This is a genomic window from Bacteroidota bacterium (assembly GCA_030706745.1).
Taxonomy (GTDB): Bacteria; Bacteroidota; Ignavibacteria; order Palsa-1295; family Palsa-1295; genus PALSA-1295.
The window spans coordinates 1-48,488 of sequence record JAUZNX010000020.1 but is presented as its reverse complement, the minus strand read 5'-3'; the positions used below and the strand labels follow the sequence as shown (position 1 = coordinate 48,488).

The 48,488-nt window shown below is 54.3% G+C and carries 37 protein-coding genes and 1 other RNA gene; 21 read left to right on the top strand and 17 right to left on the bottom strand.

The window, feature by feature from the left end; genetic code table 11:
* Window positions 1-318 precede the first annotated feature (318 nt).
* Together Q8902_15145 and Q8902_15140 are read right to left on the bottom strand one after the other, a co-directional pair.
* Complete coding sequence (locus Q8902_15145) at window positions 319-594, bottom strand: type II toxin-antitoxin system HicA family toxin (GenBank protein ID MDP4200895.1); 276 nt, start codon at window positions 592-594, stop codon at window positions 319-321.
* Window positions 595-834: 240 nt separating this feature from the next.
* On the bottom strand, window positions 835-1,299 hold the full coding sequence (locus Q8902_15140) for a hypothetical protein (GenBank protein ID MDP4200894.1): 465 nt from the start codon (window positions 1,297-1,299) through the stop codon (window positions 835-837).
* Window positions 1,300-1,415: 116 nt separating this feature from the next.
* Between Q8902_15140 and gcvT the strand changes: the two genes are divergently transcribed.
* From gcvT to Q8902_15110, 6 genes are all read left to right on the top strand, one after another.
* Window positions 1,416-2,537, top strand: a complete 1,122-nt coding sequence (gene gcvT, locus Q8902_15135; protein ID MDP4200893.1) for a glycine cleavage system aminomethyltransferase GcvT — start codon at window positions 1,416-1,418, stop codon at window positions 2,535-2,537.
* Between the two features lie 93 nt (window positions 2,538-2,630).
* Complete coding sequence (locus Q8902_15130) at window positions 2,631-3,386, top strand: DUF1573 domain-containing protein (protein MDP4200892.1); 756 nt, start codon at window positions 2,631-2,633, stop codon at window positions 3,384-3,386.
* Window positions 3,387-3,410: 24 nt separating this feature from the next.
* Complete coding sequence (locus Q8902_15125) at window positions 3,411-4,199, top strand: hypothetical protein (GenBank protein MDP4200891.1); 789 nt, start codon at window positions 3,411-3,413, stop codon at window positions 4,197-4,199.
* Between the two features lie 634 nt (window positions 4,200-4,833).
* Window positions 4,834-5,601 carry an ABC transporter ATP-binding protein gene (locus Q8902_15120; GenBank protein MDP4200890.1) on the top strand — a complete coding sequence of 256 codons (768 nt, stop codon included), beginning with the start codon at window positions 4,834-4,836 and terminating at the stop codon, window positions 5,599-5,601.
* 9 nt (window positions 5,602-5,610) lie between these two features.
* Window positions 5,611-7,248, top strand: coding sequence for a hypothetical protein (locus Q8902_15115; protein MDP4200889.1), 1,638 nt, complete (start codon window positions 5,611-5,613; stop codon window positions 7,246-7,248).
* Between the two features lie 30 nt (window positions 7,249-7,278).
* Window positions 7,279-7,989: an ABC transporter ATP-binding protein gene (locus Q8902_15110; protein MDP4200888.1), complete on the top strand. Its 711-nt coding sequence runs from the start codon at window positions 7,279-7,281 to the stop codon at window positions 7,987-7,989.
* A 6-nt stretch (window positions 7,990-7,995) separates the two neighbouring features.
* Here the strand turns inward: Q8902_15110 and Q8902_15105 are convergent, their stop codons facing one another.
* Window positions 7,996-9,993, bottom strand: coding sequence for a hypothetical protein (locus Q8902_15105; protein MDP4200887.1), 1,998 nt, complete (start codon window positions 9,991-9,993; stop codon window positions 7,996-7,998).
* A gap of 266 nt (window positions 9,994-10,259) precedes the next feature.
* On the opposite strand from Q8902_15105, the gene Q8902_15100 reads away from it, so the two are divergent.
* The 3 genes from Q8902_15100 to Q8902_15090 all read left to right on the top strand — a co-directional run bounded on the left by Q8902_15100 (window position 10,260) and on the right by Q8902_15090 (window position 15,015).
* A complete protein-coding gene (locus tag Q8902_15100) occupies window positions 10,260-10,829 on the top strand; it encodes an MgtC/SapB family protein (protein ID MDP4200886.1) in 570 nt (189 codons plus the stop codon).
* 78 nt (window positions 10,830-10,907) lie between these two features.
* A complete protein-coding gene (locus tag Q8902_15095) occupies window positions 10,908-13,736 on the top strand; it encodes a valine--tRNA ligase (GenBank protein ID MDP4200885.1) in 2,829 nt (942 codons plus the stop codon).
* A 184-nt stretch (window positions 13,737-13,920) separates the two neighbouring features.
* Window positions 13,921-15,015, top strand: a complete 1,095-nt coding sequence (locus Q8902_15090; GenBank protein ID MDP4200884.1) for a PHB depolymerase family esterase — start codon at window positions 13,921-13,923, stop codon at window positions 15,013-15,015.
* A 29-nt stretch (window positions 15,016-15,044) separates the two neighbouring features.
* Here Q8902_15090 and Q8902_15085 read toward each other — a convergent pair whose 3' ends face one another.
* Both Q8902_15085 and Q8902_15080 read right to left on the bottom strand, forming a co-directional pair.
* Entirely contained in the window at window positions 15,045-15,434 is a 390-nt protein-coding gene (locus Q8902_15085) for a DUF302 domain-containing protein (protein MDP4200883.1), read from the bottom strand.
* Window positions 15,435-15,509: 75 nt separating this feature from the next.
* The gene (locus Q8902_15080; protein ID MDP4200882.1) at window positions 15,510-17,216 is read right to left on the bottom strand and encodes a hypothetical protein; all 1,707 of its coding nucleotides are present in this window, start codon (window positions 17,214-17,216) and stop codon (window positions 15,510-15,512) included.
* 178 nt (window positions 17,217-17,394) lie between these two features.
* Between Q8902_15080 and ssrA the strand changes: the two genes are divergently transcribed.
* Window positions 17,395-17,873: a transfer-messenger RNA gene (gene ssrA / locus Q8902_15075) on the top strand.
* An 88-nt stretch (window positions 17,874-17,961) separates the two neighbouring features.
* On the opposite strand, the gene Q8902_15070 is transcribed toward ssrA, so the two are convergent.
* Window positions 17,962-18,522, bottom strand: a complete 561-nt coding sequence (locus Q8902_15070) for a type 1 glutamine amidotransferase domain-containing protein (protein ID MDP4200881.1) — start codon at window positions 18,520-18,522, stop codon at window positions 17,962-17,964.
* 270 nt (window positions 18,523-18,792) lie between these two features.
* On the opposite strand from Q8902_15070, the gene Q8902_15065 reads away from it, so the two are divergent.
* Window positions 18,793-20,499 (top strand): DUF6029 family protein, encoded by a 1,707-nt coding sequence (locus tag Q8902_15065; protein ID MDP4200880.1) that lies wholly within the window; start codon window positions 18,793-18,795, stop codon window positions 20,497-20,499.
* An 8-nt stretch (window positions 20,500-20,507) separates the two neighbouring features.
* On the top strand, window positions 20,508-21,557 hold the full coding sequence (locus tag Q8902_15060) for an Omp28-related outer membrane protein (protein ID MDP4200879.1): 1,050 nt from the start codon (window positions 20,508-20,510) through the stop codon (window positions 21,555-21,557).
* Window positions 21,558-21,876: 319 nt separating this feature from the next.
* Here the strand turns inward: Q8902_15060 and Q8902_15055 are convergent, their stop codons facing one another.
* From Q8902_15055 to Q8902_15030, 6 genes are all read right to left on the bottom strand, one after another.
* On the bottom strand, window positions 21,877-23,193 hold the full coding sequence (locus tag Q8902_15055; protein ID MDP4200878.1) for a TolC family protein: 1,317 nt from the start codon (window positions 23,191-23,193) through the stop codon (window positions 21,877-21,879).
* A gap of 30 nt (window positions 23,194-23,223) precedes the next feature.
* Window positions 23,224-24,777, bottom strand: a complete 1,554-nt coding sequence (locus Q8902_15050) for a DHA2 family efflux MFS transporter permease subunit (protein ID MDP4200877.1) — start codon at window positions 24,775-24,777, stop codon at window positions 23,224-23,226.
* A gap of 68 nt (window positions 24,778-24,845) precedes the next feature.
* The gene (locus tag Q8902_15045; GenBank protein MDP4200876.1) at window positions 24,846-25,931 is read right to left on the bottom strand and encodes an HlyD family secretion protein; all 1,086 of its coding nucleotides are present in this window, start codon (window positions 25,929-25,931) and stop codon (window positions 24,846-24,848) included.
* 2 nt (window positions 25,932-25,933) lie between these two features.
* Window positions 25,934-26,596, bottom strand: coding sequence for a TetR/AcrR family transcriptional regulator (locus Q8902_15040; protein MDP4200875.1), 663 nt, complete (start codon window positions 26,594-26,596; stop codon window positions 25,934-25,936).
* A gap of 73 nt (window positions 26,597-26,669) precedes the next feature.
* A complete protein-coding gene (dcd, locus tag Q8902_15035) occupies window positions 26,670-27,227 on the bottom strand; it encodes a dCTP deaminase (protein MDP4200874.1) in 558 nt (185 codons plus the stop codon).
* 72 nt (window positions 27,228-27,299) lie between these two features.
* A complete protein-coding gene (locus Q8902_15030; protein ID MDP4200873.1) occupies window positions 27,300-27,920 on the bottom strand; it encodes a diheme cytochrome c-553 in 621 nt (206 codons plus the stop codon).
* An 856-nt stretch (window positions 27,921-28,776) separates the two neighbouring features.
* On the opposite strand from Q8902_15030, the gene Q8902_15025 reads away from it, so the two are divergent.
* The 4 genes from Q8902_15025 (at window position 28,777) to Q8902_15010 (ending at window position 35,993) form a co-directional block, all read left to right on the top strand.
* Window positions 28,777-31,851 (top strand): hypothetical protein, encoded by a 3,075-nt coding sequence (locus Q8902_15025; GenBank protein ID MDP4200872.1) that lies wholly within the window; start codon window positions 28,777-28,779, stop codon window positions 31,849-31,851.
* 52 nt (window positions 31,852-31,903) lie between these two features.
* The gene (locus Q8902_15020; GenBank protein ID MDP4200871.1) at window positions 31,904-33,652 is read left to right on the top strand and encodes a hypothetical protein; all 1,749 of its coding nucleotides are present in this window, start codon (window positions 31,904-31,906) and stop codon (window positions 33,650-33,652) included.
* Window positions 33,653-33,950: 298 nt separating this feature from the next.
* Window positions 33,951-35,411 (top strand): sigma-54 dependent transcriptional regulator, encoded by a 1,461-nt coding sequence (locus Q8902_15015; GenBank protein MDP4200870.1) that lies wholly within the window; start codon window positions 33,951-33,953, stop codon window positions 35,409-35,411.
* A 3-nt stretch (window positions 35,412-35,414) separates the two neighbouring features.
* Entirely contained in the window at window positions 35,415-35,993 is a 579-nt protein-coding gene (locus Q8902_15010) for a GNAT family N-acetyltransferase (protein MDP4200869.1), read from the top strand.
* A 53-nt stretch (window positions 35,994-36,046) separates the two neighbouring features.
* Here the strand turns inward: Q8902_15010 and Q8902_15005 are convergent, their stop codons facing one another.
* The 4 genes from Q8902_15005 to Q8902_14990 form a co-directional block, all read right to left on the bottom strand.
* Window positions 36,047-36,760 (bottom strand): RsmE family RNA methyltransferase, encoded by a 714-nt coding sequence (locus Q8902_15005; GenBank protein MDP4200868.1) that lies wholly within the window; start codon window positions 36,758-36,760, stop codon window positions 36,047-36,049.
* A 1-nt stretch (window position 36,761) separates the two neighbouring features.
* Window positions 36,762-37,172 carry a CoA-binding protein gene (locus tag Q8902_15000; GenBank protein MDP4200867.1) on the bottom strand — a complete coding sequence of 137 codons (411 nt, stop codon included), beginning with the start codon at window positions 37,170-37,172 and terminating at the stop codon, window positions 36,762-36,764.
* Window positions 37,173-37,211: 39 nt separating this feature from the next.
* Window positions 37,212-38,297 carry a 3-deoxy-7-phosphoheptulonate synthase gene (gene aroF / locus Q8902_14995; GenBank protein MDP4200866.1) on the bottom strand — a complete coding sequence of 362 codons (1,086 nt, stop codon included), beginning with the start codon at window positions 38,295-38,297 and terminating at the stop codon, window positions 37,212-37,214.
* A 109-nt stretch (window positions 38,298-38,406) separates the two neighbouring features.
* On the bottom strand, window positions 38,407-39,393 hold the full coding sequence (locus Q8902_14990; GenBank protein ID MDP4200865.1) for a hypothetical protein: 987 nt from the start codon (window positions 39,391-39,393) through the stop codon (window positions 38,407-38,409).
* A gap of 155 nt (window positions 39,394-39,548) precedes the next feature.
* Here Q8902_14990 and mazG point away from each other — a divergent pair, with 155 nt between their 5' ends.
* Entirely contained in the window at window positions 39,549-40,382 is an 834-nt protein-coding gene (mazG, locus tag Q8902_14985) for a nucleoside triphosphate pyrophosphohydrolase (GenBank protein ID MDP4200864.1), read from the top strand.
* 39 nt (window positions 40,383-40,421) lie between these two features.
* Here mazG and Q8902_14980 read toward each other — a convergent pair whose 3' ends face one another.
* Complete coding sequence (locus tag Q8902_14980; GenBank protein MDP4200863.1) at window positions 40,422-42,605, bottom strand: bi-domain-containing oxidoreductase; 2,184 nt, start codon at window positions 42,603-42,605, stop codon at window positions 40,422-40,424.
* 169 nt (window positions 42,606-42,774) lie between these two features.
* On the opposite strand from Q8902_14980, the gene Q8902_14975 reads away from it, so the two are divergent.
* From Q8902_14975 to Q8902_14960, 4 genes are all read left to right on the top strand, one after another.
* Window positions 42,775-44,349, top strand: coding sequence for an OmpA family protein (locus Q8902_14975; GenBank protein ID MDP4200862.1), 1,575 nt, complete (start codon window positions 42,775-42,777; stop codon window positions 44,347-44,349).
* Window positions 44,350-44,431: 82 nt separating this feature from the next.
* Entirely contained in the window at window positions 44,432-45,466 is a 1,035-nt protein-coding gene (locus Q8902_14970; protein ID MDP4200861.1) for a nucleoside recognition domain-containing protein, read from the top strand.
* Window positions 45,466-46,011, top strand: coding sequence for a spore maturation protein (locus tag Q8902_14965; protein MDP4200860.1), 546 nt, complete (start codon window positions 45,466-45,468; stop codon window positions 46,009-46,011). Before Q8902_14970 ends, Q8902_14965 begins: the two co-directional genes overlap by 1 nt.
* Before the next feature lie 268 nt (window positions 46,012-46,279).
* Window positions 46,280-48,488: hypothetical protein (locus Q8902_14960; protein MDP4200859.1), on the top strand; the 2,209-nt coding region annotated here is incomplete at its 3' end.

Here is a 48,488-nt window from a genome sequence, read left to right as displayed (position 1 = left end):
CGACACTCCGGGGCAGGGACCTCGCATTAGGGCTAAAACGCGAGGCAGCATCGGCCCAAAACGAGCGGCTAATACCCGCTTAGTAAAGAGAAAAAAGTTGCCAAAAAAGAGAAAGGGCTCATAAGGATCTTCTAATTCCCGATCAGGAATAATCTCCACACTCAGGGTCAGTTATCTCGGGAAATGACACCAGCGACAAATTTCTCCCCTCCCGCTTGCGGGAGGGGCCGGGGGAGGGCGCGTCGGAAGCCTGTGCGGAGTCTTAGCGTGAGAAGGAAATGAAGATGTCCTGCGTAGCGACGAGGGAACGGTGCAAACCTACGGCGACCGATGCCGCTTCCTATTTTTGTATTGATTCTCTTCGTCGTGGCTTTGGTCGAGCAATAGAACGCAACACGATCGGGACCATGACTCACGAATCATGGACTTGATCAGTTCGGCACTGAACTCCGGAAAGCTCATATGGACCGTCACCTTCAACGAACCGTTCTCATATTGAGGATGGCTTCCTCGCTGGCCGGTGGTCACAAACCCATTCGCGCGGAGAATGGCAATCACCTCATCCGGCGTCAGCGGTGGGTATTTCTTATGCAAACCTCAGATGCGCCGACTGAGGGTCATAGATGGCATTCCTCGGCGCGGAGAGCCACCGAAAAAACCGTGTCAAAGCAAGACCGATGAGCCAGATAAATTGATAGGACAATGGTGCATTCTGGATGTAGGCGCTTCGTTGGAGCTCGTTGCGAGAAAAAGATCCGAAATAATTCGAAGCCATCATCCGAAGCGAAATGTTGTCCGCGGAGATTCCAAGGGGGAATCCTCGTGAAGAATTCGTCACTTCATCACATGACAGCCTTCGCACTTATACTCCTTCACTCCAAGCAGTGAGGCGGTGCGGGTCGCGACGCTATCGCGCATGAACCTGACGATGGCCGGCATCTTCTTTTCGAGTCTCTTCATCCCGGCTTCAGATCTTGGGAGCTTTGGCAACTTCTCATCCGGCATCTTGAACTCTCCGGTACGCGCGCCATTACCGTGGCACGTGACGCATTTCACAGTCGGAAATCGCTTGGCATCGAAAGCCGTGAACATTCGGGCGAATTCCGGCGTCAGAACATCGCGCATGTACTCTTTCTTTTCAGTGTGGCTCATGGCCTGATAGTTCACACTATCGGTCTGGGCTCGCAGGCCCGCCAAAGAAGAGTGCGCGCGAGTTGCAATCAATGATCCACTCGCGAGGAGCACGATAAGACTTGTCGGGATCAGCCACCGGAAATACGAACGCCCAGAATTCTTCATGCGCTCTGAACCGGCTTCTTAAATCGGAAGTTCTGTGCCCGCGTCGGGCGGGCGCCCCAAGGGGTCCTCCCCGCCTCGTATATTTGTACTCCAACACTCAAGACCAATCTCCATACGTGAAACGCACTCCCTTTTACCAGAAGCACATCGCGGCCGGCGGCAAGATCGTTGAATTTGCCGGTTACGAGATGCCCGTTCAATATTCAAAAGGTATCATCGCCGAGCACAAGGCCGTCCGCGAAGGCGCCGGCGGCGTCTTCGATGTCTCGCACATGGGCGAGTTCGATGTCGCCGGACCCGACGCACTCACCTTCCTCCAAACGCTGACGACGAACGATGTCAGCACGCTCGTCCCGGGTCAGGCGCAATATGGATGCCTGCCGAACGAGCACGGCACCATCCTCGACGATCTGATCATCTATTACATCGAACCCAACCACTACATGATCATCGTTAACGGCGCAACGATGGAAAAAGACTGGGCCTGGTTCAATAAGTACGCGCCGAAGTTCAATGTCAAGCTTAAGAATTTCACCGAAGAGACAGCGCTGCTCGCCATTCAGGGCAAAGGCGCGCAAACGGCGCTGCAATCGCTGACGAAAGTCGATCTGAGCAAGATTGAGTATTATCATTTCACCAGCGGCGAACTGGCCGGCGTGCAATGCGGCATCTCGCGAACGGGCTACACTGGCGAGCCCGGCTATGAGATTTGGTTTCCTCACGAGGGCAATGCCGATAAAGTGTGGGATGCGATCTTCGAAGCAGGCAAAGCCGTCGGCGGACTCGAACCAATCGGGCTCGGCGCCCGCGATACACTCCGTCTCGAAATGGGGTACTGCCTCTATGGTAATGATATCACCGAAGAGACGAACCCCCTCGAAGCCGGTTTGGGCTGGATCACAAAATTAAACAAGACGCCAGAGTGCCACGCATTCCCGGCGTTGCGCGAAATCAAAGAGCGCGGGCTCACGCGCAAACTGGTCGGACTCATCACGGACGAAAAAGGCGCGATCATGCGGCACGGCCACAAGATTGTCGATGAAAGCGGCTATACGATCGGCGAAATCACCAGCGGCAATCTTTCGCCGATGTTGAACCAGCCGATCGCCATGGGCTACGTCCCGACCGCGATGGCAAAGGACGGCACGGAAGTGCTGGTCGAAGTGCGGCCCGGCAAGCGCATCCGTGCCCGCGTCCAGAAGCCACCGTTTGTAAAGCCTGAAGTCAAAACGTCCTGACATAGTTTTCACGAAATAGAAGTTTTCTCTGGTTTTAGGGAATTATCAGAGAGAGAGAGAGAGATTACACCATTTTGAAAAGTAGTTTTCAAAATGGTGAAGGTTCTCAGCACTCTACTCGTCCTCACGCTGCTTGTTGCGGGATATTCACTATTTAATCACTCAAAAGCGTCAGGTCATGCCGCTACCGACGTGAAGATCGCGGTAGATTCAGCCGATGTTGATCTGGGAAAGTTAGAACAGGGCGATAGTGTCGGGTATACGTACCAAATCCATAACTCTGGTTCGGACACACTAAGAATTAGTGCCGTTAAGCCCTCTTGCGGATGCACTGACGCCCGGTTGAGCACCCACATAATCCCGCCATCATGTTCGGCCTCGCTGAAGGTGTTGTTTAGCTCGGTTGGTAAAGAGTTAGGACCTTATGCCAAAACGGTGTCGCTCATCTCGAACGCTACACCGAATCAGGAAATCTTGAGATTCCATGGATTGATTGTAATGCCAAGCAGACCGCACAACGCGGCAATGAGCATCCAGAATATCTTTTCGGGACGCTGCGCCGAATGCCATGTGAATCGAGGGCGCGGGCAGCTTGGAAAGACACTCTACGCGGCAGATTGTGCAATCTGCCATGGAGCGAGGGCGGAAGGGAAACCGGCGTCCGATTTAGTAACCTCGCAAAAAGAATTAGGCGAGACGTATCTCTTTCGGACGATTCTCGATGGGAAGCACGGGACAAACATGCCTGCGTTTGACTGGCAGAAGGGCGGCCCGTTAACGGCTCAGGAAATTAAGACACTCTGTCAATACATACGGATCGAACGATCGAATCGCTATTCAATGAAGTAGGACTTTTTAGACAGGAGACAATATATGAGAAACCCGCTTTTTATCGTTCTGCTTCTTGCCGGCGTAAGCGCCTGCAAGACCGAGCCACCACTATCTCCGGGCGGAAAGCATCAGCCGCTCTCGCTTGCTCCGGGGATGATCATAGCCGGTTCGGATACTATTTCGGGTGTAATGCTTTGCCAGTGCCTGATTACAGAAAATCCCCTCGGTGCCAGTAATGTGGCTGGCACTTATTGGACGAGATACACGACGATGGCGCAGTTCTTCGACACAACATCGACATTTCCTGTATCAGCTGGGGATGTTATGCTTAATGGGATTTCCATACCTGCTAGTGACAATCTCTACATCACAACGACTAATCAACCTTTTGCGACCTCTCACCACTGGCAAGTGGCCGGAAATACTTCCGGAACTGTTCCATCAATGGACACCACCGTCCAAGCGCCAAGTTTCTTTCATGTAACATATCCGAGGCCGATAATCGACACGGTTTCGAAGACCACCGGATTCTCATGTACCTACGGCAATCCCGGTACAGATTCGGTGGCTATTCAGATAGCCTATGATTCGGTTATGACGGGTGTAATTGATACTGGCATACATAATATGCGGCCAGACCCAGTCGACACCGTGGTTCCAAATACGGGTTCCTTTTTCGTTGGTTCTGCAATGCTTGCTGCATTCCCGAGTTCGGGCGTCATTCAGATCTTTATTGCAGCCTACAATTACAAGAGGATTTACGTAGCGAGCAAAGAATATGTCGTGGCTGCGGTTAGTCGAGCGCGCACGTATGGTATTATCAAGAACTAATTGGGGAGGGATTTATGAAGAACATGTTCTCTATGTGGTATTCAAGGAAAGTAACACGAGTTCTTGTGGTATCGATGTTATTAGCATTGACCACAACGGGTTACGAATGTAGCGAATCCTCTACCACCACAACGGGCGGCGGCACCCCGCCGCCGCCGCCATGTCCTCCACCTTGCAAAGCACACCTCTATGTCGGCGGTTGCGGCTATACTTCTCCCACGCACGTGGAAGAAGAGCCAGTTCCTCAGCCGCATATAACGAGCGGCGGTCCTAAATATCGTTCCGATATTATCGAAGTTGAGAGTGCTGACCCTTTAGACCCGAAGCCGAACACAGTTGATGCGAATGGGAATATAACTTATACCGTGACTTGTGGTTCGCTTACCGAGCTCGATGTTTTCGTATATGAGAGCGACCCCACCTGTCCTCCAGGCCAAGTCCGTTATCACATTATCGATGCAGTGCTTACTTCAAGTGGATGTGATAGGGTAGCTCATGATTACCATGATGAAGATTGTGGAATCAATGCTGGTTGCGTCATACATCCTTGGTAGTTGAGAAGTGCACCAATGATACGTTCCGCTTATCGAGAACCGTATCCAGGTTTCACATCGTTTAACGCTATGTGAAACAATTGGCAGGTCTCAAGCTCGATAAGGTTACAATGCGCTTCGGCGGACTGACCGCCGTGGGCAATCTCGATGCCGAGATTGGTCCGCACGATCTCGTCGGACTCATCGGTCCGAACGGCGCTGGCAAGACGACCGTCTTCAACGTCATCACGGGCGTCTACGAGCCGACCGAAGGCGATGTGCTGTTCGATGGCCTGCGCCTGAACGGACTTCGTCCACACACGATCGGCCACCGCGGAATTGCGCGGACGTTTCAGAATATTCGGCTCTTTCGCGGGATGTCGGTTTTCGATAACATTCGCGTATCGCTGACGCCCCGCACCAAGTTCGGCCACTGGCGCTCGATGCTCCGCATCGGCAGCTTCTACTCGAACGAGCGGCGGGTTGCCCTACGGGTGGAGGAATTGCTCGATCTGTTTCAGCTCCGCCATGCGCGCGATGAACTTGCGACGAGTTTACCGTATGGCGATCAGCGCCGTTTGGAAATCGTCCGCGCGCTCGCCACGGAGCCGAAGCTGCTCTTGCTCGATGAGCCCGCCGCCGGAATGAACATGGTCGAGAAGCAAAACCTGATGCGGCTCATCCGGCAACTTCGCGAGCAATTCTCAATTGCGATCTTACTCATCGAGCACGACATGTCGCTCGTCATGGGAATCTGCGAGCGGATTTACGTCCTCGATTACGGTCTCAAGATCGCCCATGGTTCACCGCTCGAAATCCGCAACGATCCGAAGGTGATCGAAGCCTATCTCGGCGAAGTAACAGAGTAGTAATGACAAATGGCGAATAAGGGACAAGGTCTTTTCATTTGTCATTCGTCATTCGTTATTCGTCATTTGGACTGGATTGTTCGTCTCACAACCCTCCTATTTGCGGCCGCGCTCGCCTACGAGCCGCTCTATCATCTGTTCCGTGGTTCGCTTGCCTTCTCCGTCTTCCCGCAGGATGATTTCTACTACTATTATCTCACGGCGAAGAATATCGCGTTGCACGGCTTCTCGTCGTTCGATGGCATCGTACCGACTAACGGCTATCATCCGCTGTGGCTGTGGGTGCTTTCGGCAGTTTCGTTTGTTGTTCGCAGCAACGATCGCTCCTTCTTCATCGCGCTCGAAGGCATCCAGATCATCTCCGCCATGGTCAGTGCAGAGTTGCTCATGCGATTGCTCTCGCGGCTATTCACGCCATCGAGTTGGCTCTATGTGGTTAGCTTAGGCGCGGCCGTTCTCGAAACAGTGCTCATCTTCACCGGGATGGAAACAGTACTCGCCATCCCCTTGCTGTTACTCTTCGCATGGATGGTGATGAACGCGATGGAACAAATGGACCGGCGCAGCTTGCTCCTCGCCGGGTTTATCGGATCGCTCCTCGTGCTGGCGCGACTGGACACGGTGATTGCCGTTGGGCTGGCGCTCGTGCTTCTATTCCAATCGCGAGTCTTACCAAGGTACTTGGCCTGGTTTGTTTTTGGATTGGTGCCGGTGGTTTTGTATCTCCTTTCGGACTTTGTGTTTTATGGCGATCTCATTCCGGTCAGCGCACAAGTAAAGCAATTGCCCGGCGGCTTCCGATTTAGCTTCCGCGCCATCGAAGCGATCGGGACGCCGCGCGGCTCGCTCTATTTCCTGACAACGATAATCGGCTTCGTGCTCGCGCTTTGGGCGTGGAAAAAGCCGAATGCGCGTAGTGGTGTGCGTCTTCTGTTGGTCGCGTTTCCAATTCTGTTTACACTTCTACTGGCATTGCGGGTGACGTGGAGCAGTTACCTCTGGTATTTTTATCCCTTTCCAATTTCAACGGCGGTCGCTCTGCTGTTGCTTCGGGAGCAGTGGACCAAGTGGACACGATGGACCGAGTGGTCGGGAATCGCGGCTCTGGGACTCATCATTATCTTCTCCGCTCTCTTTCTGGTTCGAGACATTCCCATGATGACAACGAATTTCCGCCTGCCGCCTCAGCACCCGTATCTTCACGCGCTTGGCATCCAGCCCTTCACCGAATCGCATCCCGGCCGCTATGCAATGGGCGATCGCGCTGGCATCACGGCGTTCATGACCCATCAGCCGATGCTACAACTCGAAGGGTTAGCTGCCGATGAGGCGATGGTCGATTCCATTCGCGGTCGTGCCGACCTCCTTTCCGTCCTGCGACGGTATGGCGTCCAATACTACATTGTCTCATACCCACTTCGTGAGTTTCACGAATCTGCCATGCTGTGGGATCTCGTCGAACCACACGAACAGCAGATCCAGCCGTATGTCCCGCGAATGCGTGGGAGGTTCTATGCACCGGACGTTTTTCGGTATCCGGGGTATCCGGCACCGGCCGAAGCATCCACGTCCGATTCGGCGGTTTGGATTACGCGTATTCTCGACATTTCTCATGCCATCGAGTACACTCCGATGGAAGGAAAGTAACCGCCTCAGGTGTTTGTGATTTCCGCAACCATGCTAACAGTCCAGGACCTGCACGTTTCCTACGGCGAGATCAAAGCGATCCGCGGCATCTCGCTCGAGGTGCCTGATGGCTCGATCGTCACGCTCATCGGCGCGAATGGCGCTGGCAAAACCACGTTGCTGCGAACGATCTCGGGTCTCCTGAAGGCCAAGAGCGGTTCGATCGCATGGAACGGCAAGAATATTACCAACTGCCCGCCGCACGATGTCGTCAAGCTCGGCATCGCACATGCACCTGAAGGGCGAATGATCTTTGCCAACCTGACAGTACTCGAGAACCTTCGCATGGGTGCATTCCTCAGAAAGGACCGAGAGGAAATCGCGCGCGATCTGGAATTCTCCTATACCATTTTTCCGCGACTCAAAGAGCGACTCTGGCAACCGGGCGGCACGCTCTCCGGTGGCGAGCAACAAATGCTGGCCATCGCCCGCGCGCTTATGTCCAAGCCGAAAATGCTCCTGCTCGATGAGCCCTCACTTGGCATCGCGCCGATTCTAGTCCGAACGATCTTCGAGAAGATCAAGGAAATCAACCGTGAGCTTGGCGTTACAGTGCTACTCGTCGAGCAAAATGCGAACCTTGCACTGGCCATCGCGCACACGGCATACGTGATCGAGACCGGCAAGATTGTCCTGAGCGGTCCCGCGCGCGAACTTGCAGAGAATGAAGAAGTCAAGCATGCCTATTTAGGGACGGGGTAACATAACCTATCTCGCAGTGAGCAACTTGCAAACAAAAGGATTGCCATTTATCATACCACGGGCAATTACTATACTCGAACTGAAGGGAGCGGAACAAAGGGGAATATCATGGAACCCGGGTGGAACTGATAATGCAAGCGTCTTGAATCGACGGCCCAGAATGTCATTGACATCAATTGAAATACTACTTTCATTATTTGAATAAAGTCTCAGATTGATGGTCCCCTGCGATTCGAATAATGAGGCCTGTACCTTTTGCACTATTGATGTATTCACCATTTCGAGCCCATGTTCAAAGACACCACGATGGACCCCATCCCCTGCAGACACATAAAGAGTATCACCGTCAGCTGCTATGTCAAAGACTTGGGCTGAGCCCATGCCTAAGGTATCGGGCAACCAAGAGTCCCCGTAATCCGTCGATTCGTATACGCCTTTGTCGGTACAAGCGAAAGTATGGGTTCGGGTAAAAAGCATATTCGATGCGAACGTTACGGGGATTGGAAGGTACTTCGTAACAATATGGCCTGCCGTATTCACCCAACTCTGCAATCCATTCATTATGAGATACAACCTTTCGTCGTATCGAACAGGGATGTAGGCAGATGGACCAATGACACTTGAGTAATGCCAAGATACAGCCGCATCGGTAGTTGCTTGAAGCCCGCAGTTTGTTCCATCCCAAATAGTGTCGGAAGAAAAGACGGCACCACTAACTCCGCTCTGACAATAATACTCGTTGTACTTCCATGAGAGACCTGAATCTTCGCTTACAAACCACCCTTGCTCGCCACCGGCCAGAAGTGATTTTCCGATTACACCAAATGTTTCGATTAACTCGTGGCCAGGTCCCTTCCAGCCGTAAATAAGACTCCATGTATCACCATCATCAGAACTATAATAGACTTCTGGGTCAATCGCGGCAAAGACATGCCCCTGCCCCCAATAAAGCTGATTAACACTATAATTTGAAGGTGAGACCCAGACTTGCGACCAATTTCTCCCCCCGTCTATTGATCGGAAAGTCCCACATTGGAGCCCCGAAGCAAAGAGCGTGTGGTTATGAAGCAGCAACCGCGCAGTGCGAATGTTATTCAAACTGTAATTTGATTCCTGCCAAGACTTTCCTGTGTCGTTACTTCGTAAAACCCCTTGACCATATGTTGACGCGATAATTATATGCTTCACCATTCCAATTGCCATGACACCCCGTGTCGCAAGTTTGGCACACTGCTCCTGCCAATCACTACCACCATTGGAGCTAATCCAGAAAGAACTGTCTTGCTTGCAAACTGCCACCACCAATTCGTTCGCAGCCATATAAGCGATCTGATCGCAATTCAGTCCTGACCATGTCATCCCAGCGTCAGTCGTTTTTACAAGGCTTGAACCCGCTCTTGCATACACGGTATCGCCGACACCAATCAATGAGACAATTGGGAAGTTTGAAAGCCCGACCGAGCTTCGAACCCACTGGCTACCACCATTCGTACTTTGATATACACCCGTATCAGTACTTACAAGCAACGAATTTCGTGTCGTCGTTACGCCCCTCAGAGTCCAAAGTACGGTATCAAACCGAACGTAAAAGTATTTATGGGTTTGATCCCAGACGGTATCATTCACGGCCTTTCGTGGTAATCCACGGGACACATCCTGCCATGACCGTCCTGAATCGACGCTCTTGAAAACACCGGAGCCGCCGCCATCAATCGAAAATAGAGTGTCATGGATCGGATAGAACCCAGCAAGCACAGATGATAAATCTTCTCCCCGTTGTTGCTTCCAAGTCCCTCCTTTGTCACTGCTGATATAAATCTTCCCCCACCAGTCTTCCGCTAAAATCAAATTCCCAAGATTCGCAAACGCCTCGGCATGACCTCCATCCTGAAAGATCCCTGTGAGTTCTGCCCAAGTTTGACCCGTGTCAGTGCTGCGATATACCCGATTGCCTCCATCAATGCTATGTCTGTCTTCTGAGACGAATATCAGTCCACTTCTCAAGGTCCAAGCATTTGAAAGAAGTCCGCCTCCAGGCCCCGAGGTTCGCTCCCAGCGAATCGTCTGAGCAGAAGCGTGCAAACCAGCCGTTAGCAATCCCACTACCGTTAGGATGAAGCCTCTTAAGAGTGATTTCATGGAGATTCTGAACCACACATAAAACTGGAGAATTGCATGGGGATGCAATTTTGACCTCGGCGTCGCTCAATTCGAAGCTAATTCAAGATACATTCTGTTCGGGGCAAAGCCTTTAGCGCTACAAATACCTAATGCCAGCTAACTATCATTCCAACGAGAGCTTTGACGGGTTTATCGCCATGGCCCACGCCTACGGGCCGCGCATTCTCTCGGCCGTCCTTGGTGGCGGCCTGATCGGCGCGGAGAATCAGGTCTATGGCAAAGCCGCAGGGCTTCGGACAAGCCTGCTCGTAACGCTCGCCGGTTGCGTGATCACAATCGTCTCGATCGAGACTTCGGTACTCTTCGGCGGTGAGCCCGGTCGTATCACCGCGCAAATTCTCACCGGGATCGGCTTTATCGGCGGCGGTGTGATTTTGCAGCAGCGCGGCAAGATTCACGGGATCACAACGGCGGCATCCATTTTCGTTTCGGCGGGTATCGGTATCGTTGCCGGTTCAGGATTTATCTTTAGTGCCGTCGCAATCGCGCTGATTGCATTCGTGATTCTTCTCCTCCTGCGTCCCGTCGATTACTTCATCGACCGCTACCCACCGTTCCTTCGTCTGCGTGAGATCGATCGCGAAGCGTTCAAGGCCAGACTTCGCCGTAAGGAAGTCAAAAAGGTGGCGAAAGAGATCGCGCCAGACGAACAAGTCTGATCGTGTGTATCGGCGAGTTTTACTCGCCGCCCCCCATACTGCAACTGGCCACTATCCGAATAGCGTTCTGCCTGCCTCATGGCAGAACCCTTAGCAAAAGCATATTCCCCGAACGCCGTCGAAAAAACATGGTACGAGCGATGGGAACAATATCATCTATTTGATGCGAACCGCGCGGAGCTAAATCCGCAGGACCCGACCGGACGCCGCGCGGTCGATATGCCGCCATTCGTCGTGGTCATTCCACCCCCGAATGTAACGGGCATTCTGCACATGGGCCACGCGCTGAATAATTCGATTCAGGACGTCTATGTCCGCCTGAACCGGATGCTGGGCCATGAAGCACTCTGGATGCCCGGCACCGATCACGCCGGTATCGCCACGCAGACGAAGATCGAACGCGAGATGCGGGCCGAGGGGCTCACGCGGCACGACCTGGGACGCGAGAAATTCGTCGAGCGCGTCTGGGAGTGGAAAGAAAAATACGGCGGGATCATTCTCGATCAGCTCCGTGCACTCGGGTGCTCCTGCGATTGGCGCCGCACCCGTTTTACAATGGACCCGGCGTACTATGAAGCTGTGATCGAGTGCTTCGTCCGTCTCCACGAGAAAGGACTGATCTATCGCGGCAAGCGAATCATCAATTGGTCGCCACTCGCGCAGTCTGCGCTTTCCGATGAAGAGGTTATACACAAGGAAACCCAGGGCAAGCTCTACTTCTTCCGTTATCCCATCGTCGGTTCACGTGATGGCGAGCCGGAATATCTGACGATTGCGACAACGCGTCCCGAGACAATGCTCGGCGATGTGGCCGTGGCTGTCAATCCCGACGACGACCGCTACAAGCACCTCGTGGGCCGCACGTTGGTCCTGCCTCTGGTCGAGCGCGAGATTCCGATCATCGCGGATGCCTATGTGGACAAAGAATTCGGTACTGGCTGCGTCAAGATCACACCGGCGCACGACGTGAATGATTTCGAGATTGGTTTGCGGCACAACCTCGCGCAGATCAACGTGATGGACACGCACGGTGTCATCAACGAGAACGGCGGACGCTTTGCCGGACTCGACCGGTTCGATGCCCGAAAGCGTGTCGTCGAAGAACTGCAACTACTCGGTCTGGTCGAAAAGATCGAGAACTATACGCACTCCGTCGGTTATTCGGAGCGTGGCGGCGAGATGGTCGAGCCATATCTCTCGGACCAGTGGTTCGTGAGCATGAAACCGCTCGCGGAACCCGCGTTGAGAGTAGTGGACGAGGGGCTCGTGCACCTGCATCCCGAGCGATGGGTCACCACGTATCGCCACTGGATGACGAACATCCGAGATTGGTGTATCTCGCGGCAGCTCTGGTGGGGCCACCGGATACCCGCGTGGTATGCGGAGACCGGCGAGATTTTTGTTGGCCGCAATGAACCGGAAGCACGCGCGAAAGCTACCGCAGCCGGTTACACTGGCCCGCTCGTGCAAGATCCAGATGTGCTCGATACGTGGTTCTCGTCATGGCTCTGGCCGATGGCGACGCTCGGCTGGCCCGAAGCGACACCGGACCTGATCGAGTTCTATCCGACTTCGCTGCTCTCGACCGGCTTCGAGATTATCTTCTTCTGGGTCGCGCGGATGATCATGGCCGGCATCGAGTTCATGCCGTCGATTCCAATGAAAGACGGCTCGCCGCGAACCGAACTGAAGGACTTGATCCCCTTCCGCGACGTCTATTTCCACAACATCGTGCGCGATTTGGATGGCCGCAAGATGTCGAAATCGCTCGGCAACTCGCCGGACTTGCTCGAACTCCTCGCGCGCTATGGCACCGACGCCGTGCGGTTTTCGCTGCTCTATCTCGCACCGCTTGGTCAGGACATTCGCTTTGCCGAAGCCTCCTGCGAGATTGGCCGCAACTTCGCGAACAAACTTTGGAATGCGACGCGCTTCGTCATCATGAAGCGCGATGAATATCAGGCGAAGCTACCGGCCACTACGGAGTTTGAATCGGAAGCAGCGGATAGTGGAAAGAGGATAGTGGACAGTGTTAAGCGATCCACTCCCCATTCTCCATTATCCACTATCCACTATCCACTATCCACTTTATCGGACAAGTGGATCATTAGCCGCGCCAACCGTGCCGCGCGTGATATCCGCAAGGCTTTCGATAACTACGAGATCAACGAGGCGACGAAAGTCCTCTACGATTTCGTTTGGGGCGATTTCTGCGATTGGTACCTTGAGATCGTCAAACTTCAACCGGATTCGGTGCCGCTGGCGGTTGAAATTTTGGAGGGCATCCTCCGTTTGTTGCATCCGATCATGCCGTTTGTCACTGAAGAACTTTGGCATGCACTGACCGGCGTGCCGGAAGACGTGCTGCTCGGCCGCGACGATTACATCACGCCAGATACGTATAAGATCGATGACGAAGCGGAACGGGAGTTCTTGCTCGTTCAGAAGACAGTCGAGGCAGCGCGGCTGATTCGCTCCACGCTCAATCTTCCTCCATCGGCCTCGGCATCGATCGTGGTTCAAGCCCGAAATGCCGAAGGTCTGCGGGCCCTCCAATCGTGCTCGCATATCATCGAGCGGCTGGCACGTGCCAGTGAACTGACGATTGAAGCCGAGGGTACCGAGTATTCGTCACGCGAGTATACCAGCGAACTCGTCGGTGGTGATGCGCGTGTATTTGTGAAGCAACCAACGGTATCTGTCGCCGACCGCGCCAAAGAGCACGAACGGCTCTCGAAGGAGCTCGTCCGGGTCCGATCTCAATTCGAGCAGGTAACCGCGAAGCTTTCAAATGATGGGTTTCTTGCGCGCGCGCCCGAACAGGTCGTGCTGAAGGAGCGGGAGAAGCAATCAAACTATGCAGATCAGATTGAAAAGCTCGAAGGAAGCCTAAAAGAGCTCGCATAGATTATTCTCGCGTGATTTCCAAATACCGCTTGTGTTAAGAAACGGATTCATTCGATGAAAATCCGAACTCATGCTTAGTCATGAGCGTTTTTCGGCCACGTCAATGGATGCAGTGCCCCACAATCTGCAAAGAACTTCTTTGCGAAGTTCGGTCCGTTTTTAAGCCGCATTTGCCAATAATTGAATGTTCGAACACTTGCGTAAGCTGCAGGGATGTGTCATTGCTTTGTTTTTAATCATCCTGGCTCCCACACTTCGGGCGCAGCAACAGGATTACTATGCATTTGTCCGAGCCGACTGGCATCTAGCCGGCATTGCCGAGTATCAATCGGACTGGCGCGGCGCCATCGAATACTACCAACAGGCCGTCGAACATAGTGCTTCTCTTCCGCTGGTTGTTCGGGAGTGGTATCGAGGAACCGCAGAGTATGGCATTGCTCGCTGTTCTGCCCGCATCCATGAGGATTCGGCGTCACGGACACACCTCGATCGCGCATTTCATCACCATTTTTGGAATTCCCCGCTGATTCGACTCGACAGTCTGCTGGTCTCCGCTTGCGGTTCGACATGGCTTGATAGTGAATCGCAGTTTTGGGCTACCGTCTGCGCCGAGGAACGTCCGACGTGGCATGCGCAGCCGCCATTGATCTACTATCCGAATGGCTACGACTCAACAGACCGGTGGCCGCTAATCATCGCGATGCATGGTGGCAATGGCAACTACGAAAGTTTTGCAGAGCGATGGCCTGAAATGGCAAATCTGCTGAAGGCTGTCATCGTTGTTCCGGCGGGTATTATTCGCGAGTCCGAAATCACGAATTCCTGGGGCTCGAATATGGACGCAATCGAAGGACCGATTCTCAAGATCGCGAGTGATTTCACACACGCGCATCGTGTCGATGCTTCGCAAGTGTATCTCACAGGCTTTTCGCAGGGCGCACAGGCGTCCATTGAACTCACGCTTCGGCATCCCGATATTTTTCACGGCGCAATTGCGATGTCCGGCTTCACGTCCGATCCACCGAACGACAGCGCGCTTGCGGTTGCCCGCGCCAGAGGTGTTCGTATCTATGCCATCAGTGGCGAGTATGAGGATCCGACATTTCACGCACAAATCCAAGGCATCCACGATCTGTGCGCAAAAGGCGGGATTCCGTTCGATCTCACCATCGTCCCTGGTATGATCCACGAAGTCCCACTAGATCTTCGTACAAAATTTCTTGCCGGATGGAATTGGGTTCGGCCGCCAGCGCAGGCTGCCGTTCATCGAGGAGAATAGCCTGCGGCATATAGGCTACAAACTTTTGCTTACGAAAGCCGATCGATGACACGCTTGAGTTTCTCGCGAACTTCCGTCGCGATCGGCATCAGCGCTTCGTTTTGTACTGCGGCCATCGATGCAATGGGATCGACGGCTATAACTTCGACCTGACCCGGAGCAAGTTCTTGCACTACGACATTGCACGGCAGCATCGTCCCGATCTTATCTTCGGCCGATAACGCACGATGCGCAAAGGCAGGATTGCAGGCGCCAAGTATGCGGTACGGTCGAAAATCCACGTCCAGTTTCTTCTTGAGCGTTGCCGCGACATCGATCTCGGTAAGGACACCGAATCCTTCGGTGGCCAGGCCAGCCGTCGCGCGCGCAATTGCATCATCGAACGTCGTGTGAAGTGTTTTTGAAAAATAGTAATCCATCTTCGTATCTCGTGTGGTGATAGAGAATGGTATAGCGAACTGCCGCCACCATTGTTCCAATGGCACTCAAGAAGTCTATCGCAGCAGCCACACCTCGCAGGGATATGGCCCACGAGCAAATTGAGTGACGAGCGAATCTGAAGAAGTAATCAGTGATGGCTCGCCGTGAAACAGCTTCAGATCCAACTCCGATTGAAGAAAGAGATACGAGTTCGGCTGTTGACGCATCGCGGCAAGGACTTGCGGCAGCATTGTGGAATCCTCCAAATAGGCATGGCGAATATCGCGCCGGCCCAGCACTTCGAGTACGTGATATACAAACCCACCATCGAACGTGTACTGCGAACGCAATTTCGTCGCATCGTCTTTCGGTGTCAGCAGGTTTTGGTGCTCGATACCGTGAAGACTATAGACACACACGGCAAAGAGCGAATTCTGGGGCAAATTCTTTGCGCTCCATGTAAGTGCATCGTTGGCATTCTGCCGCACATCGCGAACATCGCGCAGCATCTGCTCTTCGGCCTTCAGTTTTGGGACTGCTGCGACAATAACAAACACACCGAGCACCGCGAACAACGAAGCGAACACGATGCGAGCGCGAGGATTTCGCACAGTCTTGAGTTTCCCCGCCACTTCTTCCACCCACACGGACCAGGCCCATCCGCCAATAATGATGGAAAGAATCGCCACTTCTGTAAGCTGCGTCTTGACAAGCTGCACCGTGAAGAGGAGCGCGCCCACCGCCAACATCAAGCAGAGAACGAACGGCAGAAGTCGCCGGGCGCGCGCTTGCTCGGGATTGGGTCGGATAGCAAGCCACATAAGTATGAAGAATAATAGCGGGACGGCGACCAGCACATTAGTGAACACAAGAAGCGCGGCAACGACCGCCATCACACTGAGCGAGAGAAAATCCATGAGAGAAACCCCACGCCCAAATTTCCCAACGAACTCACGTAACGCAATAAAGACGATAGGAAAGAAAATGAGCAGTCGAGGCGCAATTGCGAGATAGACCGCGCTATAATAGTTGATTCGCTCTCGCACGGCCTCGCCAATTCCCGGCGCGGAAAGCGAAAGAAATCGATTGCCACGTGTCGGAGAATTGCTGAGAATAAAGACGGTCACTACAAGAAGGACGGAATATGCGACAAACGCAGGCCATCTTGTCCAACCGGTCCATTTGGTCCATGCACGTTCATCCACGATGGCCCAGATCAGGACCACATGTACCAGCACAACCGCCGGCTCTTTCGAAAGTACCGCGAACGTGCCGAGCAGCATCGCCAGGAGCCAATAGGTCAATTGGCCTTCGCGCAGCCCTCGCAAGCCAAAGTACCACGCCGGAGCGGTGAAGACAAGCTCCAATCCATACGTTAGATCGCTGTACCAGAAAAAAACATTCAGGATCGTGGCAAAGGCGACTGGATAGAGCAGCACCGAAACTTCGAGCGCGTACCAGCGCCCGGCAATGTAACGAGCGGTCAGCCCGACGAACGCAAGCCCTATGATGAGCATCGAGCAAAGCTTCAGGTGCCACCAAAACGGATGAGCCCAGCCGGCAACATGGGTCAAGCCGTATGCCGCAAGCGCGAACATCGGCCGGTAGCTATTGACAAGCTGTCCCTTGATTGGATCGAATGCATCCCACCAGTGGTGCGCCAGCGACCACTCCATCAGCAGGATGTCGTCCAAACGGAATGGCATCCGATAGCGCGTCGTAAACAGCCCGATCACGGCAAGGCCGAATGCAGCGAGAAGGAGATCGAAAGTGCGGCGCATTCGCAAAGTTACGAACATTAGGAATCTCCGAGTGACTAATCACAATATCGTGCGCCCCTCCCGCAAGCGGGAGGGGAGATTGTGTTTAGTCTTTCCTCCCTGCAAGGGGGATGGAAGGTTCGATGACAAGCCGTTCAGGAACGTTCGTCATTCGTAATTCGTCATTTGTCATTGAACTGGGGATGCACTGGTTTCGACGGGGGATAATCCGCTGAAGTCGCGTGTGAGCAATCACATGCAGGTGCGCACCGAGTGGCGCCGGGAACGCTCGTGAATTATCGCAAGATGATTCTGACTCAAACTCGCGGCAACAAACAATTGCGAACTCTTATAGCTACGCAATGGCTGCCTAAGCTCCTTTAGAGTAATCTAAGGTTGATGCTGCTATTCCACCTATCGGTGGGAGGGCGCCCGTCGCACCGGGTCTTTGGACTTGGCAGATTCGGATGCGGTGTAAACCGGATGAGCAATCATCCGCCAGGTCTCTTCGCGCATGAGTGCTCTTCGCTTGCGCAGAAGTAATAAGGAGGGGCGATGATGATCGGTCGGGGGTCTCCTGCTATGGCCGGACGTCATCTAACTAATCAGGGGACTATGTGCGTAGTACCCTTCGGTTGAATTCTTCGGACAGGGGTTCGACTCCCCTCATCTCCACGGAAACAGAACCGGGATTTGTGGGATGCTTTGGATGGACGGGATTCAGATCCCAAACGTCTTGAACATCTCACGAATCCCGGTTCTGATTTTAGGCATGTGCCGGAACGCGCTCGCTGAAGAGTTCGAGCATGGCCTCATTGAAGGCATGAATGTCTGAAGGCTGCCGAGAAGATACCCAATTGCGGTCGCGAATAACCTCAGTATCCTCATACTTTCCACCGGCATTGATGATATCGTCTTTGATCGTGTGGAATCCGGTAAGCCGACGGTCCTTCACCAGACCAGCGGAAATCAAGACCCAAGGTGCGTGACAGATGAACGCAATCGGCTTTCCTTCTTGGTTCATTCTTCGCACGAATTCGAGCGCCCGTTTCTCCGTCCGGAGCCGATCTGCATTCAATGCGCCGCCGGGCAGCAGGAGTGCGTCGAACTCATCCGGATTGGCTTCATCGAGGGTCTGGTCCACCGGAAAATCATCTCCCGCCTGATCGTGACGGAATCCCCTTACCCATTCAGGTTTCGGTGCGATTAGGAAAGTATCCGCTCCCGCGTTATCGAGCGCTTCGCGCGGACCGGTAAGTTCGGACTCTTCAAAATTGTCGGTGACGATAATTGCCACGCTCATGCCGGTGAGGTCTGATTGTGCCATAGACTTTCTACGTTATTGTTGAGTGAATTATGAACGGTTCGCTGTCCGACCGGACATTCTCTCGCACCGCAAAGAGTGCACCGGTCCGTTGAGCAGCTGGTCACGATGCGCCTTGTCACCACAATCTGCTGCGCAGTCATTGCCGATTCTTTGGTGGGTGGTGTTTGTTTTTGCGAAGGAAACCTGGATTCAAGTGTTTAACCGCCGAATATTTTCATTTTGAACACACAATTCTCCGGCCATACTCAACTCCGCCGTATTTTTGAAACTGTGAATAGGATAATCAGGTCAATTGCCGCCATCGGTCTGTTCATTTTTATTGCCGGGCCCAGCTCTGCTCAACAATCCGAAGACGTGCATGCCGCAGGCTCGAATCTGCTTCGCATCGGTGACGGCTCGACGACTGATGCGGCAGGACATTCCAACGAAAAGCATTATTTAGAAGAGATTGCGAACGCGCGACTTTTCTATCAGTATTTTTCCGTCGGGCTTCGGTATGAGATGGACGACCCTAGCGAAGTTGGCCGCTCGTATCAAGACCGAAATTTCCGCCGTCGGTGGATCACCTATCGAAAGGACAATCTGGACCTTCAGGCCGGTGATGTCAGTGCATTATTCGGTCGCGGCCTTGCGGTCAATCTCTTCGAATCCCGTCCACTGAATTATGATTCGTGGTTGGATGGTGTGTTCGGAAAAACCGAATTCAAGATCCCGAAGGAATGGGTCGATCTTGATATGTCTGTCGCTGTGCGCGGTGTGGGTGGCATCGAGAATTTCTATCCTGTACCGATCTCGACCGGTTCGACGCTTTCGCAGGCAGACACGCTGCCGGTCAAAATCTCGGCTCGCGCGGTGAACGGCGAATTTAGCTTCTTCAAGCACAAACTTACACTTGGTGCGGTGTTCCTCCAGGCCTTTGCAACTGGCGATCTCATTTCACAGGGCCTGACCGAATCCCGCGAGGTCAACCAACCCGATTTTTATGCCGACCTGAACTCGGGTGAGTTCGAAGGATATCTCGAATGGACTGAGAACCGAACCCATGTTAGCGAAATCTATGGCTCAGCAGTCGATACCAGTCACACGGGGCATGCCATGTATGGCTCGCTAAGCTACTCAAACGCGAATTTCGGATTGACGCTTGAATACAAGAATTACGATTATTTCCGTCATCCCAACGGGGACCAGTTTCAGGATGTCTTCAGCAGGCTACCGATCTCCAGCCCTCCTGAAGTGTATAAGGATATTACCCTCACAACCATATCGCGCACCAATCACCCGGTCTGGTTCGATGATGAACTTGGCCTCGCGTTGGAAGCCAATATCACCGCCATTCCGCACTGGACAATCGATCTCTATGGCGCGTCATCCAGCCGACACGATAAATACGATGCAAATTCCCTGGCGGTCGATAGCACCAACTTATTACCTCGATTCAGCGATTTCGGTTATTATCCGTTTTGGGAGTACTTTGCCGAAGCGGAATGGAATTTCGTACCTGACAACGATTTGGACTACATTCGTTTTGTCCTGCACCGGCGCAGCGATGTAATCAGTTACTCCGCATCCAATGCTGGCGCTGAAACGAAGTCCTCGACCACACTCGCCGTTAAGACGCAGTACGAAACAACTCCGAGTCAGAGTCTTCTGGGCATTCTCGAACACCAATGGTCCTACGATGGCTCGTTGACGACGACGGATAAGCGACGCCTCAACGAGCTTCTCACGCTGCAGTATACGTTTGGTCCGACTATTACGATCGGCGGCCTTCTAGATTTATCGATCCAGTATGAAAATGGACCGTTTCACCTCGAGGACAACTGGCCTCAGGGCTTCATCTCACTTCGGCTCGGAGGCTCTCACACGCTGTTGGCGTCGTACGGCGCGGAGCGCGGTGGCTTGAACTGTACGGGAGGAATTTGCCGTCAAGTCCCGCCGTTCAAGGGCTTGCGGCTTACGCTGACAAGTCAGATCTAATTCCTGTTATGCTCAATCGATCGCTATTTTTCCTGGGCGCATGCGCCCTCATTGTGGTTGCTGCACCCTCACGGATACTCGCGCAACCCAAAGTCCTCGCCGAGTTATTTTCCAATACCAACTGTGGGCCGTGTGCAGATGCGGATAATAAATTCGATGCATTCATGGCTGCAAATCCTACGTATGGCATCGTCCGGATCAATTATCACAACGATATTGCGAATCCGCTGGATACCTTCTATAAAGCATCTCAAAGTTCATCATTCTATCGAAGCAGTTCGGTTTATGGTATCAGCACCGACCCCACCGGGATCATCAACGGGCAGCCAAGTGGAAGCGTCGAAGGTGCATGGGAAGCACTCAGTAAGACAAAAGGGATTGCCACAACCCCGATCCAACTCTCCGATTCGACTGATGCCGATGGCGTTATTCATATCAGGGTACAGAATTCCGTTAGGCCAGGAACGTCATGTCGCCTCTTTGTTGCAGTGACGGAGTCGCACATCGTGATGGATAATAGCCATCAGGCGTACGGGAATCCTCCAAGCGGTTACTGGGATGACATTTTGCGCGTGATGCTGCCATCGCCGCAAGGAAGCAGCCCGTTTACGCCGACAGGATCTGACACGTATGACTTCTCTTTTGACCCGACCATTCCAGATTACTGGGGTAAACTCTGGAACCCTGAGAACATGCAAGCCATTGCATTCCTGCAGGACGATCAAGGAACCGTGAAGAAAGTGGAAGCCATTGGGGTTCTCAGTCTTGCGATCAAAGGTGCAGTCACCTTGAATGCACCTCCCAACGCTCATTTGCGGCTATTTGCGAACCCGACGCCGCGCCTCTCACAAGTTGGCATCACACTTCCCTATACAGGCAGAGTTCGGGTCACACTGAGCGACATGCTTGGCCGCTCCGTTCGCACGCTCGTCGATGGCATGATGCCGCAGGGAGAAAGCTCGATCGAACTGGATGGCTCACTCCCGGCAGGATGCTATGTCATCCGCATGTTCGTCGATGGGACCGAGACCGATCACGCGAAGGTCATCGTCAGGTGATTGTGGGTATGTGGATAGGTTTGTGACTCTTAATGCCAAGGTTATCTGCGGATAACTCTCACGTAACTTCCATCCGCGATATTTGTACGTCCGTGTAAACGGGCAGAGGTATCGCGAGGCATCCTATTCCGCCGAGACCAGCCGATGTGCCAGCCTCATACGAATGCCGGTCGGATTCCCCTCGCGGAAGTTACCACTAACTGATCCCTGCACGGGTTACATACATCCCGCGCAGCGATTGCCTTTTTATGACCGATGAACCGCAGGAAGTTCCAGTTTGCAGCAGTTTGTGGACTAAGTGGAATTCGACCGTCCAAGCTTACCACACCTTCGTCCCGACCGCCCGGTTGAGATTGTACTCGCTGAGTTCATACGAGTACATTAGCTGTGCTTGTTGAAGGCGCGTCTGCTCGAGTGCTTGCTGAGCGGTGAGAACATCCAGATTCGTCGCAACGCCGTTCGCGTAACGAACCTGAGCGACACTAAAGGCCTGTTGGGCTTGCTCGATCTGGGTTGTGACCAACTCCAGGCGCGAGCGGCTCGCGTCGATGTCGGCAAGTGCTTGTTCAATATCGCTTTCGATCCCACGTTCTGCATCCTCCAGTCGCGCTTGCGCAGCGCGATAATTGGCATCCGCCTGATCGACTTGACTCGATACACGGCCTCCATCGAGAATCGGTACGTGGAGCGCGACGGTGCCGGCCCAATTAAGTTTTGGATCGGTCAAATTCGGCAAGTAGCCATCCTTTACTCCTCCCGATACGTTGGCCGAGAGCACCGGATTATTTGCCATCCGCGCTGCATCGATTTGAAGTCGAGCGGTTCGCTCCGCGTCCTTCGCAAGTTGGATCTCCGTTCGCTGGCGTTCTGCGATAGCATGGAGTGAGTCAATCTGTTCCGGCAGCGGCTGGCCCTGCGCCGGACGGGTAACGAGTACTGGCGCGTTCGGTGAAAGTCCGATAAGCCGCCGCAGTTGTGCCGCCTGCTTGCGCCGCGTGGATGTCAAGTCGGCAATCTGGCTCTGAATGGTCGAGATTCGCACGCGCACCGACAGTGGATCGAGCGAAGTTGCAGTCCCCTGCTTCTCTCGCTCCAGTGTGATCTTCAAATTATCCTGCAATACCGTGAGCTGATCTTGTTCGACGTGGATTGCCTGATCTGTTGTCAGGACTGCATAATACGCTTGCACCGTTTGGTATGCTGCCATCGTTTGCGACTGCTGGAGATTGTCTGTCGCGGTTTGAATCCCGCTGATAGCAACTCGTTCGTTTGCCCCTTCGCGCCCAAATGCTGTGATGAGTTGCTGGACGTTCAGGTTGCCGTTGTAGTTATTGTTGGGCATCGTGTTGAACGTCTGTGTGTGTCCGTTGACCGGAAAATCGATCGAGACGACCGGATCGATGCGCGTATAATTCGCATCTCCGTTCAGTTGCGGATAGGCGTAGGAATCGATCTCCTTGACATGAGCTTTTGCTGCATCGACTGCGGCTTCGGCCGCACGGGCCGAGGGTGCCGTCCGCACCGCCATTTGCACGGCCTCGGCAAGCGTGAGCGTGTCGGTCTGCTGTGCATAGAGCTCGATACTCTGTACGGTACTCGATAACAGGAAGGCGAGGCTTAGCAAAAAGGATTTCATAATTCAACATTCGTAAGTCATCGATGCTTGTCAGTGTGCGGACGCCATTTCCGCGCTCACCGGTGCATTGCCTTTGCGGATTGTTAAAATCAATGGCAAGCAAAGCACAAAGAAGATCGTGACAAAAACAAAAACATCGAGATAACTTTTGACCATCGTTTGCCGCATAACGGTGCCATCCAGCGCTGCGTAGGCTTGCTGCTTTGCGACCGCGAGGGTCGAGCCCTTTGCCACGAAGCCATGGATCAGCATATTCAACCGCTGTTGAGTGGCGGTACCATATTGCGTCACATGCGAGAGCAGAGCCACTCGATTAATACCGATCCGATGGGCGAGATAGGTGGTAACGATGGCAATCCCGAACGACCCGCCAAGCTGCCGCATCATATTGTTCAGCGCTACGCCTTGCGGGATGTCCCGAGGATGCAATCCCGAGACGGCCAGCGTCGTGATCGGTACGAAGCAGAGTGGCAATCCAATCCCACGGATCACGAGCGGCCCGAAGAACGTCCACCAACCGGCATCGAGACTAATCCGTGAAAGCAAGTACGTGTACAGCGCCGTGAGCGTGAAGCCGACAAAGATCATGATCTGGGCCGGCATTCCCTTCTGCTGAATGCGCCCCACCCAGGGCAGCACGAACAGCGTGACAATCGCGCCGGGCAACAGCAACAAACCAGTCTGCATGGCATCGTAGCCGAGCAAACGTTGCGCGAACACCGGTATGATAAAGACGGACGAGAAGAGTCCGAACCCAATGATAAATGTAAGGAACGCGCAGAACGCCAGCGTTCGGCTTTTCAGCACGTGCAGTTCGACGACAGGGTGCTCGGTCGTCAGTTCTCGCCAGACGAAAGCCACCAGTGAAATCACTGAGATGACTGCGAGTATCACAATGGTGCGGGAATCGAACCAGTCTTCCGTTTCGCCACGCTCGAGCACATATTGTAGCGATGCAATACCAGCCACCAGAAGCCCGATGCCAGGCCAGTCGATCTTAGAAACTGTGCGTTCGTGTTTTGGCTCTTTGACGAATGTGTAGGCGAGAATCGCCGCCGTGATGCCGATGGGGATATTCACGAAGAAGATCCAGGGCCATGTGAAATTATCGACGATCCAGCCACCAAGTGTCGGGCCGATCGTTGGACCGATAACGACGCCGAGTCCAAAGATGCCCGCAGCGAGTGGCCTCTCCTCCACCGAAAATGTGTCGAAGAGAATGGACTGCGACGTCGAGAGCAATGCGCCGCCACCAAGTCCCTGCATGAACCGGAAAAACACGAGCTCCGCGAGCGTACTTGAGTGTCCGCAAAAGAAGGAGGCCGCGGTAAAGAGCAGAATTGAAAATGTATAGTAGTTGCGGCGCCCAAACAATCCGCCCAGAAAGCTCGTCATCGGAATTACAATGACGTTTGCAATCGCATAGGCAGTGATGACCCAAGCGATGTCCTCGATCGTCGCGCCGAGTGTCGCGCTCATGTCACTGAGCGCGACATTGACGATCGAGACGTCGATCAATTCGATCACCGCCGCCGTAATGACGGTGATGACGATAATCCATTTCCGGAAGCCTTGCTCTGCCACTATTGCTGTAGATTGGATCGATTATATGAATACTATAGAATCTCGATAATCCATTGTTCGGCTAAAGATTATTTACTGGTGGATACCGTCACATCCACGCTCATGCCGGGCCGCAGTGGTGATCTGGAATAATCACCCCGATCGACCAGGATCTTCACGGGCACGCGCTGTGTGACCTTCACAAAGTTGCCCGTCGCATTGTCTGGTGGCAGCAACGAGAACTTCGCTCCCGTAGCCGGCGAGATCGATTGCACCGTACCATGAAACGTACTGTCCGGGTAGGAATCGAGTGTGAACTCGACCGGCTGGCCGGGATGCATCTTTGCTACTTGTGTTTCCTTGAAGTTCGCCGTGATCCAGATGTCGCCTGGCGTAATCGCCATCAGTGGCTGTCCGGCCTGAATGTACTCTCCGACCTGAACATTCTTTTTGGCGATCGTACCCGCCATCGGAGCATTGATCGTGGCATACGAAAGCTGTAGCTTGGCATTGTCAAGATCGGCTTCGCGCTGCTTGACTTGCGACTCGGCAACCGCGACCTGAGTCGTGATTGCGGCCGCCTGATCGTTTACACTCTTGAATTGCGCCTCTGCGGATTCTGCCGCCGCCTTTGCGGCATCGAACTGTTCCTGGGTCATGGCACTGCCCGCGAGAAGTCCGCGAGCGCGCTCGAGATCCGCGGCCGTCTTCCGGCGGTTCACCTCAGCGGTTGCCGCATTCGCGTGCGCCGTCGAGACGGAGGCTTCAGCGGACCGCACCATTGCCTGTGCATTTTCAACCGCAGCCTCGGCCGCTTTGACCTTCAATACCAGGTCCTGCGCATCCAAACGGACGAGTACGGCATTCGAATCGACCCGTTGGTTATCGCTAACATCCACACTCGACACATATCCGGAAACGCGCGGAAGGATTGGGCTGATATCCGCGTCGATCTGGGCATCGTCGGTCTCTGCGTGTACTTTGTTGTATTGGATGATATGCCAGCCATATGCCGCCCCGGCGAGAATAATCGCACCGAAAATAAATGGCAGCACGCGGCGGACCGGACTTTTCTTCTCCGCCCGATCCTCCTGCGGTGCTTTCACCTTCGGAGCGGTACCATTCTTCTGTTGCGCGCCGGTGACTGGTGTGACTTGTTCTCGAGTTTCAGCCATGGTTATCCCTTATCACTAATTGCTTTCTTGTTCCGATTCAGTCTGCCGGTAAATGATTTGCGCTTGCCCTCACGAAGAATCCCCTCGAAGAGCACGCTGACGATATTCTGGAAGAGCTCGCTCGACGTACACGGCAATTCGCCCAAAGCCTGTGGCGTCATGAGTGCTTCGACCGAAGCCGTATGCATTCGGACAATGACTTCGCTCGGAATATCGCTCCGAAAATATCCGAGCGCGATTCCCTCCCGGAGCAGTGTTTCGAATTTCTTAAGTCGAGCGCGTTTGTGCTCCTGAATTTCATGCCAGACCTCGGGCGCGTGATTCGTCACGTCGCGAATGAGCACTGGCGAAACTCGCTGCTGCTGCACTCCCAGGATCGCCAGAATGGCTTGGAGCTTATCCGGATACGGCAAGGCTCGATCGGCAATGATCGCATCGATCCGCTTGGAGGATTCCTTTAGCTTCGGTATCACCACCGCCCGGAGAATCTCCTCCTTCGTCTCGAACTCCCGGTAGAGCGTCTTCTTGCTCATTCCCAGCGCATCCGCAATTTCAATTGTCGAGACCTGCGAATATCCCCGTTCGAGAAACAACTCCCGCGCCGCATCGACGATGCGAACGCGAAGCGCGTGGTCCGGATGAGTTGAAGTGGCGGCTGGCGACATGTGGCGCGTAGGAAACCGAATTAGGTGTCTTTGGTTTCCGGCACCTGTACGATGACCTATGCCGCAGGTTTCATCACAGCCAGCGTTCTGTCCTCGGATCGAAATTTCGGAACATCATGGATTCGATCGGGCGCGTGCTCCGCTGGCGATACTTCGCATCGGGCTTTTGGTTGTAGGACACCGCGCACTCGCCCGAAGTCTCGAAATAGATGAGTTGACCGATGGGCATTCCCGCATAAATTCGCACGGGCTGACGCGCAGACATTTCAAGGGTCCAGGCATTGCAAAATCCGACATCCCCTTTGCCGGCTGTTGCGTGAATATCAATCCCGAGCCGGCCAACGCTCGATTTGCCTTCCAAAAACGGGACATGCTTGTGCGTTTCCGTATACTCGACCGTAACGCCAAGATAGAGCTGCTCCGGCTGAAGAACATAACCTTCTTCCGGAATCTCGAAGTACTCGACTGTATTATGCAGCTTTGCATCGAGCTCCCTTGCTGTATAAACCGCAAGCGTGCTGCCAAGATGCACGTCGTAACTGTTGGAGCCAAGAGACTCCCGCCGAAACGGCTCGATCACAATCGAGCCCTGGGCTATCGCGAGAAGAATCTGCTGGTCTGTTAGGATCACGGGTCGAATAACGAGTAACGAGCGCGCCAGCGTTCACGCTCGTCACTCGTATTCGTTCGCCGTATGCCGCCGTTATTTTTTTGGCAGCGGCGGCGCACCCGGTGGCAGTGGTGGAAGCCCTTGTGGCGGAATGGGGCTGCCAGGCGCCTGCATCCCTCCTGGAGCACCCGGTGCCCCTGGCGGCGGGCCACCCATCCCCATCATACCAGGAATCGGATCCTGCACCTGGTTCGTGATCGGCGGGATCGTCCGCAAAAACATGTAGATGCTCGCCAAATCCCGATCCGTCAGATTAGTAAACGAGGGCCACGGCATGGGCGGCAAGATCGGCCGGCCTGTGCCTTTGTGTTTGCCAATGCGAAGCGCAGCCATGAACGTGTCCTGCGACCAGGTCCCTAAACCTGTCGCCGAGTCCGGCGTAAGATTCGCAGCAAAGCTGACGCCCCACGGTCCCGAAAAAGCCGTCATGCTCATGTCGCCGCCCCACATCCAGGGCGGAGCAAGCTTCGCTGGGCCATCGATGTGCATCCCGGCTGGATGCCCCGAAAGCATGCGCGACATATCGGGTGCCGGACCTTGCGGCCCCATCACCCACGGCGTGTGGCAATCACCGCAGCCCATGGATTTCACGAGGTATTTGCCATGCTCTGCTGTGGCCGCGGCAACGGTCGAGTCGCTGCTACTCGAGCTCATTGTGGTCTTCGGAGCGCAGTTCCATACTCCGATGCTCCCGAGGGCACTCAGGCCGAGCAAAATTGAAAAACGAAGAATCCGATGTCTCATAAAGTTACTTCTTTGGGTTAATGTCACAAAACGATCACAGGAAATTCGGTTTTCAAATATAGCACTTTTTTCGTGGATTGCTATCCGATTCCCTGCTTGCCATTTTGTGTTCGGCCTTTTTACAGTCATCCGCCGCGGCGGATGGCCGTTTCCGAGCCAACTCCGCCAGTTGCCTCCTGAAATAGGTGCCCGAAGTTAAAGTGATACTTTAGCTCTCTCTTTTGAATTGTCATTTAATGAACACCATCTCCGGACTTGGTTTTCGATACGCCACTTGGTGCCTATTAAGTACCCAGGCATCAAGGTGATAAACAAGAGGCATTCTCCGGAGTTCCCGAAGGCTTAGGGCTCCTTGTAACTCTCTGGAATCAGCAGAACGTGAGGCTCGATCTTAAGAACCCTGCAAATTTGCTCCCAGCGTTCGAGAGTAAGGCCTTCTTCTCCACGTTCAATCCGGGCAAGGTGGTTCGAACCCATTCCGACCTTCGCCGAGAGAGCTTCCTGAGTAAACCCCCGTTTGATTCGGAATCCTCTTAAGTTCTGCGATACGATGTCGAGGAGAGCCACACCGCAAGTTATGACAGTAGAAGCGAAAGTCTATGTCAAGATTATTGATAGTTGCTCGCTTTTCTTTGTATCTTTGTACCGTTGACGACAAGTTTTGTCGAAAAGCCTGTAACAAGGTGCTCTTTGCCGAGTTGTTCTTGTCAAAGGGTTCGTCTCATGGAGGTCAAACGCTCTAACCCAATAATTAGGAGGAAATCCTATGAAAAGACTCTGTGTGCTATTGCTCGTTTCGTTGTTCTTGAGTCACACGGCCCATGCGCAGTCCAGCGGTGGCCCGATTATTAGCTATCAAGGCACAATCACGAATTCGGATGGCTCGCTGGGAGACGGGTCGTTCCATATTGCTGTTTCGCTCTGGACCGCCGAAACTGGCGGCAGTCAGATTTGGTCGGATGAATACGTGACTCAAGTGACACAAGGTGTGTTCAATTTGGGGTTAGGCGCTGCTAAACCGTTGCCGCCAGCAACCACTATGGACAAATCGCTTTGGGTCTCGGTCGCAGTTAACGGCACACCGCCCGGTGTGCGAACGCGGCTCACCGCTGTTCCGATGGCGCTGAATGTTGCTGATAGCTCCATCACATCAGCGAAGCTCGCGACGGATTACGTTAGGTCGATCAGTGTCAACGGCCAGAAGGTGACGGGCAAGGGAACGACACTTAATATTGAAGCTGGCGGCGGCCTGCAAATGGCTTTCGACGATGCCACTCAGACGCTGCTGCTGAAGGGTTCGGCTACAACCTTGAGACAGAAAGGATCGCGAACTCAAGGAATTACGGACTTCATAGCCCTCACAGACGCTTCTCTGGTCGTTAACGGCTATGCAACCGGGACAGCGACCACCGTCCTTCACGGAACAAAGCCCCCATCATATAGTGCCGTCGATCTATTGGCAGATGTGACCAATGCGTTGCCCTTCCTAAATGGTGGTACGGCCACGGTGGGCGGGACTGTCATCCCGAAGTGGGCCGCTTCTCAGAGCGGGGGCAACAGCGCATCAGGTGGAAACGCGGCAGTAACGGCCGGGTCCCAGAATGAGGCGACAGAGTTCGCGGCTGTCGTTTCTGGCGGCCTTGATAATAAGGCATTTGGAGACGATGACGTTGTCGCTGGAGGTGAGGGGAACTGGGTCGGATCTGACATTGGCGATGCCAATTCTTGGCATTCGACCATTAGTGGCGGCGCGAACAATACCGCCCTCGGAATCGGAACCGCAATTCCAGGCGGTACCTCGCTTACATTGGGAGGTTTCTCTTTCGGATTTAATGGGGATGACTCCTTACACTCAGGAAGTAGGGATGGTACCATTCCTAACATCGCATTGCTTACCGATCTCTCCGCTTTTCAGGGGATTGGTTATTTGGGCAACGTGAATCTTTGGATTGGGAATGTCGATAGCGTGGCTCGTGAGATTCGCTTTTATGAGCCGAACACAAGCCGAACGTATGCGTGGCCGAATTACACCGCGTTCAAAGCCGGACTTCAGAGCACCAATATTGTTTATACACTCCCGCTTACACTGCCATTAACCGGACAAGTTCTGAAGGCAAATTCCGTAAGTGGATCGTTTGTATCATTAGCGTGGGCTACAGACACCGGCACCGGTGGCGGCGGAGGCGGTGTTGATAGTGACAACTACTGGGGTCTTAGCGGGAACGTCGGCACATCGGCGGGGCCAAACTATATCGGAACTCAGGACAAACAAGCATTCGAGATTCATGTCAATAATAGCGCCACATCAACCGGCGGCAACCAACGCGTCATGCGCTTCGAAGAGGGGGCGACCTCGCCGAATATTATTGGTGGTTCGAGCGCGGATACCATTGCGCCGGGACTCAGCGGAGCGGCGATATTGAGCGGCGGTTCGATTGCGTCCCCCAATAAGATTGGAGCCTTTGCCAACAGCAGCGTGATCGCTGGTGGGGCGGGTAATTGGATTCAAACGGATAGCGATTATGCAGGAACGGCATCCATCCTGGGGGGATTCAAAAACGCAGTATTTGGCAGTGGTGGCGCCATCGGGGGCGGATGGAACAATACGATCGGTCCGTGGGCCTATCATTCGGTCATTGCGGGGGGCATCGAAAACACGGTCGATACCTTCTGTCAAACATCGACGATTTCTGGCGGCATCCACAATACGGTACAATCGATAGGTGGCGCCATCGGCGGAGGAGGCGAAAACATATTGACCGACGATGCAAGTTATGCCGTAATAGCAGGTGGGCAGAACGATTCGATTCAGGCCATCGGTGGCGTCGTTTCCGGAGGGTACTCCAATAAGATTCTACCGGATACCAACGGATATTCGACGATCGCGGGCGGGTATATTAATGTCATAGACGCGAACGCTGGGGCATCGGTCATCGGCGGCGGACAGTCTAATTATGTTGGTATCATGGCCGATCATTCCGTCATTGCGGGTGGCGACACGAATAGGGTATTTTCGGATCATAGCGCGATTGGAGGTGGCAGCACGAATATAACAGCAAGTCCATATACGACTATCGCTGGCGGCCAACTGAATCGAATTTACGATGCTGGCGATTGGTCTACGATTGGTGGAGGAAGATACAATATCATAGAACATCCAACGTTCAATAGTTCTGCGCAGTACAACACAATTGCCGGGGGCGATTCGAACCAGACATGGGGCATCTTTGGGACCATCGGTGGCGGTCACAATAATACGATCACCGTTGGAGGCATCTACGCGGCCATACCCGGCGGTGATAGCTTAATCGCGAACGGGTACGGGCAAACAGCCCTCGGCCATTTCAATAGTCCATCGCCTTCCGACTTGCTCTCGATCGGCAACGGGTCGGCGGCGAATAGGGGCAACGCGTTCTCGATCTCTGATAGTGGAGCCGCGACGGCGACCCAAAACCTTGGTGTCCCCGGCCCAGGCCCAAATCAATCGACCATGGGGACGATATACGCCAACAACACCCTCATCGCATGGGGTAGTGTGATAGCTGGCGCGCCTACAAAGGCGGATGGGATCGGCTGCGTAGTTACGAAGATCGGGACGGGGAGCTATCAAATCATTCTGACGGGTAACGTCAAAAATGCAGACGGCTCATTTCATACTTTCACGAACGACGATGCGGCCTGTGTTGCTACAATCTCTTGTATCGCAAGCGCAATGGCTCCAGGGTGGATCACCGTGAGTACCTTGACCGCGGGCGTCTTTACGGTCAACATGTGGGACAGCATCTCTCCCGCCCCGCATCTTTTCGATTTTGGATTCCAATTCCATGTGGTTGCTCGATAAATATCGTGGTATCACAATACCGGGGAGGCGCTTCCGTCTCTCCGGTTTCTCTATGCTGAAGAAGGTGATCGTGGCATCCTTCATAACACTGCTCCCATGTTCATCGAATGCGCAATGGGAAGCAATTGGGGACTTTCCATACCAGATCGTCTCGGTATATTTTATGGACCAGGTCGGCAGACCCGAAATTGGTTTTGTAAGTACTCTTGCAGTAGGTTCCGACTCGACTTCTCTTTGGCGAACATCCGATGGCGGCTTGAACTGGCACGGCGTTAGGCTCCCCTTCGAAGGATTCCCACTCAACTACGGAGTAGAGGACTTCACGTTTGAAGACGGGCACACAGGTTGGCTAGCGGATTACAATTTTATTCGCAAGACGACGGATGCAGGACTTTTCTGGACACCGTTAGGGCCTGCCAATGGAGGCGGTGAAAGCAATGTCGCAATTTACTTCGACACTGATTCCAAGCGACTGCTTTCCTCGTTTTGGCAGCTTTCGAATATTGATTCGAATGTCCGCGCATCATCCGATAGCGGGCTCACTTGGACAATGTTCGGGCGGTTGCATGGTGGCTTTGCATTTTCTGGATTAAATGGTGTCGTCACTGCAGTGAATCAGTACCCTCCCAGCGTTGCGCTCTATACGACCGATGGTGGGGTAACGTGGGCCGAATCCGGTTTTTCGGACGAATGCTGGCAGCCTGCCTGTTTCCCGGGAACCTCCACATTCTTTGCGGCTTCCGAATCGATGAATAGGGTCTCTCGATCCGACGACGGTGGCAAGACTTGGAGGATCATCAACGCTCTTGCCCCGCCATTTACAAATGATTCTACCGTCGTTCTCTCTGGGTGCATCAGGGCCGACAAGTGTGGCAATCTCTATGTCCAAACGCATTATAAAGGTATTCTTATGTCAGCCGATACCGGCGTGTCATGGCATTCCATAGGCGGTCCATCTGCCTTTACTGATGTGCGATTTTGGATCAGCGATGACTATATCTATGCCGGAGATGGTCTTAATAATTTGCCAGGCGGAAATAATCCCAGTAAAGTCTGGCGTTATCGCTTGAGCAGTCCGCCTGCACCGCAAGTGACCGTAAGCGCTTCTTCAGCCTTGAAAGTGGCAGGAGATACTGTGACCGTATTTTACACCATGCAGCGCGATTCTCTTCTCGGTTTTAATACGGTGCACTTTGCCCTCCATTTTGACGATGCGTTCGATTTGCGTAATGTTATGCTTCCGCCCGGCTGGCGGGTTTTGGATTCAAGCTCAGCGTCAGGTACTCTCGATCTTTGGATTATCAGCGACCAACAGCCGCTTCGCTCACAATTGTTGGCATTGAGTTTCGGTACTGCACTCGAAAACTCGTTTGCAAAAATTTATCTTGACAGCATCCATTTCTACCCTTCCCACCCGGCCATCTGTGGAGATAATGTGGCCGCCATTGCAGGGCCGGACTCGGTCGAAATTGATTTCGATCTAACAAACTGCAACGACCCGATACTTCTGCGCACCATGTCGGGCCAGTCGCCGTTCGAGATCGTAAGCGTCGTGCCCAATCCAGCGCAGAGTGAGGTCGCTGTAGCTTTTGCGGGCGAAGCGGGTTCTTCTATCGAGTACCGGCTGTACGACATGATCGGGACGGAACGCGCGCGCGGCACATTTAACACTCCCCCTCCTTTTCAAGGAGGGGGCGGGGGGTGGTCGATCGATGTTGCACCGCTCCCATCTGGCATCTACTATCTCCGCTGTTCATCCAATGGTTATGTCCAAACCCGGAGCATTACGGTCGCCCGCTAGCGCTCGGAACCATATTCTCACAATGATACATTACAGTATTGTCATTGACCGATTTTGAACTGCAGCCGCTCTGTTGTTGTGTCAAAGCCGGATTAATGTCTCAGTTTAGGATTAGTGTCCTGAGCCACGTTCGGGCTCACATGAGAGCGGTTCTGACCGTTACTATGCCACGCATACGCGACTTGTTTGCATGAAATCGACTATGAACCAGCGGTCTGCCACCGCGCCATCAACTCTTGTTAATTCGCTAAATTCAGCGACGGTTGCCACTGGTTTCGGAGCGTCGGCCCCCGGCCAGATGCCCCCAGCGTTGACCTCCGCCGAAGAGCAAGCCGCTCCCATCCTGATTGTCGACGATGAACCGTTCGTCGCGGACCTCGTCAATCACTGGGTCCATGACGTGTGGGATTATCCTACGATCGTCGCGTATTCCGGTGAGGCAGGAATCGTCGCGATGCGCGAAAAAAAGCCGCGGCTGGTCCTGCTCGATATTAATCTGCCGGACATCCATGGCATCGATGTGCTGCGCGCCATGCGAAGCGCCGACGAGCATCTGCCGATCGTAATGATCAGCGCGCAGGAGAGCGTCTCCGTTGCCGTGGAATCGCTCAAGGCCGGTGCGTATGATTATCTGACAAAACCGATCGACACCGAGCGGCTGCAAGTCATCATTCGGAATGCGTTGCAGACACACAGCTTCCACGAGAAACTGCGCGCACTCCGGGCGGAGCTGAACAACCGCTACGATTTTTCGAATATCATCTCCAGCGATCCGAGGATGCATGACGTGTTCAAGCTCATGCGCAAAGCCTGCACGAGTGACATCACCGTCTGCGTGTTCGGTGATTCCGGTACTGGCAAAGAACTCGTCGCGCGCGCCTTGCATGCGAACAGCGAGCGCCGCGATGGACCGTTTCAGGTCATCAATTGCGCGGCTATCCCGCACGAGTTGCTGGAAAGCGAACTCTTCGGTCACGAAAAAGGAAGCTTCACTGGCGCGATCGGGCGAAAGATCGGAAAGTTCGAAGCCGCCAACGGCGGTACGCTGTTCCTCGATGAGATCGGCGACATGGAGTTGATGCTTCAGGCGAAGCTTCTGCGCGCGATCCAAGAGCGCGAGTTCGAGCGCGTCGGCGGCACCGAGGCCGTTCGCGTCGATGTCCGAATTATCTGTGCGACGAACAACGATCTTCGCGAAGCCATCGCGGCCAAGCGCTTCCGCGAGGATCTCTATTATCGCATCGCGACATTCCCAATCACCTTGCCGCGTCTGGCCGAGCGCAAGGGTGATATTCTACTGCTGGCCGAGTCATTCCTGAAGCGATTTAACGACCGGCGCGGACTGAACATCCATGCGATCTCGCATGCGGCCATCGAAGCCATGATGGCTTACCCCTGGCCCGGTAACATTCGCGAACTCGAGAGTACCATCGAGCGTGCTGTACTCATTGCCGAGGGCGATGCGATCCACCTCGAAGATCTTCCGATGGCCATTCGCGAGTACAGCGAAATTCCCGTTGAAGGCGAAATCCGAGCACGCGACTTTTTCGATCCTGCCAAGAACCACGAAGTGCTCCCGCTCGATGATTTGCGCAAGATGGCTGTCGAACATGCCTGGAAAGTCTGCAAAGAGAACCTGAGCGATACCGCGCAGCGGCTCGCCATCAGCCGCTCGACCATGTACCGGCTGATCGAACTCTACAAGATCGAAACCAAAGACGGCCAGGCCACGCCCGTCGAAGCAGAAGCAGCGGTGTAACGGATGCCATCTACGGGCCTCCCTCCGCTCGACCTCTCCCGGTTCTTCGAGGTGCATCCCAGGCTCGAAACCGAGCGTCTCGTGCTGCGCGAGATCACGATGGCCGATCAAGTCGCGATCTTCGAATATGCGAGCGACCCGGAAGCAACGCAATACATGGTCTTCCCGACACATCGCTCGGTGGATGAGACGATTCCATTTATCGAGAGCTGTCCAAGGGATTTTGCCGCACGCACGCGAATCGAATTCGGGATCGTGCTGAAAGAGAATGGGACGCTCATCGGCACGTGCGGGATGCATCATTTCGCGCCGGATCATCACCGGTTGGAGATCGGCTATATTCTCAATCGGTCCCGCTGGGGCAAAGGCTACATGACCGAGGCTGCCAATGAACTCATCCGTTTTGCATTCGACGAGATGGGCATGCATCGCGTGCAGGCAACCTGCGATCTTGACAACGAGCGATCGGCACGTGTCATGGAGCGCTGCGGCATGACGCACGAAGCGACGCTGACTGACTATGAGCTTCGGCGCGGAAAGTTTGTGAGCATCAAGATCTATGGGATTGTCAAAGTAGTGTAGGGGCGAGCTCCAGCTCGCCCTGCATCCCGCAAAGGGCAAGCTGGAGCTTGCCCCTAAACTGATAATATCGCCAGCGCGGCGATGGCAGCGGTCTCCGCCCGCAGACGGCGCGAGCCAAGTGAGGCGAGTCGTGCACCTCGATCGAGAGCAACGCGAAGCTCGGCATCTGTAAACCCACCTTCAGGACCCACGACGATAGCAATGGACGAAGTCGAAGCAGTACCGAGAGCTTCGACTGCTTCATCGTGAAGCAGAATGATTTCTCGTCCGGCTTGACGAGCCGATTGGAGCGCATCCTCAAATGAGCCGAGTTCATTGTCATCCGGCATCAGAAGCGTTGGCAATCGCGATCGCTTGGTCTGTTTCACGGCCGCTCGCAGAATGCGTTCGGATCGGTCGCGGCGCAGGTGCCGCTGTTCGGTCCGCTCCGTTATGATGGGTTGAATCTGCGAGACACCGAGTTCGGTGGCTTTCTCGAGTAGGAATTCCCAGCGGGCCGGTTGGGCGATCATCGCTTGGATGAGCAAGACATCACGTGATGGCTCGCCGAAGTTTGGCAGGACTTTTTGAATCGAGCAGAGCGCGTTCTTATCCTGTTCGCCTGTCAGTTGGCATTCGTAGCAGATGCCTTCGAGATCGGTGGCAAGCAGTGCATCACCGGGCCGAAGCCGAAGTGACTTGAGCGCATGGTGCGCTTCATCCCCGCGAAGGATGAGTTCGTTTCTGAGACGATCGACATCATCGGGCACAACGATGAGGCTTTCCATGCTAGACCTTCACGCGTGCCAGTGCCGCATCAACTGCCGTGCAGCGATCTTCGACGTAAAAGATGCCAGCATCCTCGGCAAGTTTGCGCGACTCGGCATTTACAATTTCTTGCTGCAGCCAAATGCAACGCGGTTTGTTCCTGCGCTTCAGGACATCGCGGACAGTATCGGGGGTGAATTCACTACGCCGAAAGATGTCTACGATGTCAATGGCAATATCCTCCGGGATTTGCGAAACATAGGGGTAGGCGGGAATACCGTGCCACTCCTTCAGTCGTGGATTGACCGGGATAATCGTAAACCCACGACGCATCAAAGCTCCGGCAACCTCCGAGCTTGGTCTGGTGAGATCATCCGAAATTCCGACGATAGCGATCGTCTTGGAAGTGTGCAACAGTTCGGGAATGGTCACCGGAGTGGATAGTTGATAACGGATAGTCGATAGTATGAACTATGCCGGCTTCTCGTTCTCCACTCTCCGCTCTCCATTATTCACAATCCGGTTGAAGGGCTCGACTAGGAGCGGCCGGTTCACAGCATCCCCGACGCGGACCAGTTCGCCCATCAACTCCTCGAACTGCTCGAATGTCAGCGACTGAGCGCCATCCGAAAGCGAACGATCGGGATCGTGGTGGACTTCGACCATCAAGCCATCGGAGCCCGCCGCCAGAGCGGCACGAGCAATGCTTCCGACAAATTCGCGCTGCCCGGTAGCGTGCGATGGATCGACGATGACGGGCAAATGGGATAGCTTTTTGACAACCGGAACCGCTGCGATATCTGCTGTGAATCGGAGCGATGGCTCGAACGTGCGAATACCGCGCTCGCACAGCACGACATTTCCATTGCCGCCGGCCAGAATATATTCGGAGGCCATCAGCCATTCCTCGATGGTGGATCCCGCACCTCGCTTGAGCATCACGGGCTTGCGGATATTGCCAAGTTGACGCAGGAGCGGATAATTCTGCATGTTGCGAGAGCCACACTGCAATACATCAGCGAACTCAGCAACCGCTGGAACATGAGCTGGCTCCATGACTTCAGTCACGATGAAGAGACCGAATTCCTCGCCGATCTTCTTGAGAAGCTCGAGTCCATCGAAGCCAAGTCCCTGAAAGCTATACGGCGAGGTGCGCGGCTTGAATGCCCCGCCACGAAGAAACCGCACGCCAAGATTGCGCACGAATTCTGCCGTGCGCCGAAGTTGGTCGTAGCCCTCGACCGAGCAAGGCCCCGCGATCATGACCGAAGGTGCATTGCCGCCAATCCGGGTTCCGTCCGGCATGGTAATGACGGTATCCTCCGGATGCCCGGAACGAGCCGCTAGCCGGAACGGCGTCGAAACACGAACCACTTCCTGGACGCCTGGCATAGCGGCCATCGAGGCTAGATCGTACCCGCCACTCTTTCCGACAATGCCGAAAACAGTCTGTTCCTGCCCATCCAACCGCTCGGCACGGATGCCACGGCTGGTGAGGAATTTCGAAATCTGCTGAATGTGGGCTTCTGAAGCCCCGCGTTGCATGACAATGATCATGGATGCGCGCTAACAAGAATAGACGGTTGTCAGGTGCCGATCACAGAGAATAAAAAGGCCGAAAGTGTTTCCACTTCCGGCCCTTACTAAAGACTCACGCTGAGAATGCTTAGCCTTTGGCGACCAAATCGAGTGCCAGCCGACGCATCGCGTCGTCGTCCTTGTCTGAAAGGACCTTGACAATTTGCTTGTCCATTTGCTCGCGAACGATGCGCTCGTAATCGCCACGGGTGAGCTGAAGCTCCGGCACTGGCTCTGGCTCGGCAAGCGCCTTCTTCGGACCCTTGACAGCATCGACCATCTGGCGAAGAATTCGATCCGTCCGCTCTTCCTCGACAGTAAAGACCATCGTGATCGCGAGCAATGTCAACATCGAAAACTCGATACCGAGCGCGAAGAGAATGAAACTCGGCTTCGTCGCAGGGATGAATTTTAATCCACGAATACCGACCACAAAGATCAGGAATGCCGCACCGCCATACGCCATACCAGTCACCATATTGGAATACTCTTCTGTAAAGTGGAACCGCATATAGGTGCCGATGCCGGATAGCCACGAGCCTTTGCCAGCCAAATACGCTGTCGCTCCATTGATTGCTCCAATTTCCAATTGGACGCTATCCAAGTTGATATCGGTGCGGCGTGCCAAAACGCGGGCCGTGTTTTCCGGGTCGTTGCGGAGGATAGACTCCACTTCCTCGGCGCTCGCCGAAAGCTGGAGCTGAAGGCGCTTCTTGATCTCCATCAGCGTGTGATACACGCGATCGCGGAAGAAGGGCAAACGAATGATAAAGCCAACCGCCGTCGCAAAGATAAATCCGAATAATATGTCGAACGGGATGAACGCCAGGGGCGGCTGTACGAAGAACTGCTGCTCGCCAAAGTGCACGTCCGAATCGATACCGAACGGGTGCCACCGAATGCCATCGCCTAGGCCTTGCAGTGCAAGGCAAAAAAGCAGATGTACTGCCAGCCCGCCGACAATCGACAGCAGAAATACGGGCATTGCGCTCGGCTTCTTGGTCTTATGTGCAACGAGCGGCTTGGTGGCTACTTTTGCAGGCCGCACAGTTGCGGCGGTTTCTGGATTTGCCATGATAGTCTCTTTACTCCGTTTTGTCTCTAAATGGTCCGCATTGTGGAATAATGACCACAGTGCGATCTCGTATTTTTCAAAACTTTGCGTGCATCATCGGGTCGCCAATCACACCCCATGACACTGGCTTACTGCTCCTCGTGTTGGAGCACGCCATGAATCGCCAAAATGCTCCTTCTCAGTCCCCCAGCGATAATCTCATTGCCAGCGATGAGGCTGCCCTCGCGGCACTCACCGAATTCATACAGATCCTCCGCCGCCTTCGTCTGGAGTGTCCCTGGGACCGTGAACAGACGCATGCCTCGCTCCGGCCTATGCTCATCGAAGAAGCCTATGAGACCCTCGAAGCGATCGAGCACGGGATAGTCACAGGAGACTACACTGAACTAAAAAAAGAACTCGGAGATATGTTATTACACATCCTATTCCACTCGGAACTTGCCCGGGAAGAGGGCCATTTCACCCTGGAACAGGTCCTCCGCACCGAGGCCGATAAGCTCATTTACCGCCATCCGCATGTGTTTGGGGATACTCAGGTTACCGGTGCCGAGCACGTAAGCCGCAACTGGGAACAGCTAAAACGCGCCGAAAAGGGCAGAACCAGCGTTTTGGACGGAATCCCGCACGCCCTTCCGGCCTTACAAAAAGCCACCCGGACCCAGGAGCGAGCTGCCAAAGTCGGATTCGACTGGCCAGATTCCGATAGTGTATGGGAAAAAGTACGGGAGGAGGTCTTCGAGTTCGAAGATGAACTCGCAAAAGTGGATAACCGAAAGCAGGAGGAGTTCGGTGACCTGCTGTTTTCGCTTGTCAATCTCGCCCGCCACGAAGGGATGGACCCCGAGCATGCCTTGCGTGAAGCCACCAAGAAATTCGAGCGCCGATTCCGAATGGTTGAATCCGAAGTCGAGGCCTCTGGCCGACCCATGGCCGACTTCACACTTGCCGAACTGGATGCCATTTGGGATCGGGTGAAGCACATGGTTTGACGTACCCGAATCGGTCGGACTCGTCCTTCAGCTTTTGGCCTAAAACCGCACCACTTCACCGGTCGCTAGCGATTCCCGAGCAGCGAAAGTGACGAGTGTCGTCGCCAGCAGCGAATCGAACGGGATCGGGCCTTCTCCTGATCGTGTGAAACTGGCAAGAAAGGCCTTGACTTCCTCTGCGTGGCCTTTGCCAGAGCCGGACTCAGTCTTGGGTTTGCCGGAGCCGTCCCAGAGTTCAAGCTCCGTAAAATTCTTCATAATTGCGGTGCGGCCATTCGAGAAGACCTGTATCTCTTCCTTCGGAAGCGATTTATCGCCATTGGCGAGATACAGGATGCTCGCAACCGAGCCATCCTCGTAGTCGATTGTGATGGAGACTGTATCGAGATCGACGGAGTCTGCGCGACCTGTCGAAATAGATTTTGCGAAGACCGAGCGCGGCGCGGCATCACCCACGAGGTAAGTCGCAGTATCAATGAAGTGGCAGCCCTCGCCGATGATTCGTCCACCGCCTTCGGTTTCGTCCTGCGTCCAGTGCGAGCGCGGAAGTGGTCCAGCGTTCACACGATAGAAAATCATCTTTGGCGAGAGATCATCGAAGAACGTCTTGGTCTTCCCAACAAGCGATGAGAACCTACGATTAAAGCCAACCATGAATTTCACTTCGGCAGATTTGCGCGCGTCTTCGTAGGCCTTCGCGACCAACTGCAATTGCTCCATCGTCACCGCCATCGGTTTCTCGACAAATACATTCTTTCCAGCCCGGAGCGCATCCGCAGCCAGCCGAGCATGATCACCGTGACGCGTTGCGATAAAGATCGTGTTGACGTCACTGGCCGCGATAACTTCATCGGCGGAAGTTGTCATGCGCTCGAAGCCAAACTTCTTTTGCGCATCCATTGCGCTCGCGCCGGATTGATTCGCAACAGCAACCAGCTTGGCGTTCTCTTTGAGCGTAGGCAGCAGGAATCCTTGCGCGAAGTTGCCGGCGCCGATAAAACCCACTTGAATTATGAATGACGAGTTATGATTGAGGAATTGGGACTCAGCTTTCGGTGCAACTTCATTCGTAATTCGTAATTCGTAATTCGTAATTGGCGCCGGATAGGTCAGCACCATCCCCAAATACCGCTCCTTGCGTTCGCCGGCGATGATGGAGTAAGCATCTTCGGCGCGCTCGATGGGGAACGTGTGTGTGGTGATTGCAGCGGTGTCGATTTGTCCTTCGCCGAGTAGCCGGACAAATTCCTGCATGTTGCGGCGCTCGGTCCAGCGCACGTAGCCGATTGGAAGGTCGATCCCCTTCTCTTCGTAATTGTGATCGTAGCGTCCCGGACCGTACGAGCGCGAAAGCCGGAACTCCAACTCCTTTACGAAATAAGCATCACGCGGAATCTGAATATCGCTCACGCCGACCATGATAATGCGCGCGCGGTCACGGGCGATCTCGGCACTGAAGGTGATCGGATCGTTCGAACTTGTTGCGGCACAGATAATCACAGTGTCCGCGCCGTGTCCGCTGGTAAGCTGCTTGATTGTACCGGCGAGTCCGGCTTGACCTCGGTTAAACGCATGGTGTGCTGTGTGCTTGCGTGCGATTTCGACGTGGTGATCATCCAGATCGACACCGATCGTTACGCATCCGGCTGCTTTAGCAATCGCGCATGCAAGCTGACCGACCAGTCCAAGCCCAATCACGACGACCGACTCGCCAAATGTCACATTCGCTTGGCGGAGGCCTTGCATAGCAATCGCGCCAAGCGTCGTGAAGCATGCGGACACAAACGGAACATTGTCCGGAAGCTTCACGCACAAATTGCGGAGCACGCCGACAACTTCTGCATGGCTCGCGCCTTGTCCGCCGCAGGCAACGCGATCGCCCGGCTTCAGATCATCCACGTCCTCGCTCACAGCGATAACTTCTCCGGCGCACGAATATCCCAGCGGGCCCGGCGTGTCGAGCTTGTTCATCACCCGCTGATAGGTCTTCCAAAAGCCTTGCTGCTTGACTTCAGCCAGGACCTTCTTGACATCATCGGGACGCTTGCGAGCTTTATCGATAAGCGAGGCCCGCGCGAGATCGACCTTCATCTTCTCCGTTCCGGCGGAGATAAGGCTGGTATGGACGCGAACGATGACACCGGCGCGCTTTGGCTCGGTGGGGACTGGCACATCATTAATTGTGATCGCGCCAGAGCGGAGGGATTGGAGCAGTTGTTTCAAGGGTAGATCTCAGGGTTATCGATGTGCACGCCAGCAGGCCAATTTCTTGCAGGGATAAAACGCTTGCTGCGGGCAGTTCGTCCCGGGTTCCCGAGGCATACTCTACACTTCATCACCATATTAAGTTATATTTGCACTCAAATCATTTAACGTCAATATGCAAATTTCCTTGTCTCGCCTTCTTTCAATCGCGTTGTTGCTGCTCATTCCGCTGTGCGTTCACGCGCAAACTAACAGTATTACCGGACATAGTTACTGGGGGTTCGATCTTGGGCTCACGGGTTCATCGTACATAGGAAATCAGAATTTCATCTGGCATATTGAGGATCCGAATGAGATTGATCCCTTAAGTCCCGATCCGACACATTTTATTCAGGCCTATATGCCTCTCGAAAATCTCGGTTCTGGCGTCGGACTTCTGCTCGGGGGCAAAATCGCAGTTCCGCTTGGCGAGAATCTCGATCTTGCCGCTAAGCTCCGCCTTCTAACCAATCATACATCCAGAGACGAAAGTCAGGACGTCGTGCTTGCGCATGATCCGACAACCCATGAGGTGACTGCCAGCGCGAGTTCATCGAACTCCTATGCGCTGACACTCTCGAACCTGAGTCTTGCGGCGCTCCTCAATTTTCGGCTCAGTGATCAGTTCTACGGCATTGGAGGATTCGAGCTTTCGACACTGCTGAGCAATTCGATCACACTTCACCAGGACCTCACCGACGGATCAACATATTATTATTCCGGCACCGGAGACCGAAGCGCCGTCAGTTCGCTCGATCATCCGGCTTCTAGTGCTACGAACTACTTCGCGGGTGGTCGCGCCGCAGTCCAACTGGGCGCCGGAACCGCATTCACACTCAATCCGGGGTCAAGTACGATGTTCGATGTCGAGCTGCTTTTCAGCATTCCATTGACCGAATGGTTGACGAGTGACGCCAGATCTCATCTGGATACAATGGCATCCGCGTTTTTCTTGCCAGCAATAACCTACCCGAAACTCTGGTACGCCTCTCTGACGGTTGGCATTCGTTTCCCATTTGGGGGTGGCGGCGGAAACACGGCGAACATAACTTCCCAAGGCGAGAGCCATGCGGAATCGGGCGCCACCACGAGTGAAGTTGGCTCCGATGGCAAGGTGGCACTGACCGGCACCGTGACTGATGCGAAAAGTGGAAAGCCGATTGACGCCACGATGACCGTGGTCGATCTGACCAGCAACGAAGTCGTCGCTACGGATAAGACCGATGGCGATGGTCGCTATAACGTGCGCGTTAAGGCGCCAGGCAAGTATTCTGTCACGGCGGATGCGAATGGCCATCTCTTCGGGACAGCGTATTTCGAAGTGGATAAAGATGGCCGCATTCTTTCGAACCATCCGGATATCAAGCTGAGCGAAACAACGAATGGCCGCACGCGCCTGCTCGTCTTCTTCGATTTCAATTCCTCGGACCTTAAGAGTTCGTCGTATCCTGAACTGAATCGAGCGGTTAAGCTGATGAAAGCCGTACCCACGATGCAGGTGGAGATCGCAGGGTATACCGATTCAGTCGGCTCGCCGGAATACAACCGGCAACTCTCCGAGAAGCGGGCGAATTCGGTGCGCGATTACCTGGTACGCAATGGCATCACCAAGGCCAGGGTCAAGACACACGGTTACGGTGAGGAGTCACCCATCGCGGATAACTCGACCGATGAAGGCCGGGCGGAGAATCGCCGCGTCGAATTTGTCGTACTGAGTAAGTAGCAAGTGAATTGAAATTTGAGCGGGGTCCAGGTAAGTTTATCGGCCTACCTGGATCATTATCATTCTGGTCGTATTTTCGCACGTGCTTAATTACATCTGGCTGTTTCTTATTGCCGCCGCGATCTGCGTCGCGGTTGGTCGCGACGTGAGTGAAGAGTCGACCGACCGCTTCCGGAATGGCGAGCCACTCACGCTTTCCGCTACGCCGGGCGCGCTAAAACCGGCGGGTCCGAATCATTATGCGGGGACCGTCTTCCTGACTAAGGCTGAGATCGCTCACTTCTATGGCGCGAGCGAAGCCAAGGCTGTGAAGGGCGATACGGTCGCGTTTGCCGCCGATCTCATTCAATCGCAAACCAATCCAAGCGCCGGCACACTCACGCTGACGCTGCCAGCGAATGCTCCGCCAGTCATGGTCGATGCTGCTGCCGCCAATGGAGACGCCACAAAGCTGATCGGGCAAGCGGCGATAGTTGATAGTGGAAGGTTGATAGTGGATAGTGGAAAACAAATGATCCACTTTCCGCTATCAACCTTCCGCTATCAACTACCCACCGTCCATTTTCGAATTCTTGCGAAGGTTGCGAACGAAGGCATTCTCAAGATCGCGGACACCGCAGTTACACTCGCGTTAGGACTGATCGGCGTCATGGCGCTCTGGCTTGGCATCATGAAGATCGCCGAAGCGGCGGGACTGGTGCTGCTGTTGGCGAAGATCGTGCGACCAATCATGACACGCATCTTCCCCGATGTGCCACCCGATCATCCCGCCATGGGCGCGATGGTGATGAACATGACGGCGAATTTCTTGGGACTTTCGAACGCTGCCACGCCGCTCGGACTCAAAGCAATGGAAGAGCTGAATAAACTCAATCCCGTGGCTGGCACCGCAACGAATGCGATGTGCATGTTCCTGACGATCAATACGACGGCGCTCACGCTCGTGCCCGCAACGGTCATCGCGATTCGCCTGACGCTGGGTAGCTCGAACCCCACAGATATTATCATGCCGACGTTTTTGGCGACGTTAGTGAGCTTGATTCTTGGGGTGATGTTTACGCGGTTCATTCAGCGGTTCTTCCCGGTGCGGGCGATAGAAGGGACGGAGGCCGCGTAATGGAAAGCACGTTCATCGTCATCACCAAAGTCCTTTCGACGGCAGCGATTCCGCTGATCGTCTTCACAATCGTTCTGGTGGCCGCGATCCGGAAAGTCAAGGTCTATGAGGAATTCGTCGAAGGCGCGAAGGATGGCTTCACAACAGCGGTGAGAATCATCCCGTATTTAGTGGCGATGCTCGTCGCAATCGGCATGTTCCGCGCGAGTGGAGCGATGGATATTCTCACGACCGCGATTAGTCCGGTCACCGACGCGATTCATTTCCCGAGCGAACTATTGCCGCTCGCCATCATACGCAATCTTTCAGGTTCCGGCTCGCTGGGACTCATGACTGACATCATGAAATCACACGGTCCGGACAGCTTCATGGGCCGCCTTTCCGGTGCGATGATGGGCAGCCACGAGACGACATTCTATGTGCTTGCAGTGTATTTTGGCTCGGTCGGCGTGAAGCGGACGCGGCACGCGGCGCTCGGCGGTATCTTCTCGGATATCGTCGCACTGATTATGAGCGTGATTCTGGTCAGATGGCTCGTGCCGTGAGCCGGATGGTAACTCCCTCTCTTTGGTATTTGCCGGATATTCTGCTGACAGCCGCGATTTCTGCCGGTCTCCATCTCCAGAACTAGTAGTGTCCTAGTACACCAATATCAACCGAATCGCATATTTTTGCGGCCGTTCTACGGGAGGAGCAGACTTGGCATCTGCCAATTACCTGGCTCTTTCTCGGCGCCCTGAATTCCGGTCTTCTGTCGCCTGGATCTGTGGCGTTTGTTGCACGTCTCACGAACCTTTCTATCTTTCATATCTTATGAGAAAATTTCTGTTCTCTTTGCTCCTTGGCGGAGCATTATGGGCAACTCAAACTGCCCACGCCCAACAAATCGGACATGCCGATGTACCGCATCGCATCAGCTATCAGGGCCGAATCACCGGCCCTGATGGCGCTGCGATTCCGGACGGGATGCACTCAGTACTTGTCCGATTCTACAGCAGCGCTGACGCCCAGACCCCCGCATGGGAGGATAACTTCCATGCGAACACCACTGGCGGCGTCTTCTCGATCGAACTGGGCAGCCAGGCACCGCTTCCTGCGATCGAGGGCTCGCTCTTCGTCGCAACAGTCATCGATGGCGGCGCTGAAGTCCGTGCCACCGAGCCGGTTGCGAGCGCACCCTACGCGATGACCGTTGCAGACGGTGCCATCACGGCCGAGAAAATGGGGACCGACTACCTCAAGTCGCTGACCGTCAACGGTCAAACCGTTACCGGTCGCGGCGCAAGCGTGAACATCCAGACCGGAGATGGCATCGTGGCAGCGATGGATCCTGCGACAAATACTCTGCTCCTCAAATCGGGCCAGACCGAGCTGGAGGGCGCCCGTGGAGGCGCTGTGCAGGGAAATACGACGATCAGCGGCGCGTTGACCGTCACAGGATATTCATATCTCGGTTCCTCGAGCAGTCCCGTCTATGTATACGGTGACATTCATCTCTACTCGACCATTCAACTTGCTCCGGGGAATAATTTTCAAATCTTTGAAAACAATAATCAGAGATCGGGTCTGATCGAGTATGGAGGCGGCAATAACACCGGATTCGGATACCAGATACTCCTGAATAACACAACTGGCGCCTACAATGCCGCGTTAGGGTTCGGTGCCCTCACCTCAAATACGACCGGATCCAATAATACCGCCGCGGGACACTCGTCTTTAAATAAGAACACAACCGGCGTCAATAATACGGCGCTTGGCAACCACTCTCTCTACTCGAACACGAGCGGCAACTATAACTCCGCTCTGGGGTACCAGGCGTTGTATTCAAACACCACCGGCACGAATAATACCGCGCTCGGCCACGAAGCCTTGCTCCATAACACCACCGGCAGCTACAACTCGGCACTCGGCTACGAAGCGCTCCTGGGGAATACGACCGGCGCGAACAACACTGGTCTTGGCCACCAGGCGCTCTACGCCAACACTACCGGCCAGAACAATTCCGCCATCGGCCACATGGCCATGAACTCCAACACAACCGGTAACTATAACTCCGCTCTGGGGTACCAGGCGTTGTATTCAAACACCACCGGTCAAAACAACACCGCGCTCGGCCATGAAGCATTGCTCGATAATACCACCGGCAGTTACAACTCCGCGATGGGATACGAGGCCATGATGATGAACACCACGGGCACGAACAACACCGGTCTCGGTCACCAGGCGCTCTATGCCAACACGACGGGCCAGAACAATACGGCTACCGGCCACATGGCCATGAACAACAACACGACCGGTAGCTATAACTCTGGCTATGGTTACGAGGCGTTGTACTCGAACACGACCGGTCAGAACAATGCGGCCATCGGACACGAGGCGATGCTTCATAACACGACCGGAAGCTTCAACTCCGCCCTCGGCTACGAGGCGCTGCTGGCGAACACGACCGGTGTCAACAACACCGCCATCGGCCATCAGGCCATGCAGAACAACACGACCGGTAACTTCAACTCAAGCCTTGGCTACCAGGCCCTGCTCTCGAACACGACCGGTCAGAACAACGCGGCCATTGGACACGAGGCGATGCTTCATAACACGACCGGAAGCTTCAACTCCGCACTCGGTTACGAGGCGCTGCTGGCGAACACGACCGGCGTGAACAACACGGCGATGGGTCATCAAGCCATGCTCGCGAACACGACCGGAAGCTTCAACTCGGCCTACGGCTACGAGGCATTGAACTCAAACACGACGGGACAGAACAACTCGGCGATCGGACACGAAGCATTGTACCACAACACGACCGGCAGCTTCAACTCGGCCATTGGATTCGAGGCGCTGTTCTCGAACACGACCGGTACGAACAATTCGGGCGTCGGCCACCAGGCGCTCTATGCCAACACGACGGGCCAGAACAATACGGCATCTGGTCACATGGCCATGAACAACAACACGACCGGTAGCTATAACTCGGGCTATGGTTACGAGGCGTTGTACTCGAACACGACCGGTCAGAACAATG

Coding starts and splice junctions, on each gene's coding strand:
- Q8902_15140 (MDP4200894.1), bottom strand. CDS start 1,299: ATGAAGAATTCTGGGCGTTCGTATTTCCGGTGGCTGATCCCGACAAGT.
- Q8902_15130 (MDP4200892.1), top strand. CDS start 2,631: ATGGTGAAGGTTCTCAGCACTCTACTCGTCCTCACGCTGCTTGTTGCG.
- Q8902_15125 (MDP4200891.1), top strand. CDS start 3,411: ATGAGAAACCCGCTTTTTATCGTTCTGCTTCTTGCCGGCGTAAGCGCC.
- Q8902_15115 (MDP4200889.1), top strand. CDS start 5,611: ATGGCGAATAAGGGACAAGGTCTTTTCATTTGTCATTCGTCATTCGTT.
- Q8902_15110 (MDP4200888.1), top strand. CDS start 7,279: ATGCTAACAGTCCAGGACCTGCACGTTTCCTACGGCGAGATCAAAGCG.
- Q8902_15100 (MDP4200886.1), top strand. CDS start 10,260: ATGCCAGCTAACTATCATTCCAACGAGAGCTTTGACGGGTTTATCGCC.
- Q8902_15095 (MDP4200885.1), top strand. CDS start 10,908: ATGGCAGAACCCTTAGCAAAAGCATATTCCCCGAACGCCGTCGAAAAA.
- Q8902_15090 (MDP4200884.1), top strand. CDS start 13,921: ATGTTCGAACACTTGCGTAAGCTGCAGGGATGTGTCATTGCTTTGTTT.
- Q8902_15085 (MDP4200883.1), bottom strand. CDS start 15,434: ATGGATTACTATTTTTCAAAAACACTTCACACGACGTTCGATGATGCA.
- Q8902_15080 (MDP4200882.1), bottom strand. CDS start 17,216: ATGCGCCGCACTTTCGATCTCCTTCTCGCTGCATTCGGCCTTGCCGTG.
- Q8902_15070 (MDP4200881.1), bottom strand. CDS start 18,522: ATGGCACAATCAGACCTCACCGGCATGAGCGTGGCAATTATCGTCACC.
- Q8902_15060 (MDP4200879.1), top strand. CDS start 20,508: ATGCTCAATCGATCGCTATTTTTCCTGGGCGCATGCGCCCTCATTGTG.
- Q8902_15055 (MDP4200878.1), bottom strand. CDS start 23,193: ATGAAATCCTTTTTGCTAAGCCTCGCCTTCCTGTTATCGAGTACCGTA.
- Q8902_15045 (MDP4200876.1), bottom strand. CDS start 25,931: ATGGCTGAAACTCGAGAACAAGTCACACCAGTCACCGGCGCGCAACAG.
- Q8902_15040 (MDP4200875.1), bottom strand. CDS start 26,596: ATGTCGCCAGCCGCCACTTCAACTCATCCGGACCACGCGCTTCGCGTT.
- Q8902_15030 (MDP4200873.1), bottom strand. CDS start 27,920: ATGAGCTCGAGTAGCAGCGACTCGACCGTTGCCGCGGCCACAGCAGAG.
- Q8902_15025 (MDP4200872.1), top strand. CDS start 28,777: ATGAAAAGACTCTGTGTGCTATTGCTCGTTTCGTTGTTCTTGAGTCAC.
- Q8902_15020 (MDP4200871.1), top strand. CDS start 31,904: ATGCTGAAGAAGGTGATCGTGGCATCCTTCATAACACTGCTCCCATGT.
- Q8902_15015 (MDP4200870.1), top strand. CDS start 33,951: ATGCCCCCAGCGTTGACCTCCGCCGAAGAGCAAGCCGCTCCCATCCTG.
- Q8902_15010 (MDP4200869.1), top strand. CDS start 35,415: ATGCCATCTACGGGCCTCCCTCCGCTCGACCTCTCCCGGTTCTTCGAG.
- Q8902_15005 (MDP4200868.1), bottom strand. CDS start 36,760: ATGGAAAGCCTCATCGTTGTGCCCGATGATGTCGATCGTCTCAGAAAC.
- aroF (MDP4200866.1), bottom strand. CDS start 38,297: ATGATCATTGTCATGCAACGCGGGGCTTCAGAAGCCCACATTCAGCAG.
- Q8902_14990 (MDP4200865.1), bottom strand. CDS start 39,393: ATGGCAAATCCAGAAACCGCCGCAACTGTGCGGCCTGCAAAAGTAGCC.
- mazG (MDP4200864.1), top strand. CDS start 39,549: ATGAATCGCCAAAATGCTCCTTCTCAGTCCCCCAGCGATAATCTCATT.
- Q8902_14965 (MDP4200860.1), top strand. CDS start 45,466: ATGGAAAGCACGTTCATCGTCATCACCAAAGTCCTTTCGACGGCAGCG.